Consider the following 57,429-nt stretch of genomic DNA (forward strand, 5'->3'; position numbering starts at 1 on the left):
TATTCAAACGAAACTAAACAACCAATCACCGATAAACTATCGGCAATTGGCTGTATAAAGGTGTTTTGATCCCTGTCTCAAAAACGGGGGTCAGTCCCATCCCGCCTGTGCTTTTCTTATATTAAAAATCGAAGTTATCTGGGTCTGGACCCGTGCGCTCATCTTCATTGAGCTGATCAATGACACTCATTTCATGGGCGGACAACTCGAAATCAAATACGTTTGTGTTTTCGATGATTCGGCTCTTCGTCACAGATTTCGGAATGGTGATAATGCCATGCTGCAAGTCCCAGCGAAGAATGACTTGCGCCACTGACTTCTCATGCTTTTTCGCAATATCTTGAAGCACCGGATGGTTAAGAAGTTTCCCGCTGCCTAATGGCGACCATGCTTCTACATGAATGCCTTTTGCCTTGCAGTAGTCACGTAAAGGCTCTTGCGTCAGCTTCGGATGCAGTTCAATTTGATTGACCATTGGCACCACTTCTGCCTCTTCTAATAAATCTTCTAAATGGTGCTGATGGAAGTTACACACGCCAATGGCTTTCACACGGCCATCCTTATAAAGCTTTTCTAGCGCCTTCCACGTTTCTTTATATTTGCCTTCAACCGGCCAATGGATTAAATAAAGATCCAATACATCCAGACCTAGTTTGTTCATACTCGTTTCAAAGGCTTCAAGCGTTGACTCATATCCTTGATCACTATTCCACACTTTTGTCGTAATGAACAGATCATCGCGAGAGATGCCTGATTGCTGAATGGCTTTGCCAACACCTTCTTCATTTTGATAGGCCGCTGCTGTATCTATACTGCGATAGCCAGCTTCAAGTGCGTCTTTGACTGCATTTACAGCCTCATCCCCATCTTTTACTTGCCATACACCAAAGCCAAGCTTCGGCATTTTCACTCCGTTTGCTAATGTGACTGTATCTGTTAATCCACTCATCAAACAAACCTCCGCTTCATTTTTGCTTACCATGCACTATACCCGAATGTGCGAAAGATCATGCATGAAGATAAACCATTCATAGACTGAATGATCTCAGATAGTTGACAAAGGGCTAAAATGAACTTGATTTTAGCCCTTTGTCTTCTTTTCAGCGTGATAGAAAACCTTTGCAGTCTAGGAAGGACGAGCACTGGAGCGGAGCGAATTTGTCATTCGTGAGCACCAGCGCGCAGGACTGACAAAGAATGCGAGGGTTTGTCTACACGCTGAAACCATTCATAGACTGAATGATCTTATTTGATGTATTGTCCTATATCGACTTGATTTGCATCAACGATTTGGTATTCACTGATTCGATTTTTTGTTTTAGAACCATCATATGTCTCTAAAAAGCTTTGGTCATAAAAAGTCAGACCATACATTTGCTTTTCGTTCTCGTACACTCTGATCCAATAAGATTCTTTTGTTTCTTTTTTAGATCCAGTTAACTTCTTTAATTGAATACCCGAAAATTTCTTCAGCAGCTTTTGAATATCCTCTTTCTTATCCACCACAACGCGCTCATCATCATGCTCAATTTGAATGGAAGTCACTTTATCTTTATCAATCGAGACCACATCATCAAAAGCATATGTTTTGGCATTGATCATAAAATAAAGACCTATTCCGATGAAAATAACGACTACTAAACCAATGATCCACTTCTTCAACCTAACTCCTCCTTCAATTCACGCCATCCCTATACAAACAGCGAGGTCCAATCATCCTCCTCAGAGAATACTTGAATCCCATGCTGTTTCAGCAAGGCAGACGTCACACCGTCCCCAGCCTTTGTCTTCCCGTTAAACTCTCCCCGATAGATCATCCGGCTTCCGCAAGAAGGACTGTACTCTTTTAACACGACGGATGTTGCGCCAAGAGTCTGAACCTGCTTAAGCGTGTCTTGTGCACCTTTTACATACATCTCTGTCACATCTGTTCCATGAACATCAACTACAGAAGCCTGCCCCCGTAAGACATCATGACCATCTCCACCAATAATTTCTGCGGGTGTCCTTGGTGTAGAGAAACCGCCAAGCAGCTCAGGGCAAACTGTTACCGCCTTTCCTTCCTGCACAAGCTCCTCGATACGTTGATCTAATCGATGGCTGCCATTATAACGGACCTTTAATCCCGCAAGACAAGCACTGACAACGATCATGTATGTTCCTCATTTCTTTGTATTGAACGTTTTTTGCTGACTTTAAAATAAATCCATAAAGGCAAACAGAGTATCGTGTACATCAGAAAGGGCAGAGCACAATACAAAACAGCCGCCCAAATGGACCCTTCAACTCCTGTCATCCCAAAAAAATAAACAAATAATAGCAAGCTGACAAACAATCCGACGAACGGCATGATAAAAACATACTTTTTAAAATTTTCCATCATCTCTTTCACCAACACGGCACCCTCCCTCAATCATCATCACGAATAACGTCAATATATGTTAATTTTACCATAAAAAAACCGAAAGCATCTAGTTTATAGAAAGCTTTCGGCCCGTTATTTATATCTTTTCCTTCCAAGCCTTTAAGAAGCGCTCAATAACCTGTAGTTCGTCTTCATTAAATTCATGGAGGAATTCTAAATAGGAGGAGACTGCCTGTTCATGAAGCTCATCATGCAGTGCCGCAAGCTGTGTGCCTTCCTCTGTGAGTGAATAATAGACGGATTTCTTGTCACCTTGCCGGTGGCAATAGTCGACCATGCCTTTTTCGATGAGCTTTTTCACAGCCTTTGTAATGGCTGGTTTTGATAGTTTTAGTTGTTGTGAAAGAAATGTATTATTGGATTCATTAGGGTTTGCTTGAATCATAGATAAAATATGAAGCTGTGTAAGTGTCCAATCTTGCTTGAGTGTATCAGTCGTGGTAATCAGTGGATCTGTTGGATCGTTCCGTTTCTTTTCCCTATGCATAATCAAATCTTGAATCGCTTTTAAGACAATCTGCTCGTTTGTTTCCATCTGAACCTCCACTCTTAACTGGTTAATAAAATGGTACTAATAATCAATAAAGGAGTCAAAAGAAATGTGGGGATGAGGAAAAGAATGGGTCATCAGACCTGATAAATAAGAGAACTTTTTTACTAGATTACAAGAGACCGCACAATTTCCTTTTCTTTGCTATTATTTATGATAGGTAACCCTCAATCAAAAAAAGAAGGTGAGAGAATGAAAACAGAGCAGCAAATGGCCATTCGCCAGTTAGAAGAAAAAATAAATTTGTTTTCTTCTGTTGTAAACGGATCGTTCCTATCAACGGAAGATTTCGTTCTATCAAACACGCATATATCAACTGACACGTTCAATTTGTTATTACCCATTTCAGCGCACATACAAGATCAACAAAAAGTGGAAGCTGCCATCGAACAAATGCAGCAACAGCAGCTAGCATTCAGCACATGGATTACTCAAAGCCTGCTCCACCCCGATTGGTCGAATATCATGCAGAAATATGGGCTTCAAGAAGTGGAACGCAATACCATCATGATGCTTGAACATACAAACGACATCGATCAAAGGACCTCTCACTCGCTTACGATCAAGGAAGTGACTGACGATCAAACCTTTCTTGATTATCAACATTTATTTATCGAACTTTTCGAAGGATCACCTGAGGCAATCGCTTTAAACAGCTATTTCCAGCGCTTTTCGATTGAACGATTACACCCGAGTACCCGCATGTTCGTTGGATATGAACACAACAAACCGGTCACAACGGGCTTATTGATTGAAACAGCAGACAGCTACGGTATTTATGATGTCATCACAAAGGCAGAACACCGCGGAAGAGGACTTGGCAGTGACATGTTTCATTACCTTCTGACCCAGACAGATAACAAACAAAAGTGTGTGATGTTACAAGCCTCAAATGACGGCAAACATATCTATCAGCGTGCCGGATTTCAACCAATTGGAGAAATGGTAGTTTTTGAATAGACGATGACATTTTTCCTGACGTATCAAGGGCAAAGAAAGGCATCCTGTCTCTTCTTTGCCTCTAACATCTCATCACAAAAATGAATGTACATTCATTCACTCCTTTGGTACATTTAAAAAAAGGAGCTGAAGAACAAATGGTTCGACCAGGCGATCAATTTCAAACAAGCAAAACCTATACGCATGAAGATGTGATTCAATTTGGCGAGATGACAGGTGATCTTGGCAAACATCATACCGAGCTAGATGATCAAGGCAGGCTCATGGTACACGGTTTTCTCACAGCAAGTCTAGCCACGAAGCTTGGCGGTCAGTTTCATTTTATCGGTCAAGAGATGACATGTACCTTCATACGCCCTGTTTATACAGGTGACACGATTACCTGTCAGATGGCCGTCACCAAGGTAGAACCCCTTGAAAAATACCATCGTGTCCACCTTTTTTCTCGTTATATCAATCAGCATGGAGAAGAAGTCATTACTGGTAAAAGCGAAGGTGTGGTTTTCAAAAAATAAAAAGCTGCCTATGATGAGGCAGCTAACTAACACGAAAACGTTCTTATTCTCTTCTATTCAGCGTGATGCTGACGATCCATATAAAGCGGCGGTCTCTTTAATGAAATCACTGCACAGCTAAAGGCAATCAGCACAAAAATAGCGCCGAATTTAGCCAAGTCAACGGATGAACCAGTCATTGTAAACATGACACCGCCCACTGCTGATCCAATAGAAATCCCAATTTGCAAAGCGGATGTATTCAAACTCTGCTGAATATCAGACGTCACAGGGTCTGTTTGAATCAAATAGCTCTGCAAAGCAGGTGTCAGTGCCCAGCTAAGAGCACCCCATAGGACAACCATCACCATAAAGAGCATAAACACTCCCGCTGTATAAGGAAGGATAAACATCACAATGGCAAACGCGATTGTCACCAGCAAAATGGCTTTCCCTGATCCTAGTTTGTCACTAAGCCAGCCGCCAAACCCATTCCCGCCAATCGACGCAAGCCCGAAGACCAAATAACAAATACTAATCCAAAACGGAGTCATATGCAGAACTTCCATCAGAAATGGCGTGAAATAAGAATACAGCATATAATGACCAGCAAGCATGAACAAACTAATCAAATGCGCACTGAAAATTTTCGGATGCCCTAAAGAACGAATTTGTTCTTTAAGCGGTGTGACTTTTTCAACAGGCATTTTCTCCAATAGAAAATAAATGAGTACCATGGATATCGCTGACAGAATACTGATTCCTAAAAACATCACTCTCCAGCCAAAGCTCTCTGTAATAAAAATACCGATCGGTACACCGAGAACAAGTGATGAGCTAATCCCAATAAAAATCAGACCTAATGCTTTCGCTCGATGCGCCGGTTCCACCAGCTTGGCCGTAATCGTCAATGATAGCACCACAACAAGCGCTGTACTCATGGCAATCAGGACCCTAGAGATCATGACAAGGGCAAAGGTGGAACTAAAATATGTGAATACATTGCCTAATGTAAAGACCAATAATGCGATTAAATAAAGACGCTTTCGTTCGATTTTGGCTGTGACGGTCAGTAGCACCGGTGCTGAAATAGCATACACAATCGCAAATACCGTGATCAGCTGCCCAGCTGTCGCAAGAGACACATTGAGATCCTCTGCTAAACTTGGCAAAATGCCCCCAACCACAAGCTCAACTAATCCAACCGCAAAAGTAGAAACAGCTAATAAATAAACTCTCCAGTTCATGTCTAACATCCCTTCTCTATATCATGGCTTTCACTTTTGATACAGGGTGCAGACAAACAAAAAAACCCTGATTACAAAAAAGGAAAGCGCGCTTTTGTAATCAGGATTTATCGGATCCTGGTAGAAACCCTCAAACCATATTATTGAGGTTATACAAGTCTATTTTTTTCTTCAAATATATTAGCATAGCCTTCCATAACGTGCAAGCTGCAAAAACAGAAAATGTTTGCCAATGGCTCTTCGACATAAACGACCTCAGAAAGGCATGAAATGAACTTGCGGACCAACTTGCTTTCTCCCCCATTTACAGGTAAACTGATGAAAAATCAACGAACAAGAATCAACGTAGATCTGGAATAGTAGCTTGAATCGATCTTTAACAGAGAGGGAACGGTGCTGAGAAGTTCCTACTGACATCTTCAAGTGAACCTGCCGATTTAGTTCTGTTTCATACAGCGGTTCATACCGTTATCATGATCGAGTGTAAAGCTGTGCTTTAAATTAGGGTGGTACCACCAGGAATGGTCCCTAACTTAAAGCACAGCTTTTTTGTTTTTTTAAAAGGAGGAAAAAGACCATGTCAAAGAAACAATTTGTTGAGAAAATTACAAGCATGGAAGACGACTTTGCCCAGTGGTATACAGATGTTGTCACAAAGGCGCGTCTCGTCGATTATTCAAGCGTTAGAGGCAGTATGATTATTCAGCCATACGGTTTTAAAATTTGGGAGAATATTCGCGACGAACTTGATCGTCAAATCAAAGAAACGGGTCACGAGAATGTCTATATGCCGCTCTTTATCCCAGAAAGCCTTCTCCAGCAGGAAAAAGATCATATCGAAGGCTTTGCTCCTGAAGTGGCGTGGGTGACACATGGCGGTGATTCGGAATTACAAGAAAGACTCTGCGTCAGACCAACCTCTGAAGTGCTGTTCGCTGAGCATTATAAAAACATCATTCATTCCTATCGTGATTTACCAAAGCTATATAACCAATGGGCCAATGTCGTCCGCTGGGAAAAGACAACACGTCCATTCCTTAGAACCCTTGAATTCCTCTGGCAGGAAGGGCACACTTGTCACGAGACAGAGCAAGAAGCGATTGAGGAAACAGAAAAAATGCTCCATGTCTATGCGTCTATTTGTGAAGAGCTTCTAGCGATCCCTGTCATTAAAGGAAGAAAAACAGAGAAAGAAAAATTCGCTGGCGCTCGCTTCACCTATACGGTTGAAAGCTTGATGCATGACGGAAAAGCCCTGCAAACCGCCACTTCTCACTTCTTCGGCAACGGATTTGCCAAGGCGTTTGGCATTGAATTTTTAAATCGAGAAGGAAAATTAGAGCATGTCCAGCAAACATCATGGGGCTTCACCACAAGAATCATTGGCGCTATGATCATGGTGCATGGCGATGACAGAGGACTTGTCCTGCCGCCAAACATTGCGCCAACCCAAGTACGTGTTGTGCCAATTGCTTCCCATAAAGAAGGTGTCCTCGATCATGCCTATGAATTAAAGGATCGACTCGCCCGCATCGCACGCGCTGACATCGATGCAAGTGATAAACAGCCTGGCTGGAAATTCAACGAATGCGAAATGCAGGGCATCCCATTACGCATAGAAGTAGGACCAAAGGATATGGAAAAAGGCCAGGTCATGCTCGCAAGACGAGACACTGGTGAAAAGCAAGCCGTCACGTTAGATGCACTTGAACAAACCATCACGTCCACGCTTGAAGACATTCAGCAGACGATGTACGAAAAAGCAAAAGAACGATTACATGAAAAAACATCAAACGCCCACACAATCGAAGACATCGAGCAGCTTCTTGCCGAAGAAAACAGGTTGATCAAAGCCATGTGGTGCGGTGATGAAGACTGCGAAAACGACATCAAAGAGAGAACAGGAGCGACATCACGCTGTATCCCGTTTGAACAAGAATCCGTTTCTGACACATGTGTCTGCTGCGGGAAACCAGCTTCTGATATGGTGTTCTGGGCAAAAGCCTACTAATCATATTTCAAATTGTCGACAAAGGGCTAAAATGAACTTTATTTTAGCCCTTTGTCTTCTTTTCAGCGTGACGGAAAGCCTTCGGACTCTAAGAAGGACGAGCACTTGCGCGGAGCAAAATTAAAAATCATGAGCGCCAGCATGCAGAGCTGACAAAGAATGCGAGGATTTGTCTGTACGCTGAAGCATCTTATACGATGCTTCTTTTTTGTTAAAAAGAGCCAAATATCCATTGACCTCATTCACACAATCCCCTATAATTCATATTAATATAATCGGTTTTAAAGACTTTAACTGGAGTGGTGATCTATGAAGCGCTGGCTCTCAATATTTAACGAACGTTGTCCAAAATGTAAAACAGCATTAGATGTCTCGAAGTCCAATGCCTTGCAAGGCAAAGTCGTGAAAACATGCCCCAATCTTCATTATCAAAAAGAGTACCACCCTGCACTTGAAACGTATATCGAGCACGATGACATAAAATAAAAAAGACCAACACATGGAAAAGAGCCCTTGCTCTCAGTTGTTGGTCTTTTTCTTATAATAAATCCACCCAGATTTTGATCGCTGTGGCTGTAATCATCACGGCAAGCGCCCACTGCAAATAAACGGCATTGATTTTCTGTCCAATTTTCGCCCCAATCGGCGCAGCAATCAAACTGGCCGCCATTAAGACAAGCGCAGGCATGAACATGACTTGACCAGTCAGCACTTTCCCAGCAGATGCGCCGATTGCAGAGAGAAACGTAATCGCCAGAGACGAGGCAATCGTCATCCGCACAGGGATTTTGAGAATCGATAGCATCACCGGCACTAAAATAAAGGCACCGCCTGCACCTAATACACCCGATACACTACCAATCACAAAGGCAATACCAACCGCCAGTCCTTTATGAAAAGTCACCTCTCCATCCGCTTCTGCCTGCTGACCTTTTTTCGGAACAAGCATTAAAATGACAGCGACAATGGCAAGCAGACCATAGACTACATTGATGCCTTTCTCTGGAAGGAAATGTGATAAATAGCTGCCTAATAAACTCCCTGCCAATATACTGCTCCCCATATATAAAATCAATGGTCGATGTAAAAATCCGCTTTTTCGATACGCCAGCACACCGCCGAGTGTCGAAAATAGTACTTGAATGGCACCAATCCCTGAAACCTCGTGTGCCGATAATGCCATCACTCCGACAAGAGGCGGGATATAAAGCAGCATGGGATAGTTGATTACCGATCCTCCTATTCCGACCATTCCTGATAAGAAGGAACCAATAAATCCGATGATAAATAAAGTAATGAAAAATGCAAAATCCACGCTGGTCTCCTCCTTTGCAAAAGGAAAAGGGGCTCCCTCAAAGATACCCCTCTCCTCTTTAGGACCCTTTTCTCACCCAGAACTTCAGCACCTGTCCTTCATCCGTCTGCGTGATCAATTCATGTCCGCTTGACTTAGCCCATGCAGCCAAATCAGCTTTAGCTCCTTTATCTGTTGCATGTATTTCTAATACTTGACCTTCAGCCAAGTCATTCATTTTTTTCTTCGTCCGAATAATTGGCATCGGACATGCAAGCCCGGTTACGTCTAAAATGTGATCTGATGTCATCTGATCATCCCTCGCTTCTTTATTTTATTGAACATTATCGAATCGCACAACGGTTTGGACCAATTTCCATGTCTCGCTGTGCTTCCTCGTCTGGATGCAGCTTCCCCATATTGGTAGACCGAATGTCTTGATAAGCGTTTGGCTGTGCAGGGAGATCCTGCGTGACCATTTGTCTAAATACGTCTTCATCTTCAATGTTCAGCCCGTGATTTTCTTCAAACAAAGCGCCTAGCTCCTTCCAAACGCTCCCGTCTTCATTCAGCTCATCCACGATCATAAAATGTGCAGGCATCACAATCAATTTTGCCGAAAGCGACGTATATCGTGTATAAAGGGTTTCCCTCAAATCACCTACCCAGTCCTCCGCCATACCGGCTAGATCAGGTCGTCCGATCGAATCAATGAACAAAATATCACCTGAAAGGAGGTAACGGCCGTCTACGATAAAAGAGGTTGAACCAATCGTATGGCCCGGTGAATAAAGGGCATGAATATCAATCTCCGTCGCTCCAATCGTCACACGCTGATCTTCTTCAAGGTGATTGTAATCAAATGTCACCTCTTCGGCGTCTTTTGGCGGTAGCCAATAGATAGCACCAGTCTGTTCAGACAGCTTTTTCCCGCCAGATATATGGTCCGCATGAAGGTGCGTATCAAACACATGCGTCACCGTGACTTGATGTTTTTTAGCAAATTGCGTATAGACCTCCGTCATTCTAGCCGCATCAATAATCGCAGCTTCCCCATTCGACATGATCATATAGGACAAGCACCCCTTGCCCATTCGCACAAATTGGTACAACTCTCCACCACCAGTTAAATCACCGATCTTCACTGGCTCTAAATGCTCACTCCATGCCTTCATGCCGCCTTGCAAATAATGGACCGTTCTGCCTGCCTCTGACAGCATCTCTGCCACCATAATAGAGGAGCCTTCTTTCGCACAAACGACCAGTACATCTAGGTCATCCGGTATGTTCTCCACCATATCCTCTACGCCATCAAGAAGCTCAAAGTAAGGCACATTTAAATATTCAACGGCTTTCCCTTCAATTTTCCAGTCCTGCACATCTGATTCGTTTCGTACATCCAACAAAAAGATCGGCTCTTTGTTGATGATCTTTTTTGTTAACTGCTCTGCTGTCATTGCTTTTACAGTCATTGGTTCATTCAGCTCCTATTTTTCAATCTCTCCTGTCCAGCTGTTCATGCCTGGCACTACATTGATCAATTGATGAAATCCTTTTTCTTTTAACTTTTGTGCGGCTAATTCACTTCTTCTGCCTGAATGACAGATGAGGTAAATGAGCGTCTCTCGGTTCAATTCTTCAGCACGTTGTTCCACCTCACCGAGAGGGATGTGAACAGCTCCTGGAATATGACCCGCTTCGTATTCATCCGGCTCTCGTACATCTAAAATAAACAATGACTGATCTTCTTTTACCTTCTGTTGAAACATGTTCAACGACATTTCCGAAATCATTGACTGCTCCTCCCCCTGTTTCGCTCCGCCTTTACGAATCAAATGATGAAGCACCTGTCCTTCTACTTTTGTTCCTAAAAATTCATGACCGGCGCTTTTTGACCAAGCTGCTAAATCCGCTGTAGACCCTTTATCGGTTGCTTGCACTTCAAGCACATCTCCTGGCAAGAGCTCATTCATTTGTTTTTTCGTTTTGACAATGGGCATTGGGCATGCCAATCCTTTTGCATCTAGAATTGCTGTTGGTTGCTGCATTGTTTTTCCTCCTTTTATAGGGGTGGGGGTATACTCCAAAACCTATTGATACCTATAATCGCCAAGCATTCATGCCACCCTTGATATTTGTAATATGGGTAAATCCCTGTTTTTTCAACAATTTAGCGGCCTGCATACTTCTCATCCCGCTTTGGCAGATCACATACACTTCTTTGTCTTTCTCTAGCTCATGTGCTCGTTTCTTTAACTGTGGTAAGGGGATATTTTGAAACCCTTTTATATGGTTTGTTTGAAACTCTAAAGATGATCGCACGTCTATCAGCTGTTGATGCTGACTAGGCAATTTAGGTTTCAGATGAGCTGCATCCATTTGTTTCACACCCCGTACGGGAAGAAAACGGCTCACAAGCAAAGCGATCACAATGATGAGCAAAAGCATTTGAATCATGTATGGACACCCCCTAGATAAATAAGTTCACATTCCCGATTTCTGCCTCTGCTAAATACGCTGCCACACCGGCATATTGAATGTCTGCTAGTAATTCATTCTCCTGCAGCCCTAAAAGATCCATCGTCATCGTACATGCCACGAGGTTGATCTGTTGTTCCTTCGCCATATCAATGAGCTGCGGCAGGGTCATGGCATTGTGTTTGTTGATCACATGCTTGATCATCTTTGGTCCCATTCCTGCAAAATTCATCTTTGACAGCCCCATTCGATCAGCGCCACGCGGCATCATTTTGCCAAACATTTTTTCTAAAAATCCCTTCTTCAGTGGCACCATCTCTTCCTGACGCAAGGCATTCAGCCCCCAAAAAGTATGAAAAATAGTCACCTCGTGATCATAAGCTGCTGCGCCATTTGCAATAATGTAAGCGGCCATCGCTTTATCATAATCTCCACTAAATAAAACAATTGTTGTTCGTTTTTTCTGTTCCTCCATCATGATCCTCCTTATCCCAATTACCCGCGGGGGTATATAGAAAACAAAAAATATATACATATACCGGTAAGGGTATATTATAACAAGTAAAAAAATTCGTCAACCTCCAAAGGCTGAGGAATTTCTTACCGGCTTTTCACCAAAAGCTCAACCGCTTCTTTGACAAGCCCCTCTGTATCCTTGCCTTGCTCAAGACTTTCACGAACACATTGCTCAAGATTTGTACTCACAATCACACCCATTGCCCGATCAATGGCATTGCGTGATGCAGACAGCTGCGTCACCACCTCGCGGCAATCCTTTCCCTGCTCCATCATGGCAAGAACCCCTTTAATCTGCCCTTCAATCCGGCGAAGACGATTCTTCATCTGCTGATTATACTCCACGTTTAACACTCCTTTCTCTTTTCCCTATGATCAGATAGTATACCCTGATAGGTATTTAGTCAAACATGATGAATCAGTATAAAAGAGCTGCTGAGAGCAAATGTCACAGCAGCCCGTTCTCTTTAAGCACTCGCTTCCTCTCTAGAGCGCTTATTTCCTTTGTAAATAAAATAAAGAGCGATCAGCATAAAGAACAATGCCAATATGCGTTTGTGATCAAGTGAAATCACCAAGCTATGGAACCAGCCAAAATGATCAATGACCATTCCAATGACAAGCTGCCCAGCAATCCCCGCAATATTCGCAGCAATGACACCGATTTTCGGAACAGCGATCACTGTCAGAATTAAATAAGCCGTTCCAAGAAAAGCCGCACTCAACTGCCACTTCGGCGCATGCAAGAGATTCAACAGATGGCCGCTCCCAAAGAATAAAATCAGAATGGTCAAAAACATCGTACCCGTTAAAAAGGTCAAAAAGGTCGTTTCAATCGTACCCGCTCTCCTGCTAAACGTACCGTTTATGGAAGATTGCGCACTTAACGTAATGCCTCCGATTAAAGTAAATATAATTAACAATAATGCCATATCGAGTTTCCTCCTAATGAATAAGAATAAGGGCAATGATCATCGAAATGACCGCAAATACCTTCTCTTTGTTTACTCTTGTTCTCTGACTCCCAAGCCAGCCAAAATGCTCAATCACCATACTCATCAACAGCTGACCAATAATGACAGCGACCATCGTTACCCCCACACCAACGAATGGAACACTCACCACAATAGACGTTAAATACACAACCCCCATCGCTCCGCCAAGCAGTGACCATTTTGGTGCCTTCAACGTATAGGAAAGGTCACCTTTGCCAAAAAAGAGCCACAATAGCCCCATAATAATTGAACCGACAAAAAAGTTATAAAAACTCGTTTCTAACTGTCCGATCGACTTCCCAAGCTCCGCATAGATGGCTCCTTCAAAACTAAGTGCCGCACCCGCTAATAGTGCAAGCACATAAAAAATTAAACGCATCATTAAATCTCCTTTGATTCATATATTTATATATCTAGATAAACAGATATATAGAATAGAAAAAAACAGAAATCACACATCCTTTAGATCTCTGTTTTCATATATTGTCCGATCTGTTGGATAAATTCTTCATTTCGTCTATAGTATGTCCATTGTCCATGCCGTACCGATTCAAGCAGACCAGCCTTTTGCATCAAATGTAAGTAGCTAGAGACCGTTGATTGAGAAATTTGCGCCTTTTCTTGAATATCCCCAACACAAACGCCCCCCTTATAACTAACCTCCTTCGGTAAATGAGCGCCTTGCTTAGGAAAATGCTTCTCAGGTTCCTTAAGCCACTTTAAAATATTCAACCTTGTTTCATTCGATAATGCCTTAAACACATCAATAGGTTCCATGGCAGACATTGTATATCTAGAAATACCGATATGTCAAGCCATTGCATATTCACCTCTAAATTGGTAAAAAGGAAATAATCAACGCTATAAGGAATATTTCAAGGAAAGAGGGCAACCCATGACTTTACAGCATTATATTGGATCAAACAAAGAACTGCCACTTGGTACCATTGGTCAAAATCCTACCTATAAACCATTCTCTGAACTCAATATCAGCATGTTTGATAAAAAACAAAAAAAGCATAAAACCTATCAAAAAGAAGATCTTTTGATAGAAGTATTTGAAACAGAAGAGGATTTCGAAGGCATTCACATTGATTATCTAGATCCCGTCAATGAAGCGGTGAGAAACAAATTCACGCACCCTTTTGTTTATGAATTAGACATCATTCATTCTCTTCGTGCACTTTTTAAATTCATTGAAAAAGAGCTGTCAAAAGGAGAAACCATCGAAATCTATTCTTGTCTAAATGAACTCGAAATGAAAGAAAAGGACGATCAATTGGATGTAGAAATTGACCTAAGCAAAAAACGGTTTGGAAAACATATCGATTTTAAAGGGATCGATGAACTGATTGATATGTTTGAATTAGAAAACTTACAATATGTACTAGTGAAGAGGTAGAGGAGAATTGACAAGTTACATCAAAATGCTGTGTTATTAGAGATTGTAGAAGCGTAACCTTGGTTAAGCAAAGATCAATTGAAGTTATGAATAGAAAAGCGAATATAAATGTAACACGGAGGTAGTTGAAGGAACCAAAATCCCCTCAATTACCTCTCTTCAGATCATCATAAACTTTTTCAAAAATGTCTATTGGTATTGAATACTTCGTAGTCTTATCATTACGGTAATTAACCACTATATCAATATGATGTTGCTTTTTTTTCAAATTCAATAATTGAGTTCTCCCATCTATCTCTAACGGAAATGACACAATTACCGTTTTTCTTTTCCTTTTTCTGATAAACATAATCCATTTTATCTCTGTCCGTTCTCATTATTTTGTATTAGATAAGCGAATAGACGGCATCGATACCCAAAGAAGCTAAATGTCATAATTAAGTTTTAAGAAGTAAAAAATAATTTCTATCATAAATACCTAATTTATTTACTTTCTGAACATGGAAAGATACCTCATCTCTCCAAACAATAGCTAGCCTTCAATTAAACGTTTTAACTTAAGCTCAGTTTCAGTATCCTCAACTGGAGTATAGACGCTGCATCTTAAATCAGTATCCCCATACACTTGTAATGAAGTGAGATTAAACAACATTTTACCTGCCTTAGCATGACGAAATTCAATTAATACTTCAGGTGCATAGCTGATCTCATTTTCATTCCATATTTTACGAAACTCAGGATATGCCTGCTCCATTTCTTCTATAAATTGCTCATACCAGTCATCCGCCACATACTGTCCATAATACGTTCTAAATATGGCGATATATCCTCTTACAAAATGCTCCCAATTCACGGCTAAACTTTTAAATTCCTTTCTTGCGAATAGTAAGCGGATGATATTCCTTTCTGCCGGGATGATTTGTTCAAAGTCCAAAAATACATTAGCTGCTGCTTGATTCCACCCAACTATCTGACTTCTTCTATCAGATATAATCGTTGGACAATAACGAAGTTCCTGCAGAATTTTCACTAAAGCCGGACTGATTTCCTTCTCATTCTCAATGATATAGGATTGTTTCACACCTTCCTCTAACGCTAAAGCGTACAAATATCTCCTTTCATCGTTATTTAATTGTAATGCACTAGAAATCGCATCTAATACCGAAGTAGATACTTTTATATCTCTGCCTTGCTCTAACCATGTATACCAAGTAAGACTCACACCGGCTAGTTGAGCCACTTCTTCTCTTCTGAGTCCTGGTGTTCTTCGGCGGGTTCCTACAGGTAAACCAACCATTTGAGGCGTGATTTTTGAACGTTGGTTTTTTAGAAATTCTGATAATGCTTGAAGTCTTGTTTCAGGTTTCATTAAGGTCTCCTTTTAAAATATTATTCATTATACTAGGATAAACAACAACTTGTAATAGGATAACACAATGGCTAAAGTTAATAAAAACAAGGAGGGAATGATCATGAAAAGAGTTGTCATTACTGGAATGGGAGTTATTTCTCCACTAGGAAATGATATAGATAGCTTTTGGAATCAACTCGTTAAAGGACAATCGGGAATATCTCACATTGATTCTTTTGATACGACTGATTATAAAACAAAAATAGCTGGAATCGTTCGTGATTTCGATGCAGATGAAATATTAGGGAGAAAAGAAGCAAAACGATTAGATCGTTTTAGTCAGTTTGCCTTAGCAGCAGCCGAACAAGCATTAGAACAATCACAATTACAGTTAGATCAAGTAGATCTTGAACGTTTAGGCGTATATGTTGGATCAGGAATCGGGGGCATACAATCGCTTGTTGATCAGGTGAATGTATTAGATAAACGAGGTCCATCGAGAGTAAGCCCCAGCCTTGTCCCCATGATGATTTCAAATGCAGCTGCGGCCCAAATCAGCATAAAATTAGGCGCACAAGGGCCATCATTGTCACCGGTCACAGCTTGCTCTATTGGGAACACCTCTATTGGTGAAGCTTTCAATGCGATCCGAAACGATGAAGCAGATATTATATTTGCCGGTGGAGCAGAAGCTGCCGTCAACCAGATATCTTTGGCTAGTTTTGGAAACGCACACGCACTATCTACTAGAAACCAAGACCCAAGTCGAGCCAGCCGCCCATTCGATACAGATAGAGATGGCTTTGTGATGAGTGAAGGCGCAGGTATCTTAGTATTAGAATCATTAGACAACGCAATTCTTAGAGATGCGCCGATATTATGTGAAGTAGTGGGATACGGAGCTAGTTCAGATGCTCATCATATGGTCGCTTCACACCCAGAAGGTAGGGGTGCCTACTTAGCCATGAAGAAAGCATTGAGAAGTGCAGATATATCAACAAGTGAAATCGATGTTATTAGTGCTCATGCAACAAGTACACAAGTAGGTGATCGTTCAGAAGTTCTAGCCATTAAGAAATTATTTGGTGATCGTTCAGGCGAAATTCCAACAACTGCGAACAAGTCAATGACTGGGCACATGTTTGGTGCTGCAGGCGGAGTAGAAGCGATTGCTTTAGTGGAAAGTTTGAGACTAGGAATGATTCCGCCAACTATTAATGTAGAGAAACAAGATCCAGATTGCAATTTAGATGTTGTATTAGAAGCGAGACAGCTTCCATTGAAATATGGGCTATCCAATTCTTTTGGTTTTGGAGGACATAATTCAGCCATCTTGTTAAAACATTACGATTGAAGTAGTGAAAAAGGTGAAATAATGAAATGACAAGGGTTTATAGCCCTTGTTTTTTCATGATGGGAATACCTCACAGGCAATTGATCACGGACCTCAGCTATCTGATATATTCATTATATTCCTGTTTAGACGGTTTTGAGGATGAAGATAAGGATGAGAGTTTGGATTTAGTTATTAATTTCAAAACTCAACAATTTGGGAAACATTTAAAGTTCAAATCTTCTATTGGAACACAACAATACATCTTAATTAAGAAATAAATGAGAACGCCCATAACATTTTAAAAGTAAGGAAACTATCTTATTAGCCTCCTTACTTTTATATCAATACACTATTATTGAATACTAAATAGCATTAATCCCATTTTTCCATATGTACTTTTAATTCTGTTATACTTAATATCCTTTGTATCTCTGTATCATTTTCCGTATCTATATAACTTTCTTCTTCATGAGAAGATGTAACCAGCCATTCTTCTCCATTTTTGAAGAAGGACAAGTCTTCTGGTAAATTTGGTTGCTCCCAATCATATAAAGAATTTGCGAATTCTTTTAGAATACTCTTCGCATTTTCATCTGTATAATAGTAATAAACTTTTGCTGTATTGTTTAATAGCATTGTGCTAGCCCATTCTGATTGTTCTTTCATCTCTTTCAATGAACTTTCAAGTTTTTTTAGGAAGGGATCAAAAGATTTTAAAGATCCCATATCTTTTCTTAAAACTAAATGAAACTCATCACAAATGTCGAAAGCCAAATCAATTAATTTGGAGTACTGCTCACCTTTTGGATTTTGATCAATAACTAACATATCTACACCTTCTCATATACCCATTTTTTAGATTTTTTGAATGTATGTTCTTTTATGCTTCTTGAACTCAGATTATGCAACATAAGTAACTCCTGTAATAGTCACCGCTAGACCTATTGAAATTAAATGTGCTAAAAGTGCTTCTCCACCAAACGAAGAGATTACTAGAATGAATAGTATATATTTATTTCCAACACCACTTTTTAACACATATTTTCATAAAAACACAAAGCTATTATAACAGCTTGTTATTAATGATTAAATACACACAAGATAAATATAGCAATAAATTCCATTTAAAAGGCATTAATATAGGTTTTCATAATTAATGAAGTGAATAAAAGAATTGAAAACAAATCTATCGAAAGTTAAAATTTCCACAGCAGTCCCTATAAATCTTTGACCTAATTATAGTTTTTTGATTTTTGCTCAGTTTCAAAATAAAGAACTATCGGTTATTATCCTACGTAACTTTTTTGAAGTAGTACTATCTAAATTCAGATGAAATTCCTTAAGCCCATCACCCTTTACACTCAAAAAGATTTGATAAATAAATATGAAAGGAGGAGATTCCATGTCTACTAACAATAAACCCAACAGATTAATCACTGAAAAATCTCCATACCTTCTCCAACACTCCCATAATCCAGTTAACTGGTATCCATGGGGAAAAGAAGCATTTGATAAAGCAAAAAAAGAAAACAAGCCTTTGCTGGTAAGCATCGGCTATGCCACTTGCCACTGGTGCCACGTCATGGCACACGAAAGCTTTGAAGATCAACAAGTCGCTGACATCCTAAACGAGCATTTCATTTCAATCAAAGTCGATCGTGAGGAGCGTCCAGACATTGACTCGATGTATATGTCCGTTTGTCAGATGATGACTGGGCAAGGCGGCTGGCCGCTCAACGTGTTTGTCACGCCTGATCAAAAGCCGTTTTATGCGGGGACTTATTTTCCAAAAAGAAGTGCTTACGGCCGTCCTGGCTTCATTGAAGCACTGACGCAATTGCTGGATGCGTATCACAACGACCGAGATCATATTGAATCATTGGCAGAAAAGGCAACAAATAATTTGCGGATCAAGGCAGCAGGGCAGACAGAAAATACGCTCACTCAGGAGTCGATTCACAAAGCCTATTATCAGCTCATGAGCAGCTTTGATACGCTGTATGGCGGCTTCGGTTCTGCGCCTAAATTTCCTGCGCCTCATATGCTCACGTTTCTCATGCGCTATTTTGCATGGACAGGGCAAGAAAATGCGTTATATGCTGTCACAAAAACGTTAAACGGTATGGCAAACGGCGGTATTTATGATCATATTGGTTCTGGATTTACTCGGTATTCAACCGATGAAAAATGGCTTGTGCCGCATTTTGAAAAGATGCTGTATGATAACGCCTTGCTAATAGATGCCTACACCGAAGCCTATCAAATCACTCAACACCCTGAGTACGAAAAGCTTGTCCAGGACCTCATTCAATTTATCAAACGAGACATGATGAATCGTGACGGCTCTTTTTATTCGGCAATCGATGCCGATTCTGAAGGAAAGGAAGGTCAATATTACGTTTGGACAAAAAAGGAGATCATGACCCATTTAGGCGATGACCTCGGCACTTTATTTTGTGCGGTCTACCACATCACAGAGGAAGGAAATTTTGAAGGACAGAACATCCCTCATACCATTTCCACCTCATTTGGTGACATCAAGGCAGCATATTCAACCGACGACAAAACCCTTCATTCCAAACTGCAATCCGCTCGACACATCTTACTCACTGTAAGACAGCAGCGACCTGCACCGCTAATCGATGACAAGGTACTCACCTCGTGGAATGCGCTGATGATTTCCGCACTTGCCAAAGCAGGGAGTGTCTTACATGTAGAAGAAGCCATCCGCATGGCAAAACAGGCAATGTCTTTTCTAGAAACACAGCTCGTTCAACAGGGACGGCTCATGGTCCGCTACAGGGAAGGGGACGTGAAGCATCTAGGCTTTATCGAGGATTATGCGCACATGCTAACAGCGTATATGTCTTTATACGAAGCGACCTTTGACCTAGATTGGCTGACAAAAGCAAGAGCCGTTGCTGAAAATATGTTTGAACTGTTTTGGGATGAGCAAATCGGGGGCTTTTTCTTCTCAGGCTCAGATGCAGAAGCGCTTATCGTTCAGGAAAAAGAAGTATACGACGGGGCCATGCCGTCTGGTAACAGCACCGCACTCCAACAGCTTCTGAAACTAAGCAGAATGATCGGACGTCAAGACTGGATCGAAACACTAGAGAAGATGTTCAGCGCCTTTTACGTCGATGTCTCTTCCTATCCAAGCGGACATACCGCCTTTTTACAAGGACTATTAAGCCAATATGCCGTAAAACGAGAAATCATTATTCTCGGGAAAAAGGGCGATCCGCAAAAAGAACAGCTTCTACAAGCATTGCAAAAACGATTCATGCCATTTGATCTCATTTTAACTGCCGAAACAGGGCAAGAATTAGCAAGGCTCGCACCTTTTGCAAAAGATTACAAAACGATCAACGACAGCACGACGGTCTATATTTGTGAAAACTACAGCTGCCGCCAGCCGATCACCAATCTCGACGAAGCGATGGAACAATTATTTCAAATTTGAGCTGTCATATGATGACTATGAGAAGACAAAATGAGGACAAACAGATAAAAAACATGTCAATCTGCTAACAATTCATCTGTACGGTTTTATTTTTCCTCTAAAACGGTTAGAATGCGCACTAGATGTTCTCATACCGAAGGGAGAGAAAATAATTGAAAAAAGTATCATATACACTCATTGCTTGTCTGTTATCAGTGGGGCTTGCAGCCTGCTCATCAAACGATGCGAAACAGGATAAGCAAAACGATTCAGCCAAAAGCAAGGAAACAACACAGGCTGACCAAAAAGAGCAGCAAAAGCAAATGGAAGAGATGCAAAAGAAATTAGACGCACAAAAAATTGATGATCAAAAGGTCGTTGCGACCGTCAACAAAGATAAAATCACAGGCAGTGAATACAATAGCGCCCTATCGACCATTCAAGGTCAACTTCAGCAGTCAGGACAAGATCCAACATCTAAAGAAGGCGCAAAAGCTGTCAAGAAGCAAACCATTGATGCGCTAGTAGGTCAAGAGCTCATCCTGCAAGATGCTGAGAAGAAGGGCTATAAAGCCTCTGACAAGCAAGTCGATCAGCAGCTAAAAGAAGAAAAGAAACAATTTAAAGACAATGCTCAATTTGAAGAAGCACTCAAAAAGAGCGGACTGACAATGGATCAGCTGAAAAGTGATATTGCCGACAGCATCAAATACAGCCAATATGTCGACAAAGAAATCAAATCAGCCTCTGTGTCTGAAAAAGACGTCAAAGCGTACTATGACCAATACGCCGAACAAATGAAAAAACAAAAACAAAAAGCACCTGATTTCAAAGACGTCAAATCACAAATCAAGAAGCAGTTAGAATCTCAAGAAAAGCAAAAAGAAGTACAAAAAGAAATTGATCAACTAAAGAAATCTGCAAAAATTGATGTATCAATTTAACCACTATTAAAAATCCGCCATTGTGCGGATTTTTTTCATCACTTCATGAACCGTTCTTCCAAAATAATGACAAAAGCCTCATCATAAACATCTTCTCCATCCGATATGATGGGAGTACAAAAGAAAGCGTTATCAATTCTTTTGTCTCTGAAAAAGTACAAGATCAAAGACAGACCTCGTACTTTTGTTTCAGTCATATCTACAAGAGGAGGATGTTTATGTTCAAATGGTTTAAACCAGCTCCGCATATCGACAGGCTCGATGATGCCAAAACAGACGAAACCTATAAACGGTTGCGGCTGCAAGTCTTTTTGGGAATCTTTATCGGATATGCGGGCTACTATTTGCTGCGCAAAAATTTCGCATTTGCCATCCCTTATTTACAGGAAGAGGGGTTCACAAAAAGTGAATTAGGCTTTGTACTGGCGGCTGTTTCAATCGCTTATGGCTTTAGTAAATTCATTATGGGGATGATCTCAGACCGGTGTAACCCAAGATACTTTTTAGCCGCTGGACTCTTTCTATCAGCTCTTATCAATATTCTATTTGTCTCATTTCCATGGGTGACATCCAGTGTATGGATCATGTTTTTATTCATGTTCTTAAACGGCTGGTTTCAAGGAATGGGGTGGCCGCCATGCGGACGAACGATGGCGCATTGGTTTTCGGTGAGTGAACGTGGAACAAAAATGTCGATTTGGAACGTCGCTCACAATATCGGTGGAGGAATTCTTGCACCGCTTATTACATTAGGAATTGTTTTGTTTGCGACGTGGAAAAGTATCTTTTTCTTCCCTGCCATCATCGCCATTATCGTCTCCTTCGTCATCATTCTTCTCGTACGGGACACCCCGCAATCCGCTGGTCTTCCGCCAATTGAAGAATACCGAAATGACTATCCGGCACAACAATATGAAGATCAAGAAAAAGAATTAACCGTAAAAGAGATTTTATTTAAATATGTACTCAACAATAAATTCCTTTGGTATATCGCCATTGCCAACGTCTTTGTGTACTTTGTCCGTTACGGGGTCGTAGACTGGGCACCTACCTATTTAACAGAAGCAAAAGGATTCTCACCAGAGCATTCACGCTGGTCTTATTTCCTTTATGAATATGCAGGCATCCCTGGTACATTATTGTGCGGGTGGATTAGTGACCGCTTCTTTAGAAGCCGCCGCGCACCTGCTGGCGTACTCTTTATGATTGGCGTATTAATTGCGGTTCTTGTGTACTGGTTAAACCCTGCTGGCAATCCAATGGTTGATAACATTGCCCTCATCAGCATCGGGTTTTTAATTTACGGACCCGTCATGCTCATTGGACTGCAAGCCATTGATCTCGCTCCGAAAAAAGCCGCTGGCACTGCTGCCGGGCTGACAGGATTCTTTGGATATATTGGTGGCTCTGCTTTTGCTAATGCCATGATGGGCGTCGTCGTCGATCACTATGACTGGACAGGAGGTTTCATTTTACTAGTTGGTTCTTGTATCCTTGCGATTGTGTTCCTCGCCATGACATGGAATACAGGAAAGCGCGTAGAGCAAGCTTAATGAAAATCACATAAAAGATTCATCTCCGCCCAACATGCCCTTTACATCTATTTCTTATGATGGAGGCAGTTACCGTAAAAGGAGGATAAAATATGAAGAAAAGTAGATTACTTGCTTTCGTGTTACTCTCTTTTGCTTTACTGTCTTTTGGTTGGGTGCCGACCACCATATCGGCACATGAACATCTTTTATCTCCAGATCGCATTTTAACCGTTGCACACCGCGGAGCATCAGGGTATGCCCCAGAGCATACCCTAGCTTCCTACAAGCTCGCCACAAAGATGAATGCAGATTACCTCGAACTCGACCTTCAAATGACAAAGGATGGACACCTCATCGTCATGCACGATGAAACGGTTGACCGGACGACAAACGGAACCGGCTGGGTCAAAGACCTCACACTCGCCGAAATTAAACAGCTTGATGCCGGTACATGGTTTAACGAAGCCAACCCCGACAAACAAAATGCCCACTTTATTGGACAGCAAGTCCTCACATTAGATGAGGTATTACGCTACTTCGGTAAACGAGAAAATTATTATATTGAAACCAAAAAACCAGACATCTATCCACAAATGGAAGAAAAGCTATTGGCCGTCTTAAAGAAACATCATCTTCTTGGAAAACATACGAGAAAAGGGCAGGTCATCATCCAATCTTTCAGCCAAGAAAGTCTATTAAAATTGCAGAAACTCGCCCCTCGGCTTCCAAAAGTACAGCTATTAGATAGAGCGCAAATGACGTCTATTACAGATGATCAGCTCGACTTCATCAAATCATATGCAGTGGGGATCGGACCGAATTTTAGAGCTTTGACACTTGAAAATGTACAGCAGGTCAGAAGCCACGGACTCCTCCTTCACCCATATACAGTCAATAGCGAGGCAGATATGACACGGCTTTTGCAGTACGGCGTCACCGGTCTTTTCACCAACTTTCCAGATGTCTTTCAGCGTGTCAAAGCTTCTCTGTAAACGACAAAAGCCTTGCGGGTCCACTCCGCAAGGCTTTTGATTATTTCACCGTTTGATCAGAAGAAGCTGTTTCAATCGGTTTTCGTTTACCAATTCCAAAGATGAAGAAGCTAAGCGCTACAACAATCAAGAAAACAATCCCCACAATAAGAGAAATACGCGTATCCTGATTAATTAGCATAAACACAAGAACCATCAATAAAAAGCCAATCGTAAGATAATTAGAAACTGGTGCTAGCGGCATTTTGAATGGATGCTGATCAAGCGCTGCCCCCTTCGCTTTTCTGAAGCCAATGTGACTAATTAAAATCACAAACCAAGGCACCATACCAGGAAGGACACTTGCACTATACACATAAACGAAAATGTTTGGCGGAGAAACATAATTTAAGACCACCCCAACCGCTAAACCAATCAGCACAGCAAATGTCCCAAAATACGGTACACCATTCTTCGAAATTTTTGTAAAGAAAGCCGGTGCCTGTCCATTCACACCTAATGTATAAAGCATACGTCCCGCACTGAAGATTCCACTATTACAGCCGGACATCGCTGCTGTAATGACAACAAAGTTAATAATACCTGCTGCTGCCGTAATTCCAATTTTCGCAAACGTCGCCACAAATGGACTGCCGAGCGTATTCAGCTGATCCCACGGATACACCGTTACGATGACAAATATCGCACCGATATAGAAAATCAAAATACGCCAGATGATGCTTTTGATGGCATTTGTCAGCGTCTTTTGCGGATTTTGCGCCTCACCTGCAGTAATCCCAATGAGCTCTACCCCTTGATAGGCAGCAATCACTAGGGACAATGCAAACAAGAAACCGCTAAATCCACCTGTAAAGAATCCGCCGTGCGCCCAAAGGTTAGACAAACCAATCGCTGTTCCACCATTGCCAAATCCAAAGAAAATAATGCCTAAACCTGCAATGATCATTAAAATAATCGTCACAATCTTGATCATCGCAAACCAGAATTCAAACTCACCGAATGACTTAACTGAAATCAAGTTGGCCGCACCTAAAATGATCATGGCGATTAATCCTGGAATCCATGCTGGTAAATCAGGGAACCAATATTTCATATAAGCACCTACGGCGATAATCTCAGACATTCCAACAATGACCCACTGGAACCAGTTACTCCAAGCTGTCATATACCCCGCAAGCGGATGAATATATTGATGCCCAAATGTAGCAAACGATCCCGTACTCGGTTCAAGATACAACATTTCTCCCATCGCACGCATAATAAAAAAGATAAAAATACCACACACTGCGTACGCGAGAAGAACCGATGGACCTGTCCATTGAATGGCTTTAGCTGACCCCATAAATAAGCCAACACCAATTGTGCCGCCAAGCGCAATCATTTGAATATGACGAGCACTTAACCCTCTCTTTAATTCCTTTTGAGCCACTTCTATTCCCCCTCATCAACAAACAACATAAAAAATAAAAAATCAGAATTTTCATTCTGATTCAAAATCTTCAATCTTTCGATGTATATTATCATAATAAATCTACCCTTAAAAAACAATTGTTTTTTTGAGGAAAACACTATTAACAAAATATTCTGACATAAAAAGATATTCAAATTATTTTATATTGATATATCGAATCAGAGGATCATCATCGCTTCAATGACCATCACTTAATAGAAAAGAACCTCCCCTTATATCGACCTCAAAGCTTTTCCCTCCATTTTTATAAACCATTCTATCCTGATCATCAACACAAGGAAAGTCATTGTGAAAAGTACCTGATCTTTTCTTCACATAACAAATAAATCCATCATTTTCCGGAATTGCCACTTTGACAGATGACCCAGTTGACGTCGATTTGAGCGAATGCAGCATGGCCTTTGAATGTATCTGTACCCTTCTGCCTATTATATTCAGATCAATATCTGAAAAAGCACCTACCATCTCCACTTTTGACGAAGTAGTACGCAGGCTCAATGTCTGCGTGTTGAGCTGTTGACTAGAGATAAATCCACCCACTGTCTGCAAGCGCAGATGCTTGATTTCTCCCGTGAACATGGACTTTCCAGAAATCAATTGGCAGTCAGCCTCCTTCACCTTCAGTCCATCCAAGAATAGATTTGCTCCTTTACAATGAATAGACAAGGACTGTAACTGTGCCTGAGGGAGGTAAATCTCCAAATTCGTTTGATGAAGATGAAGCCCCAAGCTAATCGCTCGTTTTCTTTTATCTTGAATGACTAGCCTGCCTTCCTGCACTTGATGATGCAGTAAATACCGATGGGGGAATACGTGATTGGTGGTCTGCTTCACCAATAAATAAGGATGATCATGGTGATAAAGGCGAACATCTCCCACCAGCCAGTTTAATGAAAGTTCCGTTATTGCTTCTTCAATTTGAACCGTATGCTTCACATGTCTCCATCCTTTTCCCATCATGAATTACCTCGTTTGCAGCCGGCCGATGCGGCTCCACAATTCCAAGATCACAATGAGGACTGCTGCAATCATCACTCCTGACAGGATGAGGTTCATTTGATCATTGCCATAAATGGCGAGCGATACATTTCCTAAAACAGCACATAAAACAATTGCAGTCAGGACGGTCATCAAAACAGATTTCTTGCTCAACCCTATTCTCATCGCCATCATGCCAATCGCTTGAACACAAACAATCAACATAAAGAATGTTTTCATCAATTGAAACAGAGAACCTGCCGTCAGCGTATCGTGAACAATAGGGAAAAACAATTCAGTCACACTAAACACAACAAACGAAGGAATGATACTGCACATCATCGCAAACGTTGAAAGGCACACCATCCATATCATATGAGAAAGGAATCTCACTGAATTGGATGTGCGTTCCTGATCAACAGTCTTGCCTACACGCCAATACAGCATAGCTGTGATGATAGAAAAAAAGATCATCCATACTGTACTCGTTAACAAATAAATATTCGTATATTGCTGAAAACCCGGTTCGCGTTCAATTTTTGCAGCAAACGCAATAAAATAGATGAATACTAGCAGCACAATACTCGCGATGAAACTAGCTTGAATATACTGCTTCATGTGGCCTTTTCTTAGCTCAACCTTCATAAAATGAATCATACGTCATCCTCCTATCAGTTGGCATTCTTTATCTTTCGGGCAGATCATACCCGCCAATTTCAGCATAGTGCGCTGTCACCTTTTGAATAAATAGATCACTCACAATATCCACGCCAAGACCCTTCATCATCTGCTTTAAAAAATACAAACGCTGGACTGTTTCTTCATGATTGCGGACAAACAAGGTGGGATTCAACCATATATTCACAAGAAGCAAAAATACTTCTGCCACTTCACCAGGAAACGCAGTTTCCATCGAACCATCCTCAATCCCTTCAATGATTAACTGTTTGATTCTCAAAGCATCCTGATTGACACCTGTCTTCATGCCTTCAATCACAAATTGTGGGTTTTTCATCTGGTCAACCAAGATCCCATCAATCGAATGAGACTGTGGGTCTGCCACAAGCTGCTCTAGGATTCGCTGGAGCTTCTCTTTCGCATGAGCTGCCTCCGTATGCTCAATTAACTCCTCAAGCTTCTCGGTTGCATAACGAAACTGCCGATCCATCACGCCGCGTAATATTTCATCCTTCGATTTAAAATGATGATATATAGCCCCTTTAGACATATTCAATTCATGGATAATATCTTGCAAACTTGTCTTTTCAAATCCCTTTTCCTGAAACAACTTTGTCGACACGTCCAAAATTTGCTGCATCGTCTTTTCTGGATACTTATTTCGCGCCAGTTCAAACGCCTCCTTTTACATACCGACCGTCGGTATGTTTAATTATATTTTTCATTATAAACGGTTCATGCAGATTTGTATACAACAAAAAAGACCGCTCACACGGTCTTCTCAAGCTCAAAATGCAAATTCATCGGCACATCTGGCAGAGCCGAAGCCTCTACCATATTCGTTGTAGGTGTTTTCTCATCCACTTCCTCAAATCGAAAACCGTCAGCCCAGACTGTTCCATGACCGCTGAGTAGCACTCCAAAATGAATGGATTCACTGCGCGTAGGAACATCTAATACGATCGCATATTGATTCCATTCCGTAGAATCTGTCACAGGTCGATTCTGCATATTATCAAACTGCACCGTATCACCCTTTCCGTCATCTACCCGCATCCAAATTCCTGCTGAAGATACATTCTCTGTTTTCAAGAAAGCAGAGAGCTTCAACCGCTTGCCTACATACTCTTTTGCTTGAAACCCCTGCATCATCGTCGCAAACTGTCCTTCTTGTACGCCTTCTTTAGATGATAAAACACCTGATTGCTTTCCCGTATGGAACTCTGCTGTATCAACACCCATCTCATACATATGCGGATGTGAACCACTCAAACCCCAGCCAGGTACTGCTTCATGTAATGTCATCGAATCTTCCTCCTTTTTCATTTGCATATCTCTCATCATGGACCTGTACATTCCGGGAGGTAAAGAATAAAGATGCTTAAAAGCACGCGTAAAGGCTTCCTGCGATTGGAATTGTAACGAAAAAGCGATGTCTAAAATCCCCTGATCCGTATACAAAAGAAGCTGTGCAGCCGTAGCTAATCTTCGTTTCCGCACATATTCCCCCATCGACAGCCCGGTTTCTCGTTTAAACACACGCAGCAAATGAAAATGTGAATATCCTACTTTCTCATGCACCTGTCTCAGCGACAGCTCATCCATCAAATGCGACTCCAAATAAGAAATCACCTCTTGCGTCACCCGACTATACATCATCTCCCTCACCTCTTCTTGATCATAAAACAAATCAGTTCACTCGTTTTGATCAAAATTGCGATGTTTCATCTGTCCAGCTGAGGAGGAAAAACGCTAACGTGAGCGCTCGTTGTTCGATAGAAACTCCCTCACATCATCTGCGATTTCTTTTGATTTCGTATGATGCAAATAATGACCGCCTTTGAAAGTAACGACTTTTCCGTGGTCTACATTTTTCAGCAGCTCTTCATGCATTGGTTTCCAGTTTGGTGTTTCTTTCTCCGTTTGATCCGCTAGATAGAAAGCCACAGGGAGCTTCTTAGGGAAATGTAGGCGTTGAGCGTTTTTAAAATTGTTTCTAAAGTTTTCTGCCTCACTAGCTTGGCTTTCATCCAAGAAATTTCGGAAAGTCAGCATTTTAATCTGAGCTTTCGTTTGATCATCTACTTTAGGCATCACCAGTTGATCTGGATTCATTTTCACTATCAATCTGTAAAAGCCGGATTGATGAAGCAGCTGTAAGCTGGAGACTGGCAATTCATCTGCATCCTCCTGCTTAGGAAAACTACTATCAATTCCAACAAAGGCTTGGACTTCTTTTTCGTATTGATTCACATATTCTAATCCATAAATGCCAGAAATCGAATGACCCATCAGCGTATATTTTTTAATATTGAGTTTTTGCAAACATTCATGAATCTCATCCACAATGTTTTGACTTGTCCTTACTTTATCTGTGTCGTCACTTAAACCATAACCAAACGGTTCAATCACAACGACTCTATGATCTTGCGATAACTCCTTGACTAACGGTTCAAAATCCAGCACGGGTGAAGCAGTTCCATAGCCTGGTAGAAGGACAATCGTTTCTTTCCCATCGCCTTGAATGAGCACATTCATCTGCTTCCCATCCACCAAGACCTTTTGCCCATAAGCTTCTATTTTCCCTTTCTCCCGTTCATTACTAATGAGGTTTACAAAATAAACAGTAGCTAGAAAAACAACCATGACCGTGATAATGGTGCCTATGGAGATCAACATGATTCTCAATATTTTTTTCATTGGTTTTCTCTTCCCTTCATGATGAAGAACTCTAGCTTACATCCATCGATGAAAATTAATATTTTCTTTCACAATAGATGATGCCGATTGTATTTGCGCAAACACTTGATACATACATAAACGTAATTGCTATATAAAACCACTCTGTTGGTGATGAGAATTGATGGACCAAAGATTGAACGACAGCAACCAATATATAGGCTAAAGCCACACCTATAATGGAAAAACTTCCGGCTTTCGCTAAAATAAATTGACCTCGTTCATCATGTTTATATTCACGGTTTTTCTTAAATTGAAAGGCCGTGCTTAAAATAGAAAGGGTAATGAGAGAATAAAGTATGATCGTCGTTATCATTGTTGTTCCTCCTTGTCGACCTCTTGAAATACGTCATACAAATCAACTTCAAATGTCCTAGCAATTTGAAATGCTAATTTTAAAGACAAAGAATATTTACCATTTTCAATCGCTGCCACAGTTTGACGAGTCACACCTAACTTCTCTGCCAAATCCTTTTGTGTCCAGTCTCTTTCTGCCCGTAATACCTTAATTCTATTTTTAATCTCCATTTCAAATTCCTTTCTTAAAGGATGTTTTATTTAACATAATGTTAAAAATAATTAACATTATGTTAATTAACAATAACCTCTTTTCTTCTGTATGTCAATTTTACCAGATGCAAAAAAGAATCATCCATTTTGAAAGGCCTACCTCAAAATGAATGATTCTCTATAAATGATGATCATCTGATTTAAAACACTTTCCTCTGGTAAATCGCAGTAGAAAGTCCCCAAGACAGCAAGTAGATGAGCATAATCAGTACAGTTGACCCCGTATAGACAATAGGGATCGATAAATTCATGATAAAATCAGTGATCCCACTGAATTGCTCTGCTAAATAGAGAACAACAGGCGGTCCCATAGCAGATAAGACGATAAAGCCAATGATCACTGCCGTTGTGATATAACCAGGCTTTAAGATATAAAACAATGGAAACGTACATGCCGCGAACAATAAAAACAACCCGCTGCCAATCGCAATATCTGACAGCGAAAACAGCTTCCCAAACACAAATAATGCAGCACTTGTCAGCACGATCGCAATACTCATATAGAAAATAGCGCCAAGATAACGTGATGCGATAATTTCTTTACGTGTATAGGGCAAGGAATTCAATAGAATATTCGTTTCTGCCTTCTCATCATAAGCATATGTGTTAAATGGAATGAAGACACTAGCGACTAGAAACGTTAATACTGGATGGACATCCATGAAAATGAAAAATAAGATAAACGGAATAAAAATAAGTAACTGCTTCTTTTGCAAAATCACATCACGCTTAATTAAATGAAACATGCGCAACCCCGCCTTTCAAATAAAACATGATATCCTCAAGCGACGCCGGTTCAATCACAACAGCATCCCCGAAAATAAGTTTCACCTCATCAATCCGATCTGTTAATGCTTCAAATCCGGCTGCCGTACGCTGAATATGGATAAACGCCTTTTCTGTGTCTCGATCCAGCAAATCCAGGCTCCCCTTCACCAGCGCATAATTCTCCGCCACCTCATGAATCGACTGTTGAAAGACCAATCTTCCATTTTGTATAAACGCAATATAATCCGCGATGCGATCTAAATCAGTCGTCATATGCGTTGAGAAAAAAATCGTTCGATTTCCATCAATCATCAATTCTTGTAACGTGCCGAGCAGCTCTCTTCTAAATACCGGATCTAAACCAGCAGTTGGTTCATCCATAATAATCAGCTCGGCATGATGCGACAGCGCAATCGCAAGCGATGCCTTCATCTGCATCCCTTTTGAAAATGTTTTAATCGCTTTATTCAGCGGCAGGCCAAACTGTTCAATATATTGATAAAATAGTCTATCATCCCAGCGTTTATAGGCAGGTGCCACAATTCGTTTGATGTCTTTTAAATTCAATCCTGGGAAAAAAACGTTAGCATCGTAAACAAAGCCAATTCGTTCCTTAATCTCTTTTTCATGGGTGCGATAATCTAATCCAAAAATTTTAACCTCACCAGAATCTGGTTTTAACAAATTCATGATCATTTTAATCGTGGTCGACTTACCGGCTCCATTTTCTCCAATAAACCCAGTAACAAAGCCCTTTTTGACCTGTAAATCGAGATTCTGTACAGAAAAGTCTTTGAACCGTTTTGATACTCCCTTGAATTCAATCACATGCTCCACTCATCTCACTCCTCATACAAGAACTTTAATAACTGCTGCAATTCATCAAAAGATAAGCCTAATTCCTTGCCGTTTGTAACAACCGCTCCAAGCTGTTCCTCAATCACCTTCAATTTTTTCTCTCTCATGACCTCTAGGTTTTGCTCGGCAACAAATGATCCCTTACCGACAATCGAATAAATAAATCCTGCCTTCTCTAACTCTTCATATGCACGTTTTGTTGTGATGACGCTGATTTGTAAATCCTTCGCCAGCTTTCGGATAGACGGCAGTCCCGCACCTTCTGCAAGCTCACCCGTTAAGATCAACGATTTGATTTGTGTCGTAATTTGCTCATAGATAGGCTCCTTAGAATGGTTAGAAATCGTAATTTGCATATAAAAAACCTCTTTTTTCTGTACTGGTATTCGCAATGAAATATTGTATATACACTATATACACATTATATACACACTGAAAAAATATTCAACTCCTTTTATTAACTTTTTTGAATGCGATCCAACTAAAAAACCGCACAGCTCTTCAGCCATGCGGTTCCTCAACAAATCAATTTATCTCCAATATACCCATTTTCCCATAAGCCATTCCACAGGCCCTCTTCTCCACTTTTTCAAATAGAGATAGCTGATGAACAGCTGAGCTGTGTAAAGTCCAACAGCAAGTACCAGTCCAAACATTGAGCCCATTTGTCCGAATAACCCAAGTCCGTAAGAATAGAAAATCGTTGTACAAATAATAGATTGAGCCAAATAGTTTGATAAAGACAATCGGCCCAGTCCTGCAAGCAAACGTTTCAACCCTTGTGCAGCATTTGAATAGTAGAAGACAATAAAAGCTTGAATATAACCGATCGTCAGGACATAGGCTCCTAACGTCAACACCATTTCGCTCCAAGGAGCATCACTGAACGTCGCACATTTTAAAGCGAGCCCGATGATAATCATCCAAACCCAGCCTTTACGATAAGCCATGCCTCGATCTTCTTCTGTCAAATGACCTTTTTTCCCGATCGCCATGCCAAGCAGTGCAAATGGCCCCACCATGATCGTACCGAATAGAAAACCCAAGATCGGCATCATCGTAATGGTCACGATCGCCATAATAATGGTCACAATCATCATATCGTCTTCAATCGTCACCCGGCTCAATAAAATATCACCGTATGCACCCTTCGCATACACATCAGTTAATAAATCATCATTTCCATAAACAAAGGTCATCAGATATGGTAAAACCACTAATGACAAAGCACCTAACACACCTGACCAAATCAGCATTGTTTTGATCCGGCTGCTTAAAAACATCATCAAGAAAAACGTACATGCTCCATAATATAAGAGAATATCACCATTCCAAATGAATATGTAATGCAGCATCCCAAGCACAATAAGACCAAAGCCGCGGCGAACGACGATGGCATTCGTATTCAGCCCCTTTGCCTTTGTGGATTCAATCAACTTGATAAAAGAATACCCAAACAAAAAGGAGAAAATCGGATAAAATGATCCCTGGAACAAGATCTCCGTCACATATACCCCAAACTCCTGTCCCCATATGCTCGGATCAAACATCTTCTCAAAATCATAATCATATTGAAAATTAAGCATATTCACAATCAAAATACCTAATAAACTAAAACCACGTAAACTATCAATAAACTCAACCCTAGATCCCTTCAACACGACAGCTCCTTCGGAAAATATAAAAATAAAGCATATTTATCCTACCACACTTTTAAAAAATTGGATCTCATCCCCATGTGAAAAATCATGTTTTAAGGTAAATTTAATAAAAAAACCTAGAATTTATATTCTAGGTAACCTACTTATGATTAATGACTCTTTTCATCCTTCCAAAGCACACGCTTCACATAAAACAAAATCCCCAATCCAAACAAAATCAACGGCAACTCCCAGTCTGCAGAAACCGGCAGCCATGTCAACATCATGAGAATCAGCAAAACAGCTCCCACACCTGCATAAAAGACCACCGTTTTTTTTAATTCTTGGTTTGATTGAAACAAAACGCTCTCCTCCATAACTCTAATTATGATCGTTTCTCTAGTTTTTTTAATATTTTTTCCCAGCCGGTATCTCCCATTTTCCGATCAATTAATTGTCCCTCTTTATCTATGAGGCAAAAACTTGGCAATCCTTGAATTTTATATTTTGTGACAATCTCATAATCTTGATCCAAAACAATGGGAGCAATGAGATTCTTTTCCTCCGCATATTTCGAAACAACCTCTATCGATTTTTCTTCTTCCGTATATGGAACATGGACACAGGTTAAATGGATACTCAACTGATCCACACTATGTAGAATGTGGTCGGTTAATTCTTCACAATGCGGACAGTTAACTGACCAAAAATAAAGAAGCTGAGTATGCCCTTCAGGTAAACACCGCTGATGTGAAGAATGAATCCAAGGAAGGTGCTCAGGCCATTTAAGTATTTGCGTTTCCACTACTCATCCCCCTTTTCTTTTAATTGAAAAGCGATGATTTTTCCTAGTGCCTCTTCTGCGGCAAAAGGGGCCACATTTCCTGATGGATTCTCTTGTTCCTGTTTTAGGCACTCGTACATATTTTTTTCGATTTTTGATGGGTCAATCCAAGAGATACACCACGATGCCCAAAAACAAGTAGGACCCTCATAACGCTTTGCCAAAGACAGAAGAAATGGCAAACTAGGCTGACCAATTCTCATGAGTGAGATCGCAGCCGCCATTCTTGTCTCCTCTTCTTCACTTTCTAACAGTTTAGCAAGAGCTTCTGCTGCATCCCCTGCATCTGCTCCAAATTCACCAAGAACCGCTGCTGCAATATTCCGCAAAGAACCCTCTTCTTTTAAGGCTTCAACAAGCACTGGCACTGCCTCTTTTCCTGATTTCCTTAATTCCCCCATGGCTTGAACGATTGTTACTTCATTCGTATTGACTAAACGTTGAACCGATTGGGATAGCTTATCTTCTGGTTTCATGACAATCAACTCCTCTTTTTAATGAGTCCCACGGCATCGATAACAAATCACATAACATACACATCCAGCAAATACACATGTCATCGTTGTAAACCAGCCCTCAGTGAACAGATAAATCCCAATGATGACCGCAGCACTTATGACAGATCCGATGAGCAATGATCGATAATAGATGCCCAAAGAAAGACTCGCTTCTCGTCTCAAAGGCTGCGTAAAGGCAAAGAGCCGTATGGTCAAAAAACAAATATAAACCCCTACCCCATAAATGGCCCAATACAATACATCATGAATCTCTAACAAGATAAGAGAAATCAAGTAGACACCATACAACCAAAAGGTTTGAAACACTTCCAATAGAAGAATCTTTTGATATAAAGCACCCGGAAAAAGATACAGTACTCCCGTTTGCCCGTGTCTTACAATCCCAGCGTAATATGAACTGAGCAGGACAGATGCACCAATGACCAGAAAGAATAGAGTCAACCAATCTGAAAAATAAGAACTGACGACATAGTAAGTACCGATCAACAGCATGGTAGATAACAGGTGGAAGGTAGCATACTTTTTGATCATCAATATTTCTAGCCAAAGGAAAGCCCAGATGCCCGTTAATGATGAAAGCCCCCACCACGTCTTGCTTTTCTTTGGACTTATTGGATTTGCATGAACCTGCTTCCCCTCAAATTCCTCCCAAAATGCCGCCTCTTTGACTAACGACTCCATCATCTCTATACGATGACTCGACCTGTACATCATCATGAAAGATAAAATCATCATTCCAAGTAATATCAATACAGAAATGAATGAAAACTCCTCTATCATGCGTCCGACTTGATACATCAAAGAAGCAGATATCTCCATCATAGACGACTGTTTCAATATCAATTGATTCAAAGTGAGCAATGAAAGACAACCAAACATCAGTATAAAACCAATGAAGAGCACTCGCTTATATACTTGAATGGTTCTTGCACAAGATACCGCAATCATCCATGTTTCGATCATACATAACAGCGCTGTTAACAGGAGTGATTTACCAAGTAGAAAAAAGTACTGCTGCGTTAAACAAAGAAGGAGGATATCAGCCATCACAGCAGAAACAATGAGAAAAGCACATCGCCAAAGAATGTGATATACCCATACACTCATCACAACTGTCCATAAGGAAGCACCACTTCCATACAACCACATGATATCGTTCATCTGACTAGGCAGCCTATTCGAAAACAAGCCAAAGCCAGTATAAAGAACAAATAAAACGACAATGATCCATCCAGCTGTACTTGCATTCCAATCGCCCATACTTGAGACTGCGCTCAGCTGAAAACCGATGGCAGCCATCATAAGTAGCAAGATCAGAAAGGGCATTTTCTTTTCTTGATTTTTACTGATCAAGCGCCTTTGGGATTTCATCCATAAAAGGGAAAGTGTGTTATTCACTAGACCACTCCCCTAGGAGTTGAATGACTTCTGCCCGCCACTTCATTTGTTCTTCCTGCCGCTTAGGAACAGCGATACTTTTCATGATGGCACCATCTCGAATCAATATCACCCTGCTAGCCGTATCAAGAACAAACTCTAGACTATGAGTGGACACAAGAACCGAACCTCCTTGAAGGCTCTTCTGTATCAGCCAATCTGACAGCCATTGTTTCGAAGGGATGTCTAACCCAACAGTCGGCTCATCTAAAATAAAAAGGGAGGCATCTTGCACAATGGCCCCTGCTAAGACGACACGCTGTTTTTGACCTCTTGAAAGCCTTCCGCACAATTCGTTCATCTTCATTTCGATATGTACTTCTTTCAACGCCTCAAATACCTTTTCTTTGATCTGTTTTAAACCTTTATGATAGCCCCTCGCACGGAATTGAACATGTTCAGCAACCGTTAAATCTGGGTACAAATATGGCTGATCTGGAATAAGAGCTACTTGTTTTTGGACATGGGAATGACCAGGAGGAAATCCCTCTATGAGTATTTCCCCTTGATCAGGTTGATAGAGACCTGTTAAACATCGAATGGTTGTCGTCTTCCCCGCACCATTAGGCCCAAGCAGCGCCACAACCTCCCCTGCTTCAATGGAAAATGAAAGACCCTCTATCCCATCACCATTGCTATATCGTTTGCTTACATTCTGAACCTCCATAACTGGCATCAAATCTCTCCCTTTTATTAGAGTGATGTATGCTGATCTATGGTGTTTTTACGGTGGAATGTAAATGTAATTAGACCCACTTATCATTTACCACAATATTACCATATGAGGTATAAAAGGGTAAGAGGATTATAATCATTTAAAATACTAAAAGATAACAAAACAAAAAAGATTGGGCATCAATCATCCCAACCTTTTATCTATTAAATAAACCAATTCAAACCGTATCCATATCCCGACAAGCCCAAGCATCCACCTCGACCTTTAAAGCAGGTGAAGCCAAAGCCACCACATAAATCATCGTCATACAAGGCAGGTGGTCTCCTAAAAACTGACCCATGATTCGTTTTCTACTCTCGGCATCAAACTCACCTACCAAATAAAACACAAGCTTTGTTATATCTTCTACTTTCATATCTGCCGCTTCTACATTGCGTTTTACATTCTCTAACGCTAGCTCGAGCTGTTCCATCGGGCTCGCCGGGATGGTCCCATCGACTTCCATCCCCACTTGTCCTGATAAGGTTAACCAACGCTGCGGCCCTGTTGTCTCTATTTGATGGATGTACGGTGCAACTGGCGTGTGAATGGTCTCAGGATTACGTGATGTTTTCATTGATCAAACCCCTTTTCTGAAAATACAATCAATTTACACCTATCATACCAAACTTTCTTCCCATCCTATCTGCGTATACTCCGAACGAAGCCAAAAAAAGACCTTTCTTCAAAAGAAAGACCTCCCTAAAATGATGCTCCGCTCCGATGCTCAATTTGATGAATCCAATTCAAATCCGCCTCTAAATGAAGCAGCGTGCCAGAAATCAATAAGTACCGACTCTCATCACCTTGCACAAGACATTCCGTTTTCAGCTTCGTGAGTTCCATCACATCTTTCATGATGACGGCTTTCTGCTGCTGAAGCATTTCTTTTTCTTGATGAAATCTGATTTTCCGTGCACAGCCCCATTTAAAGTGAAAATCATCCTTTACAGCATGATACGGAACAGGCGCCAACAGCCATGATTCCAGCTCTTGTCTGCCTTCTTCCGTCACGTCGTACAGCTTTCGATCTTGGTCATCTATTCCCACTGCTGTCACCAATTGATCACGAATTAACCGATCAAGCGTCGTGTAGATTTGACCCGGGTTGATTTTTCCTTTTATTCCGAGCAATGACTCCAGCTCTAACTTTAATTCATATCCATGATGTTGCTGCTGACAGAGCGATGTTAAAATTCCGTATTTCACTGACATATGATTTAACCTTCTTTGAGAGATGATATCATCTCTATTTTACTCGCTGTCGCACTAGAAATCCACGAAGCCGCTAAACTGAGCGCAATTCCTGCGATCACTGCCAGCAACACATGCACAAATGGCAGCTGAAATGAAACAAATCCACCGAGCCAATCAGATTGGCTTGAGACATATAGAAGAATCACACCAAATAAAATGCCGCCAATCACACCTGATAACCCAATGAGCACACCTTCTCCAACGATCATTTTTCTCACCTGCTGTTTTGTCAGCCCAAGCGCCCGCATGGTGCCAATCTCAGATGTACGTTCAAGCGTATTCATCAACAGTGTATTGGCTGTTCCAATGCTCGCGAGCCCCATAATGAAAATGAGCATCATAGAAATTAACTCGTTCATACCAGTTAAAGCCGATGTCGTTGATTCAATCTCATCCTCTACTGTTTTCACCTTTGAAAGCCGCTGCCCAAAGTCTTCCCATAGCTGATCTCGTAAAGACTCACCGGCACCTTTGTCTTTTAACGTAAACAGGATATCAAGGGGCTGCGTCCACCCTAAATCCTCTTGTAAAAATGTCTGATCGACAAATGCCACATAACCCGAATGATGAGAAGTCTTGACCACATCAATGACTTGTAACTGCTGCCGGCCAGAAGGTGCATTGAGATACACACTCTCTCCAATACGCCCACCCCATTCATCAAACGCACGCTCTCCTAACACGATAGAGGGCTTTTCTGCTAAATGTTGATACAAATCGCCTTTATTGTCATCTTCTATAAAAGACGGTCCCTTTTCCTCTACGCCGATCAGAGAAAATTGTCTTTTCTCTCCATCAGCCGTTTCCCATGTCAAAGGAGCCGCTTCCATCATCGCTTCCACCCGCTCAACAGCCTCATAGGATGACAGCTTTTCTTGATCCGCTTTCGTCCATGGGGCTTCAGAAGTAACCCTGAGATCGCCTCCATACGTTTGACGAATCTCTTTTTCGTAGCCATCTGGAGCCAATTCAATGACCGCACTTAAAAGCAAGATCACAGCAATCCCAACAGCTAGAATCGCCGCCGTATTAGCATTTCGATTCAGTTGCTGCGTGACATGCTGCGAGGATAGATGACCCGGGTAACCAAAGACAAACTTCAAAAGAGGCGCCAACAACCGGTTCAAAAAGAGCAGGAAAAATGGGAATAACAGAACCATGCTGGCTAAAATGGCAAGATAAGCAGCCGGATGATCCACCCATACAAATGAAAGCAAGCCTATCCCTATCGCCGCTCTAATGACCGATTGTTTCTTCGGCGCAGAAGTTTGGGTGGTGGATTTTAAAGTCAGCAGCACAGACGTTTTCCCTGCATGATAGATCGGAAATAACGAAAACAGCACAGGGAACACAATACCAATGATCACTGCTATTACAACAGGCACTTGCCAATCTAACGAATACACCATATCAAAAGCAAACACACCAAGCAGTGTTTGCATGAACACATCCCCAAGCCAAACGCCAATCGGCACCCCAATGACGGTTCCAATACAAGCCAAGATCAAAACCTCAATCAACATCAGCTTAGAAACAGAACTCTGTGTATAACCGAAGCTCTTCATAATCGCAAATTCTTTTTTTCGTTCCATCACACTCGTATAAATCATATTAAACACGATAAAACCGCTCATAAACATCGACAGCCCTGCGATGAGGTAAAAGAACGTGTACAACCCGCCAATGTCATTACTTTGCCGGTCATCCGCCACCACAGGCTGGACAAAAACATCGGCATCCTTGAACTCTTTCTGTAAAGATTGAAAGAGCTGCTCTCCGCCATCATTGGTCTGAAATCTCATATAAGAAAGCTGATGATCGAGTCCCGTCCAGTCTCTCAATAAATCAAGCGGCGCCATCACACGAAAGCTCGATGATTCTGCACTCTTCCAGTCACTCGGACTTGAAAGCAGCTGTGTATATTCCACAATGGCAGATACCTTCGCTTCGCCCAAATCAGAAAAACGAATGGTATCTCCCACTTTTTTATTCAGCAGCTTCGCCACAACATCTGGTATGACCAACCCCTGATTATCCAAACGCCCTTCAATCACAGGCAGCTTCAGTAAAGAGCTCGTTTGATCTTGCACCCCGGTAATGCGCACCGCCCGTTGGTTAAGAGAGTGATCACCTTCTACCTCAAAAAACGTCTGTTTATCCAGCGCTAATAATGATCCTGTCACATCAGGATGTTTTAAAATGGATGAGATCTGTTCCTCATCATACGTATGATCATCACTCAACACCCAATAATCTGCATCAGCGACATACATTTGCTCATAGTAATGAAACACATCATTTGTCGTTCGATCGGCAATGAGCATCGACGTGACAAAAGCGATCCCCACCATGATGCCTAAGACAGAAATGGCGAACCGCTTTTTATGCTGAAGCATGTTACGCCATGAAATTCGCCACATACTGAGCATAATCATCATCCTTTCTAGAAATCACTTGATCAATAACACCGTCTTTAAAAAGGATGATTCGATCCGCAAACCCCGCTGCGAAAATATCATGCGTCACCATAATAATCGTCTGCTTGCTTTCTCGATTGAACTTGCACATTAACGCCAAAATATCCTCCGCTCTATGTCGGTCCAAGTTCCCCGTCGGCTCATCTGCTAACAGCACTGATGGCTGATTGACTAGAGCTCTTGCAATCGCTACACGCTGCTGCTGCCCGCCGCTCAGCAAACTAGCCCGTTTCCGCCCAAGTCCATTCAAGCCAACAGCCTCTAACAGCTCTACAACCGTCTGTTGATTCTCCTTTGTTAAACGTCCATCTGCATGCAGCGGAAACGCCACATTTTCTTCGACAGTTAATGTAGGCAGCAGCTGATAATTTTGAAACACAAACCCAATCTGTTTTCTGCGGAAAATCGTTCTCTCTTTCTCATTCATCTCACTTAACTGATGTTCATTTATCAAAATCTCTCCATCTGAAGGCAGATCAAGCCCGCCTAACAGCTGAAGTAATGTACTTTTTCCAGAACCACTCGGTCCCATCACCGCTACAAACTCCCCTTCTTCTACCGTCAAATCAACGCCCCTCAACACCTCAGTCCGCTCCTGGCCTTGAAAGAATTCCTTCTTCACATGCTTGATCTGAATCATCTGCAAACTCCTCCCATCCCTTTACGGAGTAATTATATACTAAGTATATATTATTTCAACATTTAAATCATGATAATATGTATTTATGCCTTATTTTTTACTTACTAAATACATAAAAAACCCTCTAGATTTTCATATCCAAAGGGTACACCATGCTATAATTCTTGTTTTCTAAAAAGAAACCATCCGATGAGAAAAAAGAAACCAATCAATACCGATACACCTAGAAAGCTAGTAAGTGCCTGATCTGAATAAGTCCCTCTATGAATCATCTCCTCAGCCGCACTTGTGACGCCTTTAGGTGCAAACTTCCCTAATGTATCCTCATAAAACGAAGGAACGGTAAACAGGATGAGGTTGATCAAAAGGGAAACGCCGCCCGCAGTCACTGAACGCTTAAAGAACGCCGATGCACAAATGGTCGATACTACAATGAGCAGTAGGTTCGGATAATACAAAAGCGTTCCTTTTAACACATCGCCCCAATCCACATGCCCAAATTGGATGTCCACATAATAAACGGAAGCAAGCACCGCCACTACCAAACTAAACAACGTTAAACAGGCATAGGCACATATTTTTGAGGCATAATAACTCATTCGACTGATCGGTTTCACCATAATCATCGCCGTCACCCCAGAGGCACGCTCTCCAGCAATCGTCCCCATCACAATCATAATGAGGATAAACACGCCGAGTGAATCAAATTTACTCAATGCACTAGCTAAAGCCTCTCCAGCACTAGGCTCTGGTATATAAAATGTAGACCCTTCAGGTAAATTAGCGGATTTCGATAAAAGATCCGGCAGCATTTTGAGCGTAATAGGCTGTGTAATCATTAAAATCGTAAAAATGATCGGCACAAATAAGATTTTATAACTAGTGAATAACTCCCTAAATTCCTTTTTCAACATCATCATGCCATCACAACCTTCATGAAAATATCTTCAAGCGTTAGCTTAGATAGTTGATATTGGAGAAGAACACCACCAGTTTCAGTGATGAGACCCGGCAGCTCCTTCAATGCCGCTTGTTGATCGTTGACTCGCACCTGATAAGCGTCTCCTGTCTCCATACATTCCTCCACCCAATCCCGTTCTTTTAACAAAGCCACTAGTTTCGTATTCTGTTGTGCTAATTGAAATTCAATCACGGGCTGGATATAGTCTTCTTTGATCTGTTTCATCGAAGAGGACATCTCAATTTTGCCGCTGTTGATCATGATAATATGATCCGCCACACGTTCAATGTCATCTAAAATATGGGTCGACATAAAGATCAGCATCTCATGCTTTAGACGCTCAATCAAAGTCAGGACGTCTTTTCTCCCCATGGGATCAAGTGCCGACACAGGCTCATCTAGGATCAGAACCTGTGGGCTATTGATCAGCGCCTGTGCAATGGCAAGCCTCTGCTTCATGCCTCCGCTATAGCTACCAATGGCACGATCCTTCGCCTCGTATATGCGGCAAAGCTTCAACAATTCATCTGTTTTGGAACGAATGGTGTGTTTCTCTAAATGAAATAACCCGCCAACCCAATGCATCCATTCCTGCCCCGTCATATCCTGATAAAATGCAGGATGCTGCGGACAGTACCCAATCACCTGACTGATTTGATCCATGTCCTTTGTGACATCAAAACCTGCCACCTTCACAACGCCAGACGTAGGACGAGCAAGCCCCGTCAAAATCCGGATCGTCGTTGTCTTCCCCGCTCCATTGGCTCCTAAAAAGCCAACACATCCAACCTCCCCAACAGAAAACGAGACATCTTTTAATACTTCATGCCGTCCATACGATTTCGTCAGCCCGTAACACTCCAACATATTCAAGCGAATCCCCCCTACTAAGATTGTTTACGACCAAAAATGAAATACGCAATAGGACCGGCACTCGCCACAAACACAATCACCAAAGCCCAAACCCACTTCACTTCTCCCCTAATCCTCGATGGATCTCTTTTCAACAAATCAAACAAACCAATCACCATTAAAATCGCTTGTAGTAAAATAAGAGGTAAAATCATCTTCATGTCCATCCACACCACTCCCTTTTCAAACGTCAATTTGTTTTGGTATTACTTCTTTTGACGACATGAAGAGAGAATTCGTTCAAATGGATTTTATTTTTATTGGTCGAATGGTCTATAAATATAAAAAAGCCCAGTGAAGTTTATTCACTGGGCTCGCTTGTGATGTTCATGACGAAGCTCGCAAAATCTTTTCCATTTTCTTTCCCTTCGCTAACTCATCAATCAGTTTATCTAGATACCGAATATTTTTCATGGTTTCTTCCTCAATGTCCTCTACCCGTACTCCACAGATGACTCCTTTGATTAAACTGCGGGAAGGATGAAGTTCAGGAGCCTCGGCAAAAAAAGTTTCAATGTCTATCTGCTTGTCCAACTGTTCCTCAAGCTCTTCTGGACTGTAGCCTGTTAACCAACAAATAATCGTATCGACTTCAGCTTTCGTTTTTCCCTTTCTCTCTGCCTTTGCGATGTAGAGAGGATAGACTTTTGCAAAGCTCATTGTGTAAATTTTAGGTTTGGTCATGTATCTGCTCTCTTTCTTCGTTAAATATTTAAACTGTCACGCTTTCTCAAGGGGACGCTCTCTCATTATGCACTTAGTATAATGTGTTAAAAATATAACTTATAAACGATGATATATGCCTTTATTATTTCTTTCATCTTTTTTGAAAGCTCTATATTTAAGAAATTGAACAATACAAAATCCAAGGAATACACCTATTGGTCCTTCACTTGAAACAGGACCACCAATTAAACAATAAGAAATGATAAACAATGCGATATAACCAATGAAGAAAAAAACAATTCCCCATTTTTCTTTTTTTACGTATCGAATAAAAATAATATTTCCCCCTAAAAATATTTATCATAATAGCAACATGGAAATAGTATCTATCAATCAAAGTTCAGCTTAAATCTTTCAACTGCTAGTTCTATTGACACAAAAATACCCCTTTAGACAATTATATCTAAAGGGGTATCAAAAATCCGATTTTATTTAATCCCTACTCCACCGTCACACTCTTCGCAAGGTTACGTGGTTTATCCACATCACACCCGCGGTGAAGGGCTGCGTAGTAAGCGATTAGCTGTAATGGGACAACAGATGCAAGTGGTGCAAGTGCTGGGTGTACAGCTGGAAGGACGAAACGGTCGCCTTCGTCTTCTAGGCCTTTTAGTGAGATGACACATGGGTTTGCGCCGCGTGCAACAACTTCTTTGACGTTACCGCGAATGCTGAGGTTCACGTGCTCTTGCGTGGCAAGGGCAATGACCGGTGTGCCTTCTTCAATTAAAGCAATGGTGCCGTGTTTGAGTTCTCCGCCAGCAAATCCTTCTGCTTGGATGTAAGAGATCTCTTTTAGTTTGAGTGAACCTTCAAGGCACACATAGTAGTCAAGTCCTCTTCCGATAAAGAATGCGTTACGTGTCACTGTGAAGAAGTCACGAGCGATTTGTTCCATTTCATCCTTTTGATCGACAAGGGCTTCCATTGCGTTTGCCACAATCCCAAGCTCTTTCACAAGATCAAAGTCAAGAGATTGACCATTTAATTCAGCTGCAACAGATGCAAGGATCGCAAGAACAGCGATTTGTGCTGTGTAGGCTTTTGTTGAAGCGACTGCGATTTCTGGTCCTGCATGAAGAAGCAATGTGAAGTCTGCTTCACGAGAAAGCGTAGATCCTGGTACGTTTGTGATCGTTAATGCTTTATGACCAAGCTCTTTGACTTGAACAAGTACAGCACGGCTGTCCGCAGTCTCCCCAGATTGAGAAAGGAAGATGAACAACGGTTTTTTCGATAGAAGCGGCATGTTGTAAGAGAATTCACTTGCTACATGGACTTCTACAGGTACTTTCGCCCAGTCTTCAATGTATTGTTTACCAACAAGTCCAGCATGGTAGCTCGTTCCGCAAGCCACGATGTAAATGCGGTCTGCTTCTGCTACTGCGCTTGCGATATCGCCAGCGACTGACAGCTTGCCGTTTTCGTCTTGATATTCTTGGATGATTTTGCGCATCACTAGCGGCTGTTCATCCGTTTCTTTTAACATGTAGTGAGGATATGTGCCTTTCTCAATGTCGCTTGCATCCAGCTCAGCGATATAAGAAGGACGTGTCATGATATCACCGTCAAGGTTTTTAATAATAACCTCGTCTTTAGTAACAATGACCATTTCTTTATCCATTAATTCCGCATATTCGTTTGTTACTTGAAGCATCGCCATTGCGTCAGAAGCCACAACGTTGAAATCTTCACCGAAACCAACCAATAGCGGGCTTTTGTTTTTCGCCACATAGATTGTTTCTTTGTTTTCGTTATCGAAAAGGGCAATTGCGTAAGAGCCTTTTAGTTGAAGAAGCGTTTGACGGAAAGCTTCCTCTGTATCAAGACCTCTGTTCACAAATTGTTCGATGACTTGAACAACAACCTCTGTATCTGTGTCGCTTTTTAGTGTGACGTCTTGTAAATATTCGCGTGTCAATTGTACATAGTTCTCGATGACACCGTTATGAACAAGCGTAAAACGGCCAGAAGCACTTTGATGCGGATGCGCATTTAGATGGCTTGGTACACCGTGTGTTGCCCAGCGTGTATGTCCAATTCCTGCTGAAGATGCCACGTTTGCATCAACGACTTCACGAAGCTCAGCGATACGTCCTTTTTCTTTGAACACATGCACGCCATCTTCGTTTGCCACAGCGATACCTGCTGAGTCATACCCACGGTACTCAAGCTTCTCTAAACCTTTTAATAAGATTTCCTTCGCATCATTCTGACCAATATAACCTACGATTCCACACATAAATATTCTTCCTCCCGATCATGTGAAAGGGACAAAGAAAGCCTACTAAAATAGAAGGGACATTTCTTCGTCCCTCTCTACATGTTTAATTTGGGAGATCATGTGTATTCCCTTTGTACAAAGAGTCACCTCTTTGCTTTAAAGAAACACTTACGGCTGTGATCTCTATATTTGATCAGCCGGGAGGCATCCGCCGAAAAATTCGATAACCTCCATCCTCGTCAACTAAGCATCTGTCTCGTTCGATCGCTTAGTTCGGGCGCTATAATTATAAGAGTGGCTGAACATCTACCCTGCCTTTCCTGCTAGAATAAAAATCCAGTAACACAAGGATGATTGTACTATAAGGTCTGACCTCCGTCAATCACAATTTAGCGGGTGATCCCTTTCATGTGAGAAAGTGAGACCTCCCTACACTATATGCGATGAGGCTTGTCACGTTCTACCTTTGATGTGCTCTCTTATGTATGAAAGCAAGCAGCAAATTGCCCTCGCTTATATCATTCGTATAGAACTTTCCTCTTATGACGTTTATTCGAAAAAAAAGCAAACCGCTACTTTGCGATTTGCTTTAATCAATTACTCAATACCCATTTCTTCTTTGACAACAGCCGTAATGCGAGCCACGTATTCATCACACAGCTCTTTTGTTTTCGCCTCTGCCATGACACGTACAAGCGGTTCTGTTCCTGATGGACGAACCAGGATGCGTCCGTCACCGTTCATCTCTTTTTCAACCTCTTGGATCACAGCTTTTACTTTTTCATTTTCTTCCACTTTATACTTATCAGATACCTTCACATTCACTAGAAGTTGCGGGAATTTCTCCATTTCAGCTGCAAGCTCTGACAATGTTTTTCCTGTTGCTTTTAGTGTATTCACCAGCATGATTGCTGAAAGCATGCCATCACCTGTCGTATTATAATCAAGGAAGATCAAGTGGCCTGACTGCTCGCCTCCGACATTATAGCCATCCTTTTTCATCGCTTCGACCACATAGCGGTCACCAACAGCGGTTTGAATACTCTTAATGCCTTGCTTCTCAAGCGCTTTATAGAAACCAAGGTTACTCATGACCGTTGACACAACCGTGTCATCCTTCAATCGGCCCTCACCCTTTAGATAACGTGCACATATGTACATAATTTGATCGCCGTCTACAATATCACCTTTTTCATCGACTGCAATTAAGCGGTCGCCGTCGCCATCAAACGCAAGACCAATATCCGCTCCTTTTTCTTTCACAAAAGCAGAAAGTGCCTCTGGATGAGTAGAACCTACGCCATCGTTGATATTCAATCCGTTTGGTGATGTTCCCATTGTTGACACATCTGCATCTAAATCTGCAAATAAATGTGTTGCAAGAGAAGATGTTGCACCATGTGCACAATCAAGCGCTACGTGAATGCCTGTGAAATCCTCGTCCGCTGTCTGCTTCAAGAATTGCAAGTACTTCTGACCGCCTTCAAAGTAGTCATTCACGGTTCCAAGATCGGCTCCCACTGGACGTGGCAATTCATCAACTGGCTGATCCATTAGCTGCTCAATTTCATTTTCCTGTTCATCTGACAGTTTAAAACCATCACCGCCGAAAAATTTAATTCCGTTGTCTTGAACTGGGTTATGCGAAGCTGAAATCATGACACCTGCTTCTGCATCCATTGCCTTCGTTAAATAAGACACACCAGGTGTTGAGATCACACCTAAACGCATGACTTCAGCCCCAATTGAAAGTAAGCCTGCTACGAGTGCTCCTTCTAACATATGACCAGATACACGCGTGTCTCGTCCAACGAGTACCTTTGGACGTTCTTTATCCTTCGTGAGCACATAGCCGCCAAATCTCCCAATTTTAAATGCGAGCTCTGGCGTTAATTCGCTATTAGCCACACCCCTTACACCATCAGTTCCAAAGTACTTGCCCATGTTTCAATCGCTCCTTTTTTACCATTCAAGAGGACGCTGCGTCCTCTTTATTATCTTCTTTGACCCGCTGTCTTTGACTCGATTCTTTTTTTGCTTTATCTTGTGTTGATTCCTTTTGACTCTTCTCTTCCTGATCATCATCGGATGATTGATCTTTCCGATCATTCGTAGAAGCCGGCTGATCTTCTGTATCAGTAGAAGTCAGTTTCACTTTGACCTTCGATCTAGATAATGTCCATGTCACATTTTGAGGGCCATTCACTTGTACTTTGACCTCATGTGTTCCTTCGTTTAAGTCCCCGACATTGATATAGGCTTCAATATCTGAAGCCTTTAGTTTATCAATTGCACTCTTTGATCCTTTTGCTGTTAGTGTGAGACGCCCAGAAGACGGACTCACAAATGCAGAGCTAAGATCCTTGCTCAGACCCACGACAGAAATTGGGACATTATCGATCTTTTTTTCTTCAGCTGTTGCAACCTTCACTTTGATTTTAACAGTTTCAGGCGATACCTTTTTCACACCATCTGGCAGTGGAATGTCGGCATCAATCTCTGTATCATCTTTAATCTTGCTTAGGTCCAGCTGAACGCCGTCAATAAAATCAAGTGCATCCAGCACCTTTTGAGAACCGTAGACTGTCACCTCACTTGGGCTTGTCTCGATGCTTGAGATACTAATCCCATCTGGCAAGCTGCCCGTCCGCTCAATCTTAAACGGAACTTTCTTGCTTGGACTCGTAATCGGGACCGTAATATCTACCACAGACGGACTCACTTCGACTGGTAGCTCATTCCCACTGCTATCATACACAGTGAGCTTCGCTTCTTTCTCAATTTGCTGATCGACATCCTCTAAGTTCACAAATGCTTTAATGACAGAAATTTTGTCGATCACGTCTTTTGAGCCAGTAACCGTGACATTTTTCGGATTCACAATAGGCTGCTCTGGTGAATAGCCGTCTTTGATTTTATTTTGATTATAAAATTCCGTTTCAACAGGGAATTCAGCTGTCGTTTTTTCTTGTATCGTCACAGTCGTCACAGACGGATTAATCGTTAACGTGATTCCTTTCGATACATCTCTTGCCTTCAATTCGACTTTATGTGTACCTGTCGTCAGGTTTTGCATATCTGCGTAAATTTCAAAATTTTTCGTTTGTCTTGCTGTTTTCACAGCACTAGTTGATCCTTTAATCGTGACATTGACTGTCTGCGGCACACCAGTGACTACATACTTTTCGTCGTCATAATATGCTTTAACAGGAATGTCCGTTAAGGTTGCTTCGTCTGTTGTCGATGTTGGGAAAAAGGATTCACCGATTTTTTTCGGCGTGGGCGCTTGCGCTGAATTGACTGCACCATACAGCAATAAAGCGAAGACCAATGCAAGAAACTTAACGGCCCAGCGATTATTCAAAATCTTATCCATTTTTCTTGCCCCTCCAATACCATTTGGTCGAGGAAGCATCTTTGCTGTTCTTACTAAACTCAGCAATCAGCATTTCTTCAAGCGCTTCTTCTGTCAATTCTCGATGGAGATCACCATTTCTTGCGACACTAATGCCGCCTGTCTCCTCGGAGACAATAACGGTTAAACTGTCCGTTACTTCACTAATACCAACTGCCGCGCGGTGACGTGTACCGAGCTCCTTAGAGATAAAAGGACTTTCAGACAGCGGTAAATAACACGCTGCAGCTGCAATCTCATCACGCTTCATAATCACAGCGCCGTCATGAAGCGGTGTATTCGGAATGAAGATATTAATCAGCAGCTCAGAACTGACCTTTGCATTTAAAGGAATTCCGGTCTCTATGTAATCATTCATTCCAGTATCGCGCTCAATCGTTAACAGCGCGCCTATTCTTCGTTTTGCCATATAGTTAATTGCTTTTGTAATTGCCTCGATCGTTTTCTGCTGCTGTTCCTCTACAGGTGTTCCGCTTCTAGAGAAGAAACGGCCGCGCCCAAGCTGCTCAAGCGCTCTCCTTAGCTCTGGCTGAAAAATAATAATGATCGCAAGGAACCCCCACGTAATCGCTTGATCCATCAGCCATTGAAGTGTGTTAAGACCGAGATACGCACTTCCCATCCTGACGAGAACAATGACGACAATTCCCTTTAAAAGCTGAACAGCTTTTGTTCCGCGGATGACCATCATTAATTTATATATCACATACCAAACAACGAGAATATCAACAGCATTACCGAGGTACTGCAAAAAAGGAATATCCCCTAAAGCCATTTCCTCGTCCTCCAGAATTTTCAGTTATTCTTCGTTCGATTCATTTTTTATAAAAAAAGAGCCTATGTGTAAGTACATAGCGTGGCTATTATACCACATTTTGTTTCAGCAAGGAAAATAGTTGCCATATCTGGCTGGCATTCAAGTCTGTCCATCAATAGAAAAAGAGCAGTCCCCTTAGAGACTGCTCTCAAACTGTTTGATTTACTTTTGCTCCTCTGGTCCAATGACCCGCATCACGTCTTGTGCTGTAGACTTCATTTTGTACCAAACCCAATCAAACACTTCATTAATTTCATTGATTTGACCAGTGACTTGTCCGGCAGAAGCAGTCAGCTGTTCTCCATTGACGACTGTTACGTTCCCATCAACCTTGCCTTCTACAATCAGCTTGCCATTTTTCACAGTGACGTCACCTTTAACGGTTTCCCCTTTAGGTACCGTCACTGTATCATTTTCAACCACGAGATTCGGCTGCTTTGACACACTGAAATTATGATCCGTATTCCAGCTTGTAAACAGACTGCCTCCCATCAATATGACAAAGAGGGCAGCGGCGACCATTAGCGGATGAGCTTTGATCCATCTTTGAATCGACACACGCTTTTTCTCCTTTGGAAGACCTGCCATCACCTTTGCAGTGAAATCAGATGGTGCTTCTATATGAGATGTACTCTGCACGAGCGCGATGGATTTCTCAATTTGTTGAAAATGAGTACGGCATTCCTCACACGATTGCAGATGGCTCTTTAATTCTTTTTCATCTTCGGGCTCAATGTCCCCGTCTAAATACTGATGCATAAGCAGGACGATTTTTTCCTGACAGCTCATCAAAATCACCTCACTCAAAGGTCTCTCAACTGTTTCCGGAGAGCCTCTCTACCCCTGTGTATTCTCGTTTTCACCGTACCAACTGGTATATTCAGAATCTCACTAATTTCTTTTAACGAGAGTTCATCAATATACTTTAATACGATGACCGAGCGATATTTATCGGGTAATCTTAAAATTTTTTGCTGAATGGTGCTCGATAATTCAAGCGACACCACCTCGTCCTCTGGCAAAATGCCGTCAGCCGCAATTTGAGAATACATATTCAGTCCTTCTGTCCCTGCCACCTCTGCATCTAAATAATAATCCGGCTTTTTTTTACGAATACGGTCGATGGTCAGGTTGGTTGCAATGCGGTACAGCCACGTGGAAAACTTACGATTCACATCAAAGCTCTCAATATTCACATAGGCACGAATAAACGCCTCCTGCGCAATATCTTCTGCTTCATGTGCATTCCCAAGCATACGATAGCACAGCTGATAAATTTTGTCTTTATACAGGTCTACGATGTCTGCAAATGCGTTCTGGTCGCCTTTTTTCACTTGCTTAATTCTCTTTTTAATCATTGTTTCCATAGTATATTCAACCTCTGCCTTCACCGGTCTTTATGTATACGAACCTCGTTCCAAAAGGTTTCATTCTCCTCTAAAAAATAGTGTAACAAATTTTTGACAGCATGTTACGCTTATCAGCCGGTAAAAACCTTAACATATCCTTAAATTTCCCCAAAATTAAAAAAAGAACGGGAACAAGTCCCGCTCTATAATAGCTTTTCACCCATTAAAGAACCAATTAATGCAACTGCCGCTTCTGCTGTTTTATTTTTCTCATCTAATACCGGATTCACCTCAACAAACTCAGCAGAAGTCAAAATCCCTGCTTCCTCTAAAAGCTCCATTGCTAGATGACTCTCTCTATAACTGATGCCGCCAGCAACCGGCGTTCCCACGCCAGGGCACTCCGCTGGATCAAGGCCGTCTAAATCAAGCGACAAATGAACACCATCTGTTCTTTCTTTTAAATACGCAATGGCTTCCTCCATTACTCTCGTCATCCCTAATCGATCAATTTCATGCATCGTATACACTTTAATGCCTTTTTCTCTAATCAATGCCCGCTCTCCTTCATCTAAAGAACGAGCACCAATCAAGATCACATTCTCAGGCTTTACTTTTGGCGCATAACCGCCAATATTCGTTAGATCAGCATGCCCAAGACCGAGACTGACAGCAAGTGGCATCCCATGAATATTCCCAGAAGGAGAGGTTTCCTCTGTATTTAAATCACCGTGTGCATCATACCAAATGACACCCAAATTTTCATAATGCTTGGCTACACCGGCTAGTGTACCAATTGCAATGCTATGATCCCCGCCTAAAATCAGCGGAAACGAACCGGACTGCACAATACTGCTAACCTTTTCAGCAAGAAGCTGGTTTGCGCCAGCATTCTCCGTTAAGTTTTTCAGTTTTTCACTTGTATAGAGACCTTTCTCATCATCCCTTTGCTCAACAGGAATATCCCCTAAATCCTCGACACCAAATGAAAGCGATTCCAATTTTTCTTTTACGCCAGCACAGCGAATGGCACTCGGCCCCATATCAACGCCTCTTCTCATTTGACCGAGATCCATCGGCACCCCGACAATCGTGACCTTCTTTTGATCTCCCATATGTACATCCCCTTTCCGTTCATGCTTATATTTTACTTTCTCGGTACCTTTTGACTCAACTCAACAATATTTTGAATAGTTATACATTCCAATCGTCAAAATAAAAAAAAGACACCTTTTTAAAAAAGGTGTCTTAACTGGGCTAGCTGGATTCGAACCAACGCATGACGGAGTCAAAGTCCGTTGCCTTACCGCTTGGCTATAGCCCAAAAATGGTGGAGGGGGGCGGATTCGAACCGCCGAACCCGGAGGGAGCGGATTTACAGTCCGCCGCGTTTAGCCACTTCGCTACCCCTCCACATATGGAATTGATAAAAGAAAAACAGTGCCGGCAAGAGGACTTGAACCCCCAACCTACTGATTACAAGTCAGTTGCTCTACCAGTTGAGCTACACCGGCATATGGTGGAGGATGACGGGCTCGAACCGCCGACCCTCTGCTTGTAAGGCAGATGCTCTCCCAGCTGAGCTAATCCTCCACATCATGGTGACCCGTACGGGATTCGAACCCGTGTTACCGCCGTGAAAGGGCGGTGTCTTAACCGCTTGACCAACGGGCCAGTTTGTCAAGTTTACTGTTTCCGTGAAGCTGACAAAAGTTATTATATACAGGTTGTCCCCCTTTTGTAAAGGGGATTTTTATTTTTTTTATTTTCTAACTATTCAACCCTCATCAGTACAACATTTTGACTGAAATATAATTTCAGTATTTAAATATAATATTGAAATTTCATGTCATACTCAATATACTGAAAATGAAGAAATAAGGAGGTATGTCACATGCAGCCATCTCAACTGCGTTCTTTGACAACAGAATCAAGAAACCCTAACACCATGAGAATTTCACAAGCAAGCCCGCTAGAAATACTCCAAATGATAAATGCGGAAGATATGAAGGTCGCTCAAGCCGTCAACCGTGTCCTTCCAGACGTAAAGACAGCAAGTGACTTGGCCTTTGAATCCATCTCGAATGGGGGCAGACTCATTTATCTAGGCGCTGGAACAAGCGGCAGAATTGGGGTAATGGATGCGGTCGAATGTCCACCTACCTATAGCATTTCACCTGATGTCATCGTAGGCATCATGGCCGGTGGAGACTCTGCCTTTTCACATGCAGCAGAAGATGTGGAAGACAGTGAAGAAGCTGGTCAAAAAGATTTAGAACACATTCACCTGACATCAAAAGATACGGTTGTCGGCATCGCGGCGAGCGGTAGAACACCCTATATCATTGGCGCTTTAAACTATGCTAGAACCATTGGAGCAAAAACAGTAGCCCTCAGCTGCAATGAACAAGCAGAGATTAGCGAACTAGCAGACTGCGCCATTGAAGTCGTCGTAGGACCAGAAGCCATCACTGGGTCAACACGAATGAAAGCCGCATCCGCTCATAAAATGATTTTAAATATGCTTTCCACCTCTGTCATGATCAGACAAGGCAAAGTATATGAAAACCTGATGGTAGATGTAAAAGTAAGCAATCATAAACTAAAAGAACGCGCCATCACCATCATTCAACATGTGACCAATGCTTCCTACGAACAAGCAGTAAAAGCCCTTGAAGCAGCCGATTTAGAAGTTAAAACAGCCATCGTCATGCTCCAAACCAAAACAGATAAAAAGACAGCCAAAGACCTGCTCAACAAAGCAGATGGTCACATCGACAAAGCCATCTTACGTCATCAATCTTAAAGGAGGAAACTCATGTCAGCAGGCGGACTCACCCTACTACACACAATGAAATCAAAGCTTCCCCAATCTGAAAAAATCATTGCAGACTATATCCTTGCCCATCCTGACAAAGTCATTAAAAGCACAGTGCATGAAATCAGTCAGGCTGCCGGTGCAAGCAGCTCTGCCGTCATCCGTCTCTGTAAGTCTCTCGGGCTGGATGGCTATCACGATTTGAAAATGCGGATCGCTGGAGACTTAATGCACACTGATAAACAAGGCTACCGGGATATCGAACAAGATGAACCACTTCAATCCATTATTCAAAAGACAGCAGGAAACACCATTCAATCGATCAAAGATACAGCCTCTATTTTAAATGTAGAAGCTTTAGAAAAAGCTGTGCAACTGCTGCTGAATGCAAACCAAATCCATTTTATCGGTGTGGGTGCATCTGGCATCGTCGCAGCTGATGCCCAGCAGAAATTTCTCAGAATCAATTATGCAGCCACCGCCTTCACTGACATGCACATCGCATCTACGGTCATCGCAAATGCTGGAAAGAATGACATTGTGTTCGGTATATCCTTCTCAGGAGAAACATTAGACATCATCCAAGCCCTTCAGCTCGCAAAAGAAAATAAAGTGAAAACCATTGCTTTAACACATCCAGGGCATACAAGCGTTTCTGCATTGTGTGATGTCCATCTATCAACGTCCGGTTCCAATGAAGCACCTTTTCGCAGTGCTGCCACTTCCTCTAGAATGGCACAGCTCTATTTAATCGATGTCTTGTTCCTCAGTTTAGCCTCCCGTCAATATGAACAGACAGCACAATATATTGACAAAACAAGGCATGCCATCCGCTCCATGAAACGAAAAACAAAGGGGGATTCAACATGAGTCATCAAAAAAAATATCAGCAGTTGGCGAAAGAAATCCTTTCACTCTGTGGTGGTTCTGAAAACATCTCTTCCCACACACATTGTATGACACGTCTCCGAATTACACCCATTGATCGTGAAAAAGTGCAAACCACCGCGATCAAAGAACTCGATGGCGTCATTGGCGTCGTCGAAGCTGAAACACTGCAAATCATTTTAGGCACAGGTGTTGTCAACCAAGTATCAAGTGCATTTGAACAACTGCTCAATGCCTCAGGTTCATATGACTTAAACAACGAAGCACAGAAAAACAAACAAGCCATTTCACAAAAGAACCGCACACCATTCAAGCTGTTCTTACGGCGGATCGCCAGCATTTTCATTCCCATTATTCCAGCACTCGTTGCATCGGGTCTTATAACCGGTATTACAAAAGCGGTCGTGCAAGCAGGCTGGCTCGATGAAAAATCTCAAGCTGCGATTATCCTAACCGTTATAGGCTCAGGCTTGTTTGCTTATCTCGGTATATTAGTAGGAACAAACGCCGCAAAAGAATTTGGTGGCTCTCCTGCATTAGGCGCATTAGCAGGTATTCTCATCATTAACCCAGCTGCCGCTGATATTATGTTATTTGGCACTAATATTCTACCAGGTAGAGGCGGACTTATCGGTGTTCTTCTTGCAGCTATTTTTATGGCACTTGTTGAAACCCGGATCAGACGCTTCGTCCCGCAATCACTCGATATCATTGTCACACCAACCATCACACTACTCATTACAGGCATTTTCACGTACGTTATCTTCATGCCAGTCGGCGGATTTATATCTGATGCCATCACCTCTGGACTTACTTATCTATTAAACATTGGCGGTATTTTTGCCGGATTTGTTCTTGGTGCGACCTTCCTTCCTCTTGTTGTCACTGGACTTCACCAAGGCCTAACACCTATTCATATGGAACTGATTAATTCAATTGGAGATGACCCGCTTCTGCCAATCCTCGCTATGGGAGGCGCAGGACAGGTCGGTGCTGCTTTTGCCATTTATATGAAAACAAAAAAGAAAAAGCTGAAAAGAGCCATTGCAGGCGGACTTCCTTCAGGAATGCTTGGAATTGGAGAACCGCTCATTTTCGGTGTCACACTCCCGCTCGGAAGACCCTTCCTCACTGCTTGTCTCGGCGCAGGAATCGGCGGAGCATTTCAAGCCTATTTCCAAATCGCCACTAAAGCAATCGGGGTATCAGGTCTCCCATTAACCTTTATCGTTCACACACATCAAATGCTGCTTTACTTAATAGGTCTCTTCATTGCATATGTCGCTGGATTTATCTTCACATACTTATTCGGATTTCATGATGATATGGCTGTTGAATTCGAGGAAAATAAGCAATAGGAGGTCTAGCTCTTGAAAAAATATTTTCTCATCATCACAAGTCTGTTCATGCTCCTAGGGTTACCAGTACAAACATTTGCAACTAGCTCCCATCCTGTATCGTCTTTGTCTAAAACAGCACCTGAAGAATATCCCGTCTTAAAAAAAGCAAAACGACCGGAACAAGTAGGTTTTTCTTCTAGGCAGCTTAGGAAGGTTGATCACATGATTCAAAACGATATCAAAGCAGGGTTCCCGGGGGCAGCACTCATCATTATCAAGGATGGTCAGATCGTCCATCAAAAAGCCTATGGCTACAGACAAAAATATAAAGGGACAACAGAACTCAAATTCTATAAGAAAATGAAAAAGAACACACTGTTCGATTTGGCATCCAATACAAAAATGTATGCCACC

Annotated in this window: 63 protein-coding genes, 5 tRNA genes, 1 pseudogene, 1 riboswitch and 1 other annotated feature (1 of these 71 only partly in view); of the genes and pseudogenes, 14 read left to right on the forward strand and 55 right to left on the reverse strand. The window is 41.8% G+C overall.

Features of this window, described 5'->3' with window-relative positions; genetic code table 11:
• Positions 1–121 precede the first annotated feature (121 nt).
• From ASG46_RS05695 to ASG46_RS05715, 4 genes are all read right to left on the reverse strand, one after another.
• On the reverse strand, positions 122–949 hold the full coding sequence (locus tag ASG46_RS05695; RefSeq protein WP_008343867.1) for an aldo/keto reductase: 828 nt from the start codon (positions 947–949) through the stop codon (positions 122–124).
• 296 nt (positions 950–1,245) lie between these two features.
• Positions 1,246–1,662 (reverse strand): DUF5301 domain-containing protein, encoded by a 417-nt coding sequence (locus tag ASG46_RS05700; protein ID WP_056703602.1) that lies wholly within the window; start codon positions 1,660–1,662, stop codon positions 1,246–1,248.
• 29 nt (positions 1,663–1,691) lie between these two features.
• Positions 1,692–2,153, reverse strand: a complete 462-nt coding sequence (locus ASG46_RS05705; protein WP_056703605.1) for a DUF523 domain-containing protein — start codon at positions 2,151–2,153, stop codon at positions 1,692–1,694.
• Positions 2,154–2,501: 348 nt separating this feature from the next.
• Positions 2,502–2,960, reverse strand: a complete 459-nt coding sequence (locus tag ASG46_RS05715; protein WP_024719151.1) for a MarR family transcriptional regulator — start codon at positions 2,958–2,960, stop codon at positions 2,502–2,504.
• A gap of 207 nt (positions 2,961–3,167) precedes the next feature.
• Here ASG46_RS05715 and ASG46_RS05720 point away from each other — a divergent pair, with 207 nt between their 5' ends.
• On the forward strand, positions 3,168–3,935 hold the full coding sequence (locus tag ASG46_RS05720; RefSeq protein WP_045034652.1) for a GNAT family N-acetyltransferase: 768 nt from the start codon (positions 3,168–3,170) through the stop codon (positions 3,933–3,935).
• Between the two features lie 137 nt (positions 3,936–4,072).
• Complete coding sequence (locus ASG46_RS05725; protein ID WP_008343876.1) at positions 4,073–4,450, forward strand: hotdog domain-containing protein; 378 nt, start codon at positions 4,073–4,075, stop codon at positions 4,448–4,450.
• Between the two features lie 53 nt (positions 4,451–4,503).
• Here the strand turns inward: ASG46_RS05725 and ASG46_RS05730 are convergent, their stop codons facing one another.
• On the reverse strand, positions 4,504–5,676 hold the full coding sequence (locus tag ASG46_RS05730) for an MFS transporter (protein ID WP_025206662.1): 1,173 nt from the start codon (positions 5,674–5,676) through the stop codon (positions 4,504–4,506).
• Between the two features lie 77 nt (positions 5,677–5,753).
• Positions 5,754–5,853, reverse strand: a riboswitch (purine riboswitch).
• A gap of 160 nt (positions 5,854–6,013) precedes the next feature.
• Positions 6,014–6,209: a binding site (T-box leader), on the forward strand.
• Positions 6,210–6,253: 44 nt separating this feature from the next.
• Here ASG46_RS05730 and proS point away from each other — a divergent pair.
• The gene (proS, locus tag ASG46_RS05735; protein ID WP_017358725.1) at positions 6,254–7,687 is read left to right on the forward strand and encodes a proline--tRNA ligase; all 1,434 of its coding nucleotides are present in this window, start codon (positions 6,254–6,256) and stop codon (positions 7,685–7,687) included.
• Between the two features lie 309 nt (positions 7,688–7,996).
• Complete coding sequence (locus tag ASG46_RS21080; protein WP_164071373.1) at positions 7,997–8,173, forward strand: hypothetical protein; 177 nt, start codon at positions 7,997–7,999, stop codon at positions 8,171–8,173.
• Between the two features lie 52 nt (positions 8,174–8,225).
• Here ASG46_RS21080 and ASG46_RS05740 read toward each other — a convergent pair whose 3' ends face one another.
• From ASG46_RS05740 to ASG46_RS05785, 10 genes are all read right to left on the reverse strand, one after another.
• Complete coding sequence (locus ASG46_RS05740) at positions 8,226–9,002, reverse strand: sulfite exporter TauE/SafE family protein (protein WP_056703609.1); 777 nt, start codon at positions 9,000–9,002, stop codon at positions 8,226–8,228.
• Between the two features lie 58 nt (positions 9,003–9,060).
• Positions 9,061–9,291, reverse strand: coding sequence for a sulfurtransferase TusA family protein (locus ASG46_RS05745; protein ID WP_045034655.1), 231 nt, complete (start codon positions 9,289–9,291; stop codon positions 9,061–9,063).
• Positions 9,292–9,325: 34 nt separating this feature from the next.
• The gene (locus ASG46_RS05750; protein WP_056703612.1) at positions 9,326–10,453 is read right to left on the reverse strand and encodes an MBL fold metallo-hydrolase; all 1,128 of its coding nucleotides are present in this window, start codon (positions 10,451–10,453) and stop codon (positions 9,326–9,328) included.
• 15 nt (positions 10,454–10,468) lie between these two features.
• Positions 10,469–11,029, reverse strand: coding sequence for a sulfurtransferase TusA family protein (locus tag ASG46_RS05755; RefSeq protein ID WP_056703615.1), 561 nt, complete (start codon positions 11,027–11,029; stop codon positions 10,469–10,471).
• A 52-nt stretch (positions 11,030–11,081) separates the two neighbouring features.
• On the reverse strand, positions 11,082–11,438 hold the full coding sequence (locus ASG46_RS05760) for a rhodanese-like domain-containing protein (RefSeq protein WP_056703618.1): 357 nt from the start codon (positions 11,436–11,438) through the stop codon (positions 11,082–11,084).
• Between the two features lie 13 nt (positions 11,439–11,451).
• Entirely contained in the window at positions 11,452–11,934 is a 483-nt protein-coding gene (locus ASG46_RS05765; RefSeq protein ID WP_056703619.1) for a DsrE/DsrF/DrsH-like family protein, read from the reverse strand.
• Between the two features lie 125 nt (positions 11,935–12,059).
• On the reverse strand, positions 12,060–12,320 hold the full coding sequence (locus tag ASG46_RS05770; protein ID WP_003217059.1) for a metal-sensitive transcriptional regulator: 261 nt from the start codon (positions 12,318–12,320) through the stop codon (positions 12,060–12,062).
• A 122-nt stretch (positions 12,321–12,442) separates the two neighbouring features.
• Positions 12,443–12,907 carry a DMT family transporter gene (locus ASG46_RS05775; RefSeq protein ID WP_056703621.1) on the reverse strand — a complete coding sequence of 155 codons (465 nt, stop codon included), beginning with the start codon at positions 12,905–12,907 and terminating at the stop codon, positions 12,443–12,445.
• A gap of 13 nt (positions 12,908–12,920) precedes the next feature.
• The gene (locus tag ASG46_RS05780) at positions 12,921–13,349 is read right to left on the reverse strand and encodes a DMT family transporter (RefSeq protein WP_008343887.1); all 429 of its coding nucleotides are present in this window, start codon (positions 13,347–13,349) and stop codon (positions 12,921–12,923) included.
• Positions 13,350–13,432: 83 nt separating this feature from the next.
• On the reverse strand, positions 13,433–13,747 hold the full coding sequence (locus tag ASG46_RS05785) for an ArsR/SmtB family transcription factor (RefSeq protein WP_008343888.1): 315 nt from the start codon (positions 13,745–13,747) through the stop codon (positions 13,433–13,435).
• Between the two features lie 118 nt (positions 13,748–13,865).
• Between ASG46_RS05785 and ASG46_RS05790 the strand changes: the two genes are divergently transcribed.
• Entirely contained in the window at positions 13,866–14,372 is a 507-nt protein-coding gene (locus tag ASG46_RS05790; protein ID WP_056703624.1) for a hypothetical protein, read from the forward strand.
• A 145-nt stretch (positions 14,373–14,517) separates the two neighbouring features.
• Here ASG46_RS05790 and ASG46_RS21270 read toward each other — a convergent pair.
• Positions 14,518–14,728: pseudogene (locus ASG46_RS21270) on the reverse strand (hypothetical protein).
• A gap of 176 nt (positions 14,729–14,904) precedes the next feature.
• Positions 14,905–15,741 carry a helix-turn-helix transcriptional regulator gene (locus ASG46_RS05800; protein ID WP_025206654.1) on the reverse strand — a complete coding sequence of 279 codons (837 nt, stop codon included), beginning with the start codon at positions 15,739–15,741 and terminating at the stop codon, positions 14,905–14,907.
• A gap of 103 nt (positions 15,742–15,844) precedes the next feature.
• On the opposite strand from ASG46_RS05800, the gene fabF reads away from it, so the two are divergent.
• Entirely contained in the window at positions 15,845–17,077 is a 1,233-nt protein-coding gene (gene fabF / locus ASG46_RS05805) for a beta-ketoacyl-ACP synthase II (RefSeq protein WP_056703627.1), read from the forward strand.
• Positions 17,078–17,431: 354 nt separating this feature from the next.
• Here the strand turns inward: fabF and ASG46_RS05815 are convergent, their stop codons facing one another.
• Positions 17,432–17,887, reverse strand: a complete 456-nt coding sequence (locus ASG46_RS05815; protein WP_056703632.1) for a hypothetical protein — start codon at positions 17,885–17,887, stop codon at positions 17,432–17,434.
• A gap of 574 nt (positions 17,888–18,461) precedes the next feature.
• Between ASG46_RS05815 and ASG46_RS21530 the strand changes: the two genes are divergently transcribed.
• The 4 genes from ASG46_RS21530 (at position 18,462) to ASG46_RS05835 (ending at position 23,975) form a co-directional block, all read left to right on the forward strand.
• Positions 18,462–20,525, forward strand: a complete 2,064-nt coding sequence (locus tag ASG46_RS21530; protein WP_056703635.1) for a thioredoxin domain-containing protein — start codon at positions 18,462–18,464, stop codon at positions 20,523–20,525.
• 152 nt (positions 20,526–20,677) lie between these two features.
• Positions 20,678–21,448 carry a SurA N-terminal domain-containing protein gene (locus ASG46_RS05825; RefSeq protein ID WP_035702985.1) on the forward strand — a complete coding sequence of 257 codons (771 nt, stop codon included), beginning with the start codon at positions 20,678–20,680 and terminating at the stop codon, positions 21,446–21,448.
• Positions 21,449–21,666: 218 nt separating this feature from the next.
• A complete protein-coding gene (glpT, locus tag ASG46_RS05830; protein ID WP_008343899.1) occupies positions 21,667–23,001 on the forward strand; it encodes a glycerol-3-phosphate transporter in 1,335 nt (444 codons plus the stop codon).
• 92 nt (positions 23,002–23,093) lie between these two features.
• Entirely contained in the window at positions 23,094–23,975 is an 882-nt protein-coding gene (locus ASG46_RS05835) for a glycerophosphodiester phosphodiesterase (RefSeq protein ID WP_056703638.1), read from the forward strand.
• A gap of 40 nt (positions 23,976–24,015) precedes the next feature.
• On the opposite strand, the gene ASG46_RS05840 is transcribed toward ASG46_RS05835, so the two are convergent.
• The 37 genes from ASG46_RS05840 to ASG46_RS06020 all read right to left on the reverse strand — a co-directional run bounded on the left by ASG46_RS05840 (position 24,016) and on the right by ASG46_RS06020 (position 53,643).
• Positions 24,016–25,404, reverse strand: a complete 1,389-nt coding sequence (locus ASG46_RS05840; protein WP_048002321.1) for an amino acid permease — start codon at positions 25,402–25,404, stop codon at positions 24,016–24,018.
• A gap of 219 nt (positions 25,405–25,623) precedes the next feature.
• Positions 25,624–26,403 (reverse strand): DUF4097 family beta strand repeat-containing protein, encoded by a 780-nt coding sequence (locus ASG46_RS05845; protein ID WP_235562214.1) that lies wholly within the window; start codon positions 26,401–26,403, stop codon positions 25,624–25,626.
• Between the two features lie 6 nt (positions 26,404–26,409).
• Positions 26,410–27,081, reverse strand: a complete 672-nt coding sequence (locus ASG46_RS05850) for a hypothetical protein (protein WP_056703641.1) — start codon at positions 27,079–27,081, stop codon at positions 26,410–26,412.
• Positions 27,082–27,109: 28 nt separating this feature from the next.
• Positions 27,110–27,742 (reverse strand): TetR/AcrR family transcriptional regulator, encoded by a 633-nt coding sequence (locus ASG46_RS05855; protein ID WP_082515460.1) that lies wholly within the window; start codon positions 27,740–27,742, stop codon positions 27,110–27,112.
• Between the two features lie 128 nt (positions 27,743–27,870).
• The gene (locus ASG46_RS05860) at positions 27,871–28,761 is read right to left on the reverse strand and encodes a helix-turn-helix domain-containing protein (protein WP_041508153.1); all 891 of its coding nucleotides are present in this window, start codon (positions 28,759–28,761) and stop codon (positions 27,871–27,873) included.
• 93 nt (positions 28,762–28,854) lie between these two features.
• Entirely contained in the window at positions 28,855–29,802 is a 948-nt protein-coding gene (locus ASG46_RS05865; protein ID WP_045034668.1) for an alpha/beta fold hydrolase, read from the reverse strand.
• Between the two features lie 55 nt (positions 29,803–29,857).
• Positions 29,858–30,157 carry a hypothetical protein gene (locus ASG46_RS05870; protein ID WP_008343907.1) on the reverse strand — a complete coding sequence of 100 codons (300 nt, stop codon included), beginning with the start codon at positions 30,155–30,157 and terminating at the stop codon, positions 29,858–29,860.
• Positions 30,154–30,369, reverse strand: a complete 216-nt coding sequence (locus ASG46_RS05875) for a helix-turn-helix transcriptional regulator (protein WP_012008754.1) — start codon at positions 30,367–30,369, stop codon at positions 30,154–30,156. Before ASG46_RS05875 ends, ASG46_RS05870 begins: the two co-directional genes overlap by 4 nt.
• 182 nt (positions 30,370–30,551) lie before the next feature.
• Positions 30,552–31,157: an ABC-2 transporter permease gene (locus tag ASG46_RS05880; protein ID WP_008343909.1), complete on the reverse strand. Its 606-nt coding sequence runs from the start codon at positions 31,155–31,157 to the stop codon at positions 30,552–30,554.
• Positions 31,141–32,016 carry an ABC transporter ATP-binding protein gene (locus ASG46_RS05885; protein ID WP_024719131.1) on the reverse strand — a complete coding sequence of 292 codons (876 nt, stop codon included), beginning with the start codon at positions 32,014–32,016 and terminating at the stop codon, positions 31,141–31,143. Before ASG46_RS05885 ends, ASG46_RS05880 begins: the two co-directional genes overlap by 17 nt.
• Positions 32,017–32,021: 5 nt before the next feature.
• Complete coding sequence (locus ASG46_RS05890; protein ID WP_008343911.1) at positions 32,022–32,393, reverse strand: GntR family transcriptional regulator; 372 nt, start codon at positions 32,391–32,393, stop codon at positions 32,022–32,024.
• Between the two features lie 174 nt (positions 32,394–32,567).
• Positions 32,568–33,695, reverse strand: coding sequence for a DUF418 domain-containing protein (locus ASG46_RS05895; protein WP_045034669.1), 1,128 nt, complete (start codon positions 33,693–33,695; stop codon positions 32,568–32,570).
• A gap of 152 nt (positions 33,696–33,847) precedes the next feature.
• Positions 33,848–34,039 carry a hypothetical protein gene (locus ASG46_RS05900; RefSeq protein ID WP_017366488.1) on the reverse strand — a complete coding sequence of 64 codons (192 nt, stop codon included), beginning with the start codon at positions 34,037–34,039 and terminating at the stop codon, positions 33,848–33,850.
• A gap of 23 nt (positions 34,040–34,062) precedes the next feature.
• Positions 34,063–34,482, reverse strand: a complete 420-nt coding sequence (locus ASG46_RS05905; protein ID WP_017366487.1) for a TlpA family protein disulfide reductase — start codon at positions 34,480–34,482, stop codon at positions 34,063–34,065.
• Positions 34,482–34,997, reverse strand: coding sequence for a HEAT repeat domain-containing protein (locus tag ASG46_RS05910; RefSeq protein ID WP_008343915.1), 516 nt, complete (start codon positions 34,995–34,997; stop codon positions 34,482–34,484). Before ASG46_RS05910 ends, ASG46_RS05905 begins: the two co-directional genes overlap by 1 nt.
• An 18-nt stretch (positions 34,998–35,015) precedes the next feature.
• On the reverse strand, positions 35,016–36,437 hold the full coding sequence (gene skfF / locus ASG46_RS05915; RefSeq protein WP_056703646.1) for a sporulation killing factor system integral membrane protein: 1,422 nt from the start codon (positions 36,435–36,437) through the stop codon (positions 35,016–35,018).
• Complete coding sequence (locus ASG46_RS05920) at positions 36,430–37,152, reverse strand: ABC transporter ATP-binding protein (RefSeq protein ID WP_056703649.1); 723 nt, start codon at positions 37,150–37,152, stop codon at positions 36,430–36,432. The genes skfF and ASG46_RS05920 overlap by 8 nt, the downstream gene beginning before the upstream one ends.
• 217 nt (positions 37,153–37,369) lie before the next feature.
• Positions 37,370–37,768 (reverse strand): RidA family protein, encoded by a 399-nt coding sequence (locus ASG46_RS05925; RefSeq protein WP_056703652.1) that lies wholly within the window; start codon positions 37,766–37,768, stop codon positions 37,370–37,372.
• Between the two features lie 125 nt (positions 37,769–37,893).
• A complete protein-coding gene (locus ASG46_RS05930; RefSeq protein WP_041508142.1) occupies positions 37,894–38,406 on the reverse strand; it encodes a PadR family transcriptional regulator in 513 nt (170 codons plus the stop codon).
• A 5-nt stretch (positions 38,407–38,411) separates the two neighbouring features.
• Positions 38,412–40,877: an ABC transporter permease gene (locus ASG46_RS05935; RefSeq protein WP_056703654.1), complete on the reverse strand. Its 2,466-nt coding sequence runs from the start codon at positions 40,875–40,877 to the stop codon at positions 38,412–38,414.
• Positions 40,846–41,565, reverse strand: a complete 720-nt coding sequence (locus tag ASG46_RS05940; RefSeq protein ID WP_046527279.1) for an ABC transporter ATP-binding protein — start codon at positions 41,563–41,565, stop codon at positions 40,846–40,848. The genes ASG46_RS05935 and ASG46_RS05940 overlap by 32 nt, the downstream gene beginning before the upstream one ends.
• 155 nt (positions 41,566–41,720) lie before the next feature.
• Entirely contained in the window at positions 41,721–42,485 is a 765-nt protein-coding gene (locus ASG46_RS05945) for an ABC transporter permease (RefSeq protein ID WP_056703657.1), read from the reverse strand.
• Complete coding sequence (locus ASG46_RS05950; protein WP_056703661.1) at positions 42,482–43,399, reverse strand: ABC transporter ATP-binding protein; 918 nt, start codon at positions 43,397–43,399, stop codon at positions 42,482–42,484. Before ASG46_RS05950 ends, ASG46_RS05945 begins: the two co-directional genes overlap by 4 nt.
• A gap of 14 nt (positions 43,400–43,413) precedes the next feature.
• A complete protein-coding gene (locus ASG46_RS05955; RefSeq protein WP_003217265.1) occupies positions 43,414–43,605 on the reverse strand; it encodes a PLD nuclease N-terminal domain-containing protein in 192 nt (63 codons plus the stop codon).
• Between the two features lie 160 nt (positions 43,606–43,765).
• Complete coding sequence (locus tag ASG46_RS05960; RefSeq protein WP_056703664.1) at positions 43,766–44,122, reverse strand: DUF2200 domain-containing protein; 357 nt, start codon at positions 44,120–44,122, stop codon at positions 43,766–43,768.
• Between the two features lie 481 nt (positions 44,123–44,603).
• Positions 44,604–46,406 carry a glutamine--fructose-6-phosphate transaminase (isomerizing) gene (gene glmS / locus ASG46_RS05965; protein WP_007498541.1) on the reverse strand — a complete coding sequence of 601 codons (1,803 nt, stop codon included), beginning with the start codon at positions 46,404–46,406 and terminating at the stop codon, positions 44,604–44,606.
• 579 nt (positions 46,407–46,985) lie between these two features.
• Positions 46,986–48,332, reverse strand: coding sequence for a phosphoglucosamine mutase (gene glmM, locus ASG46_RS05970; protein WP_007498543.1), 1,347 nt, complete (start codon positions 48,330–48,332; stop codon positions 46,986–46,988).
• 25 nt (positions 48,333–48,357) lie between these two features.
• Positions 48,358–49,764 (reverse strand): CdaR family protein, encoded by a 1,407-nt coding sequence (locus ASG46_RS05975; protein ID WP_035390676.1) that lies wholly within the window; start codon positions 49,762–49,764, stop codon positions 48,358–48,360.
• Positions 49,757–50,578: a diadenylate cyclase CdaA gene (gene cdaA / locus ASG46_RS05980; RefSeq protein ID WP_008344027.1), complete on the reverse strand. Its 822-nt coding sequence runs from the start codon at positions 50,576–50,578 to the stop codon at positions 49,757–49,759. The genes ASG46_RS05975 and cdaA overlap by 8 nt, the downstream gene beginning before the upstream one ends.
• 204 nt (positions 50,579–50,782) lie before the next feature.
• Complete coding sequence (rsiW, locus tag ASG46_RS05985; RefSeq protein ID WP_008344028.1) at positions 50,783–51,409, reverse strand: anti-sigma-W factor RsiW; 627 nt, start codon at positions 51,407–51,409, stop codon at positions 50,783–50,785.
• 14 nt (positions 51,410–51,423) lie between these two features.
• A complete protein-coding gene (sigW, locus tag ASG46_RS05990; RefSeq protein ID WP_007498553.1) occupies positions 51,424–51,987 on the reverse strand; it encodes an RNA polymerase sigma factor SigW in 564 nt (187 codons plus the stop codon).
• Positions 51,988–52,172: 185 nt separating this feature from the next.
• Complete coding sequence (gene rocF / locus ASG46_RS05995) at positions 52,173–53,084, reverse strand: arginase (protein WP_007498554.1); 912 nt, start codon at positions 53,082–53,084, stop codon at positions 52,173–52,175.
• A 137-nt stretch (positions 53,085–53,221) separates the two neighbouring features.
• Positions 53,222–53,293: transfer RNA gene (locus tag ASG46_RS06000), tRNA-Gln, on the reverse strand.
• Between the two features lie 4 nt (positions 53,294–53,297).
• Positions 53,298–53,382: transfer RNA gene (locus ASG46_RS06005), tRNA-Tyr, on the reverse strand.
• 28 nt (positions 53,383–53,410) lie between these two features.
• A tRNA-Thr gene (locus ASG46_RS06010) sits at positions 53,411–53,483 on the reverse strand.
• A 3-nt stretch (positions 53,484–53,486) separates the two neighbouring features.
• A tRNA-Val gene (locus tag ASG46_RS06015) sits at positions 53,487–53,562 on the reverse strand.
• Positions 53,563–53,568: 6 nt separating this feature from the next.
• Positions 53,569–53,643, reverse strand: a tRNA-Glu gene (locus tag ASG46_RS06020).
• A gap of 220 nt (positions 53,644–53,863) precedes the next feature.
• On the opposite strand from ASG46_RS06020, the gene murQ reads away from it, so the two are divergent.
• The 4 genes in view from murQ to pbp4b are tightly spaced (at most 12 nt apart) and all read left to right on the forward strand, a layout consistent with a single transcriptional unit that may run on beyond the window.
• Positions 53,864–54,775: an N-acetylmuramic acid 6-phosphate etherase gene (murQ, locus tag ASG46_RS06025; protein WP_046527274.1), complete on the forward strand. Its 912-nt coding sequence runs from the start codon at positions 53,864–53,866 to the stop codon at positions 54,773–54,775.
• A 12-nt stretch (positions 54,776–54,787) separates the two neighbouring features.
• The gene (locus ASG46_RS06030) at positions 54,788–55,657 is read left to right on the forward strand and encodes a MurR/RpiR family transcriptional regulator (RefSeq protein WP_025206628.1); all 870 of its coding nucleotides are present in this window, start codon (positions 54,788–54,790) and stop codon (positions 55,655–55,657) included.
• On the forward strand, positions 55,654–57,033 hold the full coding sequence (locus ASG46_RS06035; protein WP_008344031.1) for a PTS transporter subunit EIIC: 1,380 nt from the start codon (positions 55,654–55,656) through the stop codon (positions 57,031–57,033). The genes ASG46_RS06030 and ASG46_RS06035 overlap by 4 nt, the downstream gene beginning before the upstream one ends.
• Before the next feature lie 12 nt (positions 57,034–57,045).
• Positions 57,046–57,429, forward strand: the 5' portion of a protein-coding gene (gene pbp4b, locus ASG46_RS06040) for a penicillin binding protein PBP4B (protein WP_056703667.1). It continues 972 nt past the right edge of the window; 384 of the gene's 1,356 nt are visible here — the first part of the coding sequence; the start codon lies at positions 57,046–57,048; the stop codon falls past the right edge of the window.

Origin of the sequence: Bacillus sp. Leaf49 (genome assembly GCF_001426125.1) — a bacterium.
In the GTDB taxonomy this organism is placed as follows: Bacteria; Bacillota; Bacilli; order Bacillales; family Bacillaceae; genus Bacillus; species Bacillus altitudinis.

Bases quoted from the DNA above. Each gene is read 5' to 3' on its own strand.
- ASG46_RS05960 (WP_056703664.1), bottom strand. From the start codon at position 44,122: ATGACCAAACCTAAAATTTACACAATGAGCTTTGCAAAAGTCTATCCT.
- ASG46_RS05945 (WP_056703657.1), bottom strand. From the start codon at position 42,485: ATGATGATGTTGAAAAAGGAATTTAGGGAGTTATTCACTAGTTATAAA.
- ASG46_RS05815 (WP_056703632.1), bottom strand. From the start codon at position 17,887: ATGTTAGTTATTGATCAAAATCCAAAAGGTGAGCAGTACTCCAAATTA.
- ASG46_RS05855 (WP_082515460.1), bottom strand. From the start codon at position 27,742: ATGCAGCAAATTTTGGACGTGTCGACAAAGTTGTTTCAGGAAAAGGGA.
- glpT (WP_008343899.1), top strand. From the start codon at position 21,667: ATGTTCAAATGGTTTAAACCAGCTCCGCATATCGACAGGCTCGATGAT.
- ASG46_RS21080 (WP_164071373.1), top strand. From the start codon at position 7,997: ATGAAGCGCTGGCTCTCAATATTTAACGAACGTTGTCCAAAATGTAAA.
- ASG46_RS05785 (WP_008343888.1), bottom strand. From the start codon at position 13,747: ATGGAACCTATTGATGTGTTTAAGGCATTATCGAATGAAACAAGGTTG.
- rocF (WP_007498554.1), bottom strand. From the start codon at position 53,084: ATGGGAGATCAAAAGAAGGTCACGATTGTCGGGGTGCCGATGGATCTC.
- ASG46_RS05730 (WP_025206662.1), bottom strand. From the start codon at position 5,676: ATGAACTGGAGAGTTTATTTATTAGCTGTTTCTACTTTTGCGGTTGGA.
- ASG46_RS21530 (WP_056703635.1), top strand. From the start codon at position 18,462: ATGTCTACTAACAATAAACCCAACAGATTAATCACTGAAAAATCTCCA.
- ASG46_RS05715 (WP_024719151.1), bottom strand. From the start codon at position 2,960: ATGGAAACAAACGAGCAGATTGTCTTAAAAGCGATTCAAGATTTGATT.
- ASG46_RS05870 (WP_008343907.1), bottom strand. From the start codon at position 30,157: ATGATAACGACGATCATACTTTATTCTCTCATTACCCTTTCTATTTTA.
- ASG46_RS06035 (WP_008344031.1), top strand. From the start codon at position 55,654: ATGAGTCATCAAAAAAAATATCAGCAGTTGGCGAAAGAAATCCTTTCA.
- ASG46_RS05860 (WP_041508153.1), bottom strand. From the start codon at position 28,761: ATGATGTATAGTCGGGTGACGCAAGAGGTGATTTCTTATTTGGAGTCG.
- ASG46_RS05835 (WP_056703638.1), top strand. From the start codon at position 23,094: ATGAAGAAAAGTAGATTACTTGCTTTCGTGTTACTCTCTTTTGCTTTA.
- ASG46_RS05930 (WP_041508142.1), bottom strand. From the start codon at position 38,406: ATGTCAGTGAAATACGGAATTTTAACATCGCTCTGTCAGCAGCAACAT.
- ASG46_RS05720 (WP_045034652.1), top strand. From the start codon at position 3,168: ATGAAAACAGAGCAGCAAATGGCCATTCGCCAGTTAGAAGAAAAAATA.
- ASG46_RS05755 (WP_056703615.1), bottom strand. From the start codon at position 11,029: ATGCAGCAACCAACAGCAATTCTAGATGCAAAAGGATTGGCATGCCCA.
- ASG46_RS05880 (WP_008343909.1), bottom strand. From the start codon at position 31,157: ATGTTTCATTTAATTAAGCGTGATGTGATTTTGCAAAAGAAGCAGTTA.
- proS (WP_017358725.1), top strand. From the start codon at position 6,254: ATGTCAAAGAAACAATTTGTTGAGAAAATTACAAGCATGGAAGACGAC.
- ASG46_RS05765 (WP_056703619.1), bottom strand. From the start codon at position 11,934: ATGGAGGAACAGAAAAAACGAACAACAATTGTTTTATTTAGTGGAGAT.
- ASG46_RS05845 (WP_235562214.1), bottom strand. From the start codon at position 26,403: ATGGGAAAAGGATGGAGACATGTGAAGCATACGGTTCAAATTGAAGAA.
- ASG46_RS05760 (WP_056703618.1), bottom strand. From the start codon at position 11,438: ATGATTCAAATGCTTTTGCTCATCATTGTGATCGCTTTGCTTGTGAGC.
- ASG46_RS05935 (WP_056703654.1), bottom strand. From the start codon at position 40,877: ATGCTCAGTATGTGGCGAATTTCATGGCGTAACATGCTTCAGCATAAA.
- murQ (WP_046527274.1), top strand. From the start codon at position 53,864: ATGCAGCCATCTCAACTGCGTTCTTTGACAACAGAATCAAGAAACCCT.
- ASG46_RS05800 (WP_025206654.1), bottom strand. From the start codon at position 15,741: ATGAAACCTGAAACAAGACTTCAAGCATTATCAGAATTTCTAAAAAAC.
- fabF (WP_056703627.1), top strand. From the start codon at position 15,845: ATGAAAAGAGTTGTCATTACTGGAATGGGAGTTATTTCTCCACTAGGA.
- glmM (WP_007498543.1), bottom strand. From the start codon at position 48,332: ATGGGCAAGTACTTTGGAACTGATGGTGTAAGGGGTGTGGCTAATAGC.
- ASG46_RS05745 (WP_045034655.1), bottom strand. From the start codon at position 9,291: ATGACATCAGATCACATTTTAGACGTAACCGGGCTTGCATGTCCGATG.
- ASG46_RS05910 (WP_008343915.1), bottom strand. From the start codon at position 34,997: ATGAAACCAGAAGATAAGCTATCCCAATCGGTTCAACGTTTAGTCAAT.
- ASG46_RS05750 (WP_056703612.1), bottom strand. From the start codon at position 10,453: ATGACTGTAAAAGCAATGACAGCAGAGCAGTTAACAAAAAAGATCATC.
- ASG46_RS05790 (WP_056703624.1), top strand. From the start codon at position 13,866: ATGACTTTACAGCATTATATTGGATCAAACAAAGAACTGCCACTTGGT.
- ASG46_RS05925 (WP_056703652.1), bottom strand. From the start codon at position 37,768: ATGAAAACATCACGTAATCCTGAGACCATTCACACGCCAGTTGCACCG.
- ASG46_RS05940 (WP_046527279.1), bottom strand. From the start codon at position 41,565: ATGATTCAGATCAAGCATGTGAAGAAGGAATTCTTTCAAGGCCAGGAG.
- rsiW (WP_008344028.1), bottom strand. From the start codon at position 51,409: ATGAGCTGTCAGGAAAAAATCGTCCTGCTTATGCATCAGTATTTAGAC.
- ASG46_RS05775 (WP_056703621.1), bottom strand. From the start codon at position 12,907: ATGGCATTATTGTTAATTATATTTACTTTAATCGGAGGCATTACGTTA.
- ASG46_RS05705 (WP_056703605.1), bottom strand. From the start codon at position 2,153: ATGATCGTTGTCAGTGCTTGTCTTGCGGGATTAAAGGTCCGTTATAAT.
- ASG46_RS05920 (WP_056703649.1), bottom strand. From the start codon at position 37,152: ATGCCAGTTATGGAGGTTCAGAATGTAAGCAAACGATATAGCAATGGT.
- ASG46_RS05875 (WP_012008754.1), bottom strand. From the start codon at position 30,369: ATGGAGATTAAAAATAGAATTAAGGTATTACGGGCAGAAAGAGACTGG.
- ASG46_RS05975 (WP_035390676.1), bottom strand. From the start codon at position 49,764: ATGGATAAGATTTTGAATAATCGCTGGGCCGTTAAGTTTCTTGCATTG.
- ASG46_RS05780 (WP_008343887.1), bottom strand. From the start codon at position 13,349: ATGCGTTTAATTTTTTATGTGCTTGCACTATTAGCGGGTGCGGCACTT.
- ASG46_RS06030 (WP_025206628.1), top strand. From the start codon at position 54,788: ATGTCAGCAGGCGGACTCACCCTACTACACACAATGAAATCAAAGCTT.
- ASG46_RS05695 (WP_008343867.1), bottom strand. From the start codon at position 949: ATGAGTGGATTAACAGATACAGTCACATTAGCAAACGGAGTGAAAATG.
- glmS (WP_007498541.1), bottom strand. From the start codon at position 46,406: ATGTGTGGAATCGTAGGTTATATTGGTCAGAATGATGCGAAGGAAATC.
- sigW (WP_007498553.1), bottom strand. From the start codon at position 51,987: ATGGAAACAATGATTAAAAAGAGAATTAAGCAAGTGAAAAAAGGCGAC.
- ASG46_RS05850 (WP_056703641.1), bottom strand. From the start codon at position 27,081: ATGATTCATTTTATGAAGGTTGAGCTAAGAAAAGGCCACATGAAGCAG.
- cdaA (WP_008344027.1), bottom strand. From the start codon at position 50,578: ATGGCTTTAGGGGATATTCCTTTTTTGCAGTACCTCGGTAATGCTGTT.
- ASG46_RS05955 (WP_003217265.1), bottom strand. From the start codon at position 43,605: ATGGACATGAAGATGATTTTACCTCTTATTTTACTACAAGCGATTTTA.
- ASG46_RS05865 (WP_045034668.1), bottom strand. From the start codon at position 29,802: ATGAAAAAAATATTGAGAATCATGTTGATCTCCATAGGCACCATTATC.
- ASG46_RS05890 (WP_008343911.1), bottom strand. From the start codon at position 32,393: ATGCAAATTACGATTTCTAACCATTCTAAGGAGCCTATCTATGAGCAA.
- ASG46_RS05725 (WP_008343876.1), top strand. From the start codon at position 4,073: ATGGTTCGACCAGGCGATCAATTTCAAACAAGCAAAACCTATACGCAT.